This window comes from Candidatus Neomarinimicrobiota bacterium (assembly GCA_021157965.1).
In the GTDB taxonomy this organism is placed as follows: Bacteria; Fidelibacterota; Fidelibacteria; order Fidelibacterales; family Fidelibacteraceae; genus Fidelibacter.
On the sequence record JAGGVO010000012.1, the window covers coordinates 1 to 57,671 of the forward strand.

The window sequence follows — 57,671 nt, forward strand, 5'->3', positions numbered from 1 at the left end:
CGTGTCCATCGTTTACAGCCAGGACTACCGGGGTATCTAATCCCGTTCGCTCCCCTGGCTTTCGCTTCTCAACGTCAGGGATCAGCCAGGAAGCCGCCTTCGCCCCTGGTGTTCCTCCTGATATCTACGCATTTCACCGCTACACCAGGAATTCCGCTTTCCTCTCTCGCACTCAAGATAGCCAGTATCAAACCCACTTTAACAGTTAAGCTGTTAACTTTCAGATTCGACTTAACCATCCGCCTACGCGCCCTTTACGCCCAGTGATTCCGGATAACGCTTGCTCCCCCCGTATTACCGCGGCTGCTGGCACGGAGTTAGCCGGAGCTTTCTTGAAGGGTACAGTCACGGACAGAGCAGTTACTCACTGTCCCGTTCTTCCCCAACGACAGGTCTTTACACTCCTAAAAGCTTCATCGACCACGCGGCGTTGCTGCGTCAGGGTTTCCCCCATTGCGCAAAATTCCCCACTGCTGCCTCCCGTAGGAGTCTGGGCCGTATCTCAGTCCCAATGTGGCTGATCATCCTCTCAGACCAGCTACTGATCGTCGCCTTGGTGAGCCGTTACCCCACCAACTAACTAATCAGACGCAGACCTATCCAAAGGTGGGAGCCGAAACCCCCTTTCACAATCAGCCTTATGACTGATTGCCATATCCGGTATTAGTCCCGATTTCTCGAAGTTATCCCAGTCCTTTGGGCAAGTTATCTACGCGTTACTCACCCGTTCGCCAGTTTACTTATCTACCGAAGCAGACTTTCTCCTTGACTTGCATGTGTTAGGCACGCCGCCAGCGTTTATCCTGAGCCAGGATCAAACTCTCCATTATATTATTATTAGTATTATTATTCCTGTCTCAACAAATCATCTGTCGAGCTAAAACTCATATTCTCTTCTTCTGCATACACCCTGTTTTTCAAAGATCGTTTCTTACTGCCTTTTTTGGGACAGCCTTAAATATTACCCGGATCTGCAATTAAAGTCAAGCGAATTTTATCTTTTTTTCGCTTCCACCGGCACAATTTTTTACCCATCCGCACCGGCCCGCACTCTCTCACAAATCCCTTATCAAAAAGCCTGAAATAATACCCTATTCACAAGACAATGTCAAAACATTTTTGCGGATTTTTAAGAAAAATTTGAGGGGGAGATTGGATGATATTTCACCCCTCGTTCCTTCACTCTATCTCCCCTTCTCCTCGGACTGAAATCCTGGGCCACTGTCGCCCCCTCTCCCCCTGCATCACTGCACACTCTGCATCAGGCGACCAGAACTCGTTCTGCCCAACTCAAAACTCAAACCAGCAAATTTTCTTCACTCTACTTATTTATTGTATACTATATTAATGCGCATTTCCAGTCTCCACTTTTTTCCCTTAAATATCCTCCGCAAAATTTCTTATATTAAAAGTCTGAATAACGGAGGTACATACATGGCAAGACTTACTGTCAACGATGTCAATTTCAAGGACCAGAAGGTGCTGGTCCGTGTTGACTTTAATGTCCCGGTGAATGATGCCGGTGAAATTACCAATGATTACCGAATCGTATCATCCCTGCCTACCATTCAAAAAATTCTGAATGACGGGGGATCTGTAATTTGCATGAGCCATCTTGGCAGACCCAAAGGAGAATTCGATCCGGCTTTTTCCCTGAAACCGGTGCAAAAACGCTTATCCGAATTGCTGGGCCGGGAAGTCAAATTCGCTGAGGATTGTGTCGGCGAAAATGCGTCAAAGCTGGCCGCCTTTCAGAAACCGGGTGATGTTCTCCTCCTGGAAAATCTTCGTTTCCATAAAGAAGAAAAGAAAAATGATTCTGATTTTGCAAAAAAACTGGCTTCCTATGCCGATATGTATGTCAATGATGCCTTCGGAACCTCCCACAGAGCCCACGCCTCTACGGTGGGTGTGACCGAGTATTTCCCGAAGGTCATCTGCGGACTTCTCCTGGAAAAGGAACTGGTCTATCTGAAAGATAAAGTGGAAAATCCAACACGCCCCTATACAGCTATTCTGGGCGGGGCCAAAATCAGCGGAAAAATCGATACCATACAGCATTTGCTGAAAAAGGTAGATAACCTTTTGGTCGGTGGGGGAATGATCTTCACCTTTTATAAAGCCATGGGCTACGAAATCGGAAATTCCCTGGTCGAAGAAGATAAAATTGATCTGGCAAAGGAGATTCTTGAAGCGGTCAAATCCTCAGGGGTCAATTTCCGCCTTCCTGTAGATGTTGTGGCAGCCGATGCGTTTGAAAATGATGCACCTGCCGTCACCGTCCCCGCAGATAAAATTCCGGCCGGAAAACTCGGATTGGATATCGGCCCCGAAACAGTTAAAGTTTTTTCAGATATCATTCAAAAGAGCAAAACCGTCCTTTGGAACGGTCCTATGGGTGTTTTTGAAATGCCGAACTTTGCCAAAGGGACAGAAGCTATAGCCAAAGCCCTGGCAGAGGCCACAGAAAAAGGAACCATCTCTCTGGTCGGTGGCGGCGATTCAGTGGCTGCCGTGAATAAACTGGGTTACAGTGACAAAATCAGCCATGTTTCAACCGGTGGCGGAGCCTCTCTGGAACTGATTTCCGGACTTGAATTGCCTGCCGTAGCGAAAATCTCCGAAAAAGAATAAAGGATTCTTATGCGACGTTTTTTGATTGCCGGAAACTGGAAAATGAATCATGGTCCTTCCGAATCCATGAAATTCGGTCGGGATTTGAAAGCAAAAGGACTTCAGGATCTATCCCCCGAAATCCTCCTGTGTCCGCCTTATACATCCATCCGGGCATTGGGGGAATCTTTGGAAGGAACACCGGTTCAAATCGGAGGACAAAACCTTCACCAGGAGCCAAAAGGTGCCTATACAGGTGAAATCTCCGGAGAAATGCTGAAAGAATCGGGATGTGAATACGTTTTAATCGGGCACTCCGAACGCCGGCAGTATTTTCATGAGTCAGATGAACTGGTTCATTCGAAAATCATCAGGGCACACGATGCAGGACTTATCCCGGTCGTATGTATCGGAGAGACCCTGGAAGAACGGGAAAAGGAAATCACAAAGGATGTGATCACCCATCAGTTGAAAAGAGCTTTAGAAGGATTAATCCCGGAAATCATGAACACCCTTGTTTTGGCATACGAACCGGTATGGGCCATCGGGACGGGCAAAACGGCCACTGCCGGACAGGCACAGGAAGTCCATATCCTGATCCGAAAAATCCTGAAGGAGTCCTTTGGTGCCGAAATCAGTGAAAAAACCCGCATACTATACGGGGGCAGTGCCAAACCCAATAATGCGGAAGAACTCCTGTCCGAGGCTGATATAGACGGACTCCTCATTGGTGGCGCCAGCCTGGAAACTGAAGATTTTTATACCATTATCAGTATTGCCCATCAACTTATGAATAAAGGATAAACAATATGCTGACTTTTGTAATTATCATTCTTGTGATTGTCAGTCTGCTTCTGGTTTCGTCCATTCTCATGCAATCTTCCAAAGGCGGAGGCCTTGGCGGATCTGCTTTTGGCGGCGGTATGGGAGGACTTAACAGTGTATTAGGCGGACGCAACGCAGCAAGTTTTCTGGCCAAAGCCACGAAATATCTGGCCATTGTCTTTTTCATCCTCATTATTCTCATTAATTTCATGGTCCGGGGATCCAAGACCCAGAAAAGTGTGGTTCTGGAACAGGCAAAAAAAGGGGTTGTCACCCCTTCCTCCTCTCTGCCCAGACCGGCCGGAATAGATATCGAAGAGCCGAAGGTACCCGCAGAGTAATAAAAAGCGGCAATTCCGACGAAAAATTTTGTAGAATTGCTGATGTAAAGAGTTTAGATTCCCACAGTTTTTTTACATGGGAACCCTGCCCAGGTGGTGAAACAGGCAGACACACTATCTTGAGGGGGTAGCGCCCTACCGGGCATGCGGGTTCAAATCCCGCCCTGGGCACAAAACATTTGGAAACTGTAACAAAAACAGGAATAATGATGGCTATGAAACACAAAATACTGATCGTATCAGTTTTATTGCTGATATTTGGATTGTCCGCACCAGGACAAGATTTGGCTGCCCTCCAAAACCAGATTGATCAGGCAAAAGCTTTGCTGGAAAATAACGACCTGATGAGTGCGGAAATGTTCTTACAACAGGTATTGGTACAAGACTCAAGTTTCGCACCGGCCTACTTCCTTTTACATGAAATTGAATTGCGACGGGGAAATCTGACCGAAGCCCAACAGGCCGTCCGAAAAGCAATCGATTTTAATCCAACCGATGAAACCTACCGGGAACGTTTCGATCAAATCCGGGATCTGGTAAATATGATCCGTGACGGCCAGCGAGAATATGATAGCGGAAAACCGGAAAACGCAAAGCGTGTATACCTCCAAATAACCGAGAAATATCCCGATTTTGCAGATACTTATTATCGTCTTGGCGTGATTGCCCTATTACAGGATGATCATGAAGCCGCTTTAAAATATTATGATAAAGCCATAGAACTGAGTGGTGGCGATGAAAAATATACTCGAGCCAAACGGGTGATGGTGCAGAAATATTACCAGGACGGACTGAATGCCTATAAGATCAATGACCTTAAAACAGCAGAAGAAAAGCTGAGGGTCGCTATCTCCATTGATTCCACCTTCTCGACAGCCTACCAGCTCCTTGGTGCTATCAAACGTAAGGCCGGCGATATAGAAAAAGCCATCGATTATTTGCGGCAGGGGATCGATGCCAATGCGAATGATGAGGCTCTCCGTTATAATCTGGCGATTTATTTACAGAATATCGGAGATCATCTCAAGGCTCTGGAGCAATTGAAAGAAAGTGTCAGAATCAATCCTAATTATGTTAAAGCCTATACGGTTATGGGACGGATTTACCTCAGCAGAAAAAACCTGAAAGAAGCCGAAGCAAGCTATGCAAAAGCGGTATCCCTCGATAAAACTTCCGCCACGGCCTGGGAAGGTTATGGCGCCGTGTTGATGGAACAAAATCGTTACGAAGAGGCTGTTGAAGCCCTGAAAAATGCCGCTAAATATTCACCGCGGAATGCTCAGGTATACTATCGCCTGGCGGAAACATACAATTATCTGAAAAAATATGAACTGGCTATTGAAGCAGCTAAAAATGCAACCAAAATTAATTCCAACTTTGGCGCGGCCTGGTATGAAATGGGTATGTCTTATGCCCTTATGGGCAATAATGATGATGCAATCAACGCCTTCAACCGGGCCCGGCTCGATGCCAAATGGCGTAAAGTAGCCGAATATGAGATTGAACAGATCCGGAAAGGCAAACCCGTCAGCCGGCAACAGTAAAATCCGGTAAAAATTTTCAAGGGGAGTAAATCTCCCCTTTTTTTATTACATTAATTTTTATATTTTCATACATGAAAGTCAAGGCAGTGATTCTGGATCTGGATAACACCCTGATGGATTTCGGCCATCTGAAAGCCAATTCCATCCGGGGAGCCATTACAGGAATGATTGAGGCCGGCATGGCCATTAATGAGGAAAAAGCTTTTGAAGAAATCATGGCCATCTATAAGGCGAAAGGCTGGGAATACCAGAAGGTTCTGGACGAATTCATCATCAATCATGAAGGATTCCTGAATTATCAATACCTGGCTGCCGGCATTACCCACTACCGAAAAGCCCGTGAAGCCCAACTAAAACCCTATCCCACAGTTTTTTCAACACTGATCACCCTGATTAAAAGGGGAATTAAACTAGCAATCGTGTCAGACGCACCGGCCCGGGAAGCATGGCTTCGGCTTTATCAGTTGAATCTCCATCGCCTTTTTGATGTGGTTGTGACTTTTGATGATACCGGAATGGCAAAACCGTCTCCTGATCCCTTTAAACTGGCTCTGAAAAAACTCGGACTCACTCCCCGGGATGTGATGATGGTGGGAGACTGGCCTGAAAGAGATATGGAAGGTGCCCGTCAGATGGGTATTCGTTCCATTTTTGCACGGTATGGTGATCTTTTTGATACCATCCATTCCGGTGCTGATTATGAAATATGCCGGTTCGATGAAATCCTTAAAATTATCGGAAAAATCGAATCAACCCATGATTGAAACAGGCATCGACATCGTTGAAGTATCACGTGTCCAGCAGGTCATTAGCCGGCATGGAGATCATTTTCTGAAAAAAATATTCCACCCCGAAGAAATCTCCTATTGTGAGTCGAGAGTCCGAAAATACGAGCACTATGCCGTGCGTTTCGCCGCCAAAGAAGCCTGCCGGAAAGCCCTCTTATCCCATTTATCTTATCATCCGGCCTGGACGGATATGTTTGTGGTTAACGATCAGGATGGGAAACCCTTTCTTTACTTACAAGAAAAAATTATGAATGCCCTGACAATCCGTCAAATATCCGTCAGCCTGAGCCATACCCGGGATCTGGCAACAGCTGTTGTCTTTCTTGAGATTGGAGAAGAATAATGAAACTTCGTGTTGTATCTTCTGAAGAAGCCGGACTGATAGACCGGTATACCATGGGAACAGAGGGTGTGGACGGAAAAGTCCTGATGAAAAAAGCCGGAATGTCTGTCGCTGATGCGGTTTTTGAAATATGCCAGACACAACGCATTTCCCGCTGTCAGATTTTTTGTGGAAAGGGAAATAACGGCGGAGATGGTGCCGTGGCTGCCCGGGAACTTCACCTGAAAGGAATGACCGTGGATGTGTTCATGACTGCCGAGCCAGACACATACATGGGAGACGCTGCCTGGCACATAAAAAATATGCTCCAATCCGGAATCAAGCCCCTTGTTGTAAAAGATGCAGATATCCTGAAAAACCGCTTGTTTTCTGATTCTGTCTGGGTGGATGCCCTGTTGGGTACCGGACTTCGGAACACCGTACGGGGATTGAATCTTTCCATTCTTAAGATTTTAACTGACAAACACCGCAATCAGCCTGTTGTGGCTGTGGATTTGCCCTCTGGTTTAGACGGTACAAACGGCCATCCCCTCGGACCGGTGCTACGGGCTGATAAAACCGTAACCATGGGATTTTATAAGGCCGGATTATTTCTCAATGAGGGAAAATTCCTTAGCGGGGATATATTACTCACGGACCTTGGATATTCTGAGAAAGCCCTACAACAGGCAGCACCCACTTTTTTATGTACTGATGCGGTGATTCGCTCTCTCATGCTGCCTGTCCGGGGAACAGACCACAAATATTCCCGTGGACAAGCTGTCTGCATCGGCGGTCATGGTGAAATGCCTGGTGCAATCACACTGGCCGTCCTGAGTGCCATCCGCGCCGGTGCAGGCATGGTCAGAGCACTCATCCCCAAAGGTGTATCACAGGTCATCTACAGTCATGCACCTGAAATTCTTTGCCATACCGGCCATAACGATCATTTGTCCCCTGAAGATATCCACCTGTGGCATACATTGAAAAAACGGACAAAGGCTGTGCTCATCGGTCCCGGTTTGGGACGGCACGAAGAGACAAAGCACTTTGTAAAACAGATACTGAGAGAGCTCGATATCCCGGCCGTCCTGGATGCCGATGCCATAAGCAGTGTCAATTCCGGAGAAATAAACCACACAGCGGTCCCCCTTATTCTGACCCCCCATGCCGGGGAATTTCTTGGGTTGACATCCATTCCGGAAAAACAACTTCAATCAGATCCTGTGAGTACCCTTCGGGAAACTGTTAAAAAAACGGGGAAAATCATCCACCTGAAAGGGTCCACAAGCATGACCGGTTTCCCTGATGGGCAAATTTACATCCATCCATTCAATTCACCCGGTATGGCCACTGCAGGGTCCGGAGATGTCCTGGGAGGTATCATAACATCCCTGCTGGCTCAAGGCTTATCACCGGAAGCCGCAACCCTTTGCGGAGCCCATTTTCACGGACTTGCCGGAATAAAAGCGGCAGAAACCATGGGTTGCCGGGGTATGATTGCCGGTGATCTGATCCAATCTTTACCTAAGGTAATGAAAGAATATGAATTTATTAAATAATAAATATACAATTATTTCTATAGTTTATCTTAGTCTGATCTTTATTCAGTCTTCCATTCCTTCAGAGCGAATCCCGCACATGACAATTTTAACTTTTGACAAACTTATTCATGCAATTATCTATTTTATAGCAGCGATTCTAATCTACCTTGCCATCAGGGAACACCGTCCTTTCGATACAGGGAAAATCGCCTTGCTGACCTTTACCATAACGGTCTTCTACGGGCTCTCCGATGAAATACACCAATACTTTGTCCCGGGCCGTCATGCCAGTTTCCGGGATTTTCTGGCTGATACAGCCGGAGTAACGGCGGGACTCCTGATAGTACATGTCATCCGGAAAAGATATTTCAACAGCAATAGTGATCATCTCAAAAACATGAACCATTCACAGGAGCTTTGATCATCCATGCTTAAACAACTTCACGTGGAAAATTTTGCTATCGTTCGTGAAACGGATATCTCCCCCGGTCCGGGGTTGACTATTATGACCGGTGAAACGGGAACGGGGAAATCCATAATCATCGATGCCCTGGGTCTGGTACTTGGGGACCGGGCAAACCTGTCCATGATTCGGAAAGGAAGCGACATGGCCGTTGTGGAAGCTGTCTTTGCACCACCGGTACTTCACAATGATTTAAAAAATTTTTTGACATCGAATGATTTGCCAGTCAATGACACGGAATGGATGTTCCGACGTGAAATTCACCGAAACGGAAAATCCAGAGCCTTTTTTAATGACCACTATGTCTCACTTCAAATCCTGAGAGAACTGGCAGATTCTCTGGTGGAAATGCATGGACAGCATGAGCATCAGAAAATTTTGAACAGCAACAGTCATATAGATTATCTGGATGCATACGCCAACAATCCTGAACTGATCCGGAATTATACCCGTGCCCTTATGGATTTAAAGGAGACAGTCCGGCATGAAGAGAAGCTTAAGAAGAATCAGGATCAGTTCCTGAAAGAACAGGAATTAAAATCATTCCATTATCAGGAATTAAAAAAAGTGAATCCCCGTCCCGGAGAGCTGGACGAACTTGAAGGCGAGTTAAAAATATTGGAGAATTCACAGGAGCTCGTGGATACAGCTCACAGGATTGCTGATAAGCTATATGAAAATGACGATTCCGTGATTTCCCTGCTCAGTTCATTAAAACACGATCTGGAACATCTGCTGCGTATTGATTCCACACCTTCGGAATACCTGAAGGAACTGGAATCGGCCATCATTTCCCTGGAAGAAACGGGCAGGAGTATGGCGGAATACCGGGATCACATCCCCCATGATCCGGCGCGGCTGGAAGAAATCAGAGATCGGGTGAATGTCCTGAATTTTCTTACGCAGAAATACCGTAAAAAGTATAACGAATTGTGTGCTTATTATCAGGAATTGGAAACAGAGTTATCCGGCGAACAGGATTTTTCGGCAGAACTCAGGAAAGCGCGGGAACGGACGGAAAAGGCCCGTATAGCACTTGTCGAGGCCGGTGAACGCCTGCATAAAAAAAGGCAGGAAACTGCCCGCGTTTTTTCGGAGGCTGTGGAATCCAGACTGCACCGTCTGGGCATGGAACACGCCCGGTTCAGAGTCCGCTTTTTCTGTCAGAAAGGGACATCCCCCCTCTCTGTTACATGGCACGGCAAAACAGTGATTCCCCAACCCCATGGTTTTGACCTGCTTGAATTTGAAATCATCACAAACCCCGGTGAAGATTTTCGCTCTCTGACTCAAACAGTTTCGGGAGGTGAAGCCTCACGGATTATGCTGGGCATTAAATCGGTCCTCGCGGATGCCGATTCCATTCCCACCCTGATCTTTGATGAAGCCGATGCCGGTGTGTCCGGACGGATTGCCAGGATTGTAGGCGAACAGATAGAGGAACTCTCCCGTTATCACCAGGTGATTTGCATTACACACCTCCCGCAGATTGCCTCACTTGGAGAGCATCATGTGGTCGTGGAAAAAGAGATTTTGCAGGGACGGACAGAAACCCGGATTCGCGAACTTCAGGATGAGGACCGGATTCAGGAAATCGCCAAACTTCTTGGAGCAGGTAAAATGACCGGCGCTGCCCTGGAAAATGCCCGGGATCTTCTCAAAAAATCACATCAATTACCGAAAGAATCATGAACATCTACTTTTGCGGAGCTATCAGTGCCGGCAGGAAATTGCTACCGGCATACCGAATCATCGTCAACATATTAAAGGAGTACGGTACTGTTTTGACAGAACATGTTGCCGACCCGAACCTGACAGCCGGCGGTGAAAAAAAACTATCCAACCGGGAAATTTTTTACCGGGATCTTGATTGGCTGAAAAAGGCGGATTGCCTTATCGCTGAAGTCACAACACCTTCTCTGGGCGTAGGATATGAAATTGCTGTCGGAGTCCGACGAAACATTTCGGTCCATGCCCTTTTTCAACAAAAGGATGATCGCAGACTGAGTGCCCTTGTGAGCGGAAATCCCGGTGTAACCGTCCACAGTTACACCAAACCGGAAGAACTTGTTCCCCTTATCCGGTCTATTATGGAACGGAACATCCTCCAAAACAAACCGTAAATCTCTTTATGAAGCAATGCATCCGTTTTTCAGCTATTCTGATTTTATGTATGATCACAGTACAGGGCACAGCAGGTGAACCCCTTGTGATCGGCCGGTTGAAATACGGCGGTGGCGGGGACTGGTATGCCAATCCGGGATCTCTGGAGAACCTGGCCTCTTTTATTAATGATCATACAGACCTGGTCGTGCAGGAGACACCTGTAACTGTGGATATTGATTCACCTGATCTGTTTAATGTGCATTTTCTGCACGTAACGGGACACGGGAATATCTTTTTGACGGATGAGCAAGCGGGCAGACTCCGGTTTTATCTGGAAAATGGAGGATTTCTGCACGCAGATGATAATTACGGACTGGATAAATCCTTCCGCCGGGAAATGAAGAAAGTCTTCCCGGACAAAGAGCTGGTGGAACTTCCCTTTTCACACCCGATCTACCATCAGGTATATGCGTTCCCCCACGGTCTTCCCAAAGTCCATGAACATGACGGAAAACCCCCGCAGGGATTTGGTTTGTTTCATGAAGGACGCCTTGTGGTCTTTTATACTTATGAGTGCGATCTGGGCAACGGCTGGGAAGATGCCGAAGTATACGGGGATCCGGAAGAGATTCGCACTGCCGCCCTCCAAATGGGGACCAACATTTATTATTATCATATCAATCCGATCCATCCCTGATGCACTATCCCTTTGAAAAAATATTGCAGATCCTCCGGCGAAGACTGGCCACAGACCGGCTTAAAAACCGTCTTTTCCGGCTGATGGGTATAAACAGCCGTTATCTGCTTATCCTGATCTTATGTGAAAGTATCTGGTATCTTCCATCCACTCTCCGGTGGATTCTTCTCGTCCCCCTTTTGGCCAATGGCATCATTCTGGTATGGATCCGGGATTATTGGGTGGACAGAAATATCCATAAAAAGCCGGAAGAAAACACACGGTTGATGGAATCTTTGGGTCAACAGTTTCCGGAAGTACGAGACCGCCTGATCAATGCCTGGCAATTGAGCAGACAGTCAGATCCCCTGCCTCAGTTGGCTGTCCGGCGCCTGTCCGAAACCCTGCCGGCTGAACACATCCTCAAACACCTGAAGCAAAACAAATCCAAATCCTCTCATTCATCCTTACAAACAAAAACAATCATTTCTTTACTCTTGTTTCTGAGTGTTTCTCTCTTTTTAAGGGATGCATTGATCCGCGTTGCTACCCCTGGCCGGACTTATCCGGTTCCTTTTCCCTGGACATGGAGCATAGAACCGGGGAATAAAACACTGAAAGAGGGTGATTCCCTGGAAATCCGTATTGCACACACACTCCCTCGCCACTTTCCGAAAAGCGTGATGATTCAAAGTCCGAAAAAAACAGAGGTCGTCCTTCCCGAAACTATCAACGACACGCTCTCAACCCTGTTCATCCCCAATCTGCAATCTGCATTCATGTACACATTCATTGTTCGCAGACCACATCCATTTATGCCCTGGAAACAAAAATCTTCACAAACGTACTCTGTAAATGTCCTGAAACGACCTGTGCTGGAATGGCTGGAATTTGAGGTTATACCTCCGGCCTATACAGGACTGGATCGGGAAATCTATACAGGAGGCACCGACAGAATTCATATCTTGCAGGGATCTGCATTGGAAATTACAGGCCGCCTGACATGCCCCCCGGATGAAGTGACAGCAAGTCTTGGTGACCGCTATATCCAGCTTGATACCCGGAATCATAACTTCCAAGGGTCTTTGAAACCTGTACATACCGGAACACTCATCATAACGGCTAAAGATACAAACGGTACCGCGATGGAAAACGATGTGAGTTATGAAATATCATTGTACAAAGATGAGAAACCGGTTCTCACCGTCCTGGAACCTGAAGATGAACTCCTTTTGGATGAAAGCATGACAATCCCCTGGGGTGTATTTATCAGTGATGACTTCGGCATTGTATCTCTATCATTGGAAACCCGGGCGGTAAAATCTTTCCGGTTGAAACCGGATTCAATCTGGACAGACCATCCGCTTTCTTTTGACCGGGGCCAAAAGGTGCAAACAGCAAGCGGGGTATGGTATATCAATGAACGGCTTAGTCCGGGAGATGCTTTGGAATTCCGCTTCAAAGTTGTGGACAATAACACCCTTACAGGGCCGGGCATCACCCGTTCAAAGATTTTCAGGGCTCGTTTCCCCTCCCTGACTGAACTTTTTATCCGCTCAGGCCGGCAACACGCTGATACACACGGAGACCTTCAGTCACTGCAGGAACTTTCAGAAAGCATCCGGGAAAAAGCAGAATCGCTGCGGGAAAACATCCTCAAAAAGGGCAAGGCAGACTGGTCCGAGCAGGAAACCATGAAAAACCTGATTGAGCAGCAGGAAATGGTAAAGGAATCGTTGAGAGCCATCAAGGAATCCCTGGAAAAACAACTTGCGGAAATATCTGAGCAGTCCCTTTTTTCCGATAAGGTTCTGGACAATATGGCCTATCTGCAGGAGCTGGTGAAAGATTTGGAAAAGAGTGAATTGTTCAGGGAATTGCAAAAAATGCAGGAAAGGCTCAAAGGCAATCCGGATGCCGAAACGATAGAACACATGAGCCATGATTTGCAGGAAGAAGCGGAGAAATTTTCAAAGGCACTGGAAAGGACAATTCGTTTACTTGAAACATTACGGGACATGGAAACCCTTGAAGAAGGGGAACGGATACTGGATGAAGCGCTCCGGAAACAGACAGATCTGATAGAAAACGAAAAAAGCCGTACTTCCACAGAGCTGGCTAAAACTGAACATGATTTGTCGGAAACGTTACAAAATTTACAACAGAGCCTCAGTCAGAAGTCCGGAGAGGTTTCGGAAAGCCTTCAGGAAAAACTGGAGAAATTTTCAGCTCTTATGGATTCTTCGGCATTGAGCGGGATGCTTGATGAAACAGCTCAGGCCTTTGCTGAAAACAGGCGTCCTGAAGGTCTTAACAAGGCAGGTGAATCCCTGCAAAAAATGGAAGAACTCCTGAAGCAGTATCAAAACATGGCATCCGGCATGAAGCAGGCTAAGAAAGAGGAGGTTTTGCAGGATTTTCAGCAATTAATCCGCCGGGCGTTATTGATTTCAGAAATGCAGGAAAGTAATCTTCCGGGAACAAAGGATTTGAAAAACGACTCCCAGCCGTTACAAGAACGGTTTTCGGAACAGAACGCCATTCTGGAATCATTAAATCAATTGGGAGCCGGACTGGAAAATATTGCAGGAAAAACTTTTTTCATGGGTCCACAGCCCTTTCAGGAATTGCAAAAGGCCCGGTCATTATCTGCCGAAATATTAACCCATCTTTTAGAAGGACGTTTTCATCAGGCTGAACAAACCATGATACAAAATCTGGGGCAGGTCAACGAATTAACAGGGACAATACTTGGTCTTATGGGACAAGCTCAGAGCAGTGAAAGCGGTTCCGGGATGGAGCAATTTATGGAACAATTACAGGCCATGGCTGAAATGCAGGGGGCTCTTAATCAGGATTCCCGGGGAATGTCTATACCCGGCCAGGGAAATACGTCCATGGATTTGATGAGTCAACTTGCAGCCCGTCAGCAGGCCTTGCGCCGGGAATTGGGCAGATTGCAGCAGGCTATGGAACAAGCCGGTCAGGGAAACGGGCGCAAACTGGAACGTATCACGCAGGAAATGGAAGATGTGATCCGTGATTTACGAGAAGGACGCTATTCACGACGGACGCTGCAGCGGCAGCGCGGCATTGAACAACGGCTGCTGGACGCCAGCCGGTCCATTCGGAAGCGGGAACTGAGTCGTGAACGGGAAAGCCGTACCGGTGAGCAGATTTCCCGAAGCGGACCAAAAGATCTGCCCCATGGCCTGGGAAACATAGAATCCCTCATCCAATCCATCCGAAAAAAAATGAAGAATACCGATCTGAGTCCTGAAGAACGGGAAGAAATGGAACGATATCTGGAAAAATTGCGGGATATTCCGGAATGAAAAGATTGCTTTCTCTCATCCTTATCATTATAACGAGCACCGCTCTCTATGGGAATATCTCTTCTCAAGATGCGAACGCCTTATTTAACCTGGCCCGGTCAGCGGAGTCGGCAGGAGATCTTTCAGAAGCCCAAACATTGTATGATTCTCTCTGTACTGCTTATCCACCAAACCCCCGCTATCTAAGCCGCTACAAATCTGTTCTGATCCGTGCCGGGAGCCTGGAAAAAGCGGCGGAAATCACTGAAACCCTATATCGGATGAATCCCGGTAACATCAATTATCTTGCCGAATGGGGTGTTCTTTTAATGGCAAACGGCCGGCATGAAGAAGCCTTTCGCTTATGGGAACCTCATCTTCGCCCCAAGGGCCGGCAAACCCGCTTGCCCAGACTGGCCATGATGTATCTGACAGCTTATAACAACGGCAGCGGACTTCCGGACATGATCGCCTTTTTCAGGAAGAAAACAGGTAAAGCACTCCTGCAATCCCAACCCTATTTTACCGATCTAATCCGAAGGCAGATGTGGCAACCTGCTCTGGAGGAATTTCTTTTGCACCGCAAGCTCTCTCCTTCAACACTCTCTGCACTCACCGGGGAACTTAAATCATTACCTGCTGAAGTGCCCCTGTACGGCATGATTATTGATACTTTACAAGATCTGGCAACCGGTGCGGAAGATTACCGGCTCATAACTGATTTGGCTTTTGCTTCGGAAAGATACGGCCTGGCGGTACGGATTCTCATGGAAAACACCCCGCTCTTTGAGACAGACGAGCTTCTGCAAACTGCCCGGCAATTATACAATGTATCACAGCATCAATTAAGCCTGACATTATTAAGGAATATGGAGAACTTTGTCAACAACAGGACAAAGAGGGAAATTTGGCTTTTTCTGAGAGCACTTAATTATGATGCCCTTTCTTACAGGCAAATTCAGTATGGTCCGGAAATTTCGCCCCCTTATCAATCTGTTTTTCTTGCCCTTCCGGTCCGTCCGGTTTATACAATCAACAAAGTATACACCGACAGTGCTTATATACTTTTCGAAACATTGTCTGAAGCCAAAAATTCCGAGATCCGGCACGAAACACGGATCAGACTGGCCCGGATACACCTTAACATCACGGGAGATCTTGATAAGGCGGCAGCATTGCTGGAGGAGATCCCACCAAACATCCCTGCCAATATCCGGGATAGATTGCTTTCAGAATATATTACCTGCAAAATTTTACAAAAGGATGAAGAAGGTGCCCGGCGGAAAGTTTGGGAAGCTCCGGCCACATATCATCTGGATGCATCTGAAGAAGATCGTCTCAGACTGAATCTCCTCTTTGTGGATCTGGCCTTTAACCGGCCGGATTCCCTGGAAAAGCACATAAACGAAGCCCTTGCCCTGATCAGCAGCCGTGATGAATACAGCAATGATATTCTTGCTTTGGCATCTTATCTGCAAATCGGGGCTCAAGAGGCGGGTATGATTGAGCTCGAATCCCACATCCGAAAAAGGGAATGGATCAAGGGGTTGGAAAAAGCCGGAGCGTTAATGCAGCAAACCCCACCGGTCCGGACTCTTGCAGCCTTACGGCTTGAACAGATTCTTTTTCAAACGGGACGGAGGGATGAACTGAAGCATTTCTGGGAACAGTTTGGCAATATTTTAAAAGAGGACCCTGTCATGGGTGACTATTTTTGTCTGCGGCAGGCAGCTTATTTTCGTTTCGCCGGTAATCCGGACCGGGAAAAAGAGTTGCTTCTGCACTTCTTAAGCAACTGGCCTGAAAGCCCCTATATCGAAAGCGTACGGACCTATATCCGCCGTTGATCACGATTTGCAGGTCACCTGATTGCTTAACGGTTTACCTCCCGACAGTTCCCGGATATTGTTCAGGGTAGTCCGGGCAATACTATCCAAAGCTTCACGGGTGAAAAAACCCTGATGGGATGTAATTACCACATTGTTGAAAGTCAGAAGCCGGGCGAGGATATCATCCGTCAGAATCATATCCGATTGATCCTCAAAAAAGAAATCCCGTTCCTCTTCATAAACATCCAGTCCCGCAAATCCCACTTTCCCCATTTTCAATCCTTTGATAAGAGCCCGGGTATCTACGAGTTTACCCCTGCCGGTGTTAATAATCATCACACCGTCTTGCATGAGGGCCAGTGATTTATCATTGATCAGGTATTCGGTTTCTTTAGTTAACGGGCAATGGAGGGAAATAATCTGTGATTTCCTGTACAGAGTTTTCAGGTCCGTATACTCCAAACCATATTCTTCTGCAGCCTGGGGATTGGGATAGGGATCGTAGGCCAGAACACGCATTCCGAAACCTTTCAGAATTCCGCCGGCCAACATACCAATTTTGCCCGTTCCGATAATACCGGCTGTTTTACCGTACATATCAAAGCCCATAAGGCCATTGAGGGAAAAATTATTTTCACGGGTGCGCTGGTAGGCCCGATAAATCTTTCGGTTCAGTGCCAGAATTAAGGCAACAGTATGCTCGGCAATGGCGTGAGGTGAGTAGGCAGGCACCCGGACCACCGGGATTTTACACCGGGTGGCTTCAATATCTACATTGTTGAAACCGGCACATCGTAAAGCAATCATTTGAATGTCATATTCAATTAATTCGCGAATAACTTTCTTGTTTACGGTGTCGTTCACAAACACACAGACCACATCATAACCCCGGGCCAATGCCACACTATCGGGCGTAAGTTTTGTTTCAAAGTATTTAATTTTATAGCCATACTCGCGGTTTATGGAATCAAACACTTCCCGGTCGTAAGGTTTTGCATCAAAAAAAGCGATTTTCATTGATTTTTCTCCTGATTGCGATAACGACATAAACCGGGGAAAACCATTCCCCTAATCCTCAGGTGATCCGTTCCCGGGTTCATTCGGTGAATGATATGAAAAATCACAGAAGGATTCACAGGTTTACCTAATTTATGGTAAAATAAGGGATTCTGAAGAGGGTGGCAAACTTTCTCTTTTTCCGTTTAATAGATATTTGTAGGTTTTGCGCTGACAAACAGAACAAAGAGATGCTGAAACAAAAGAAAAAACATATTGATCTGACGACAGATTTTCTAACCATCCCCGAGCATTATGAAAGTCCGTTAGATCTGAAAAAAACACAGGAAGCCATAGATCTTATCAAGGAAACATTCCGGAGAGGTCTGGCAAAGGCATTGAATCTCAGCAGGGTATCAGCTCCCATCATGGTCTATGCCAATTCGGGAATCAATGATGATCTGAATGGTATCGAGCGCCCGGTATCCTTTCCTCTGGGTGCCACCGGTGAAACAGGTGAAATTGTCCAATCGCTTGCAAAATGGAAACGAATGGCTCTGGCTGATTACGATTTCGAACCGGGGGAAGGTCTTTACGCGAACATGAATGCCGTACGTCCTGATGAACTACCGGATAAATTTCACTCCCTTTACGTTGATCAGTGGGATTGGGAACGCATCATGGGGGAGGATGAAAGAAACAGTAAATTTTTAGAATATATCGTTCAGGAAATCTATACCGTTATTCGGGATACGGAAAAAATTGTCTGTGAACACTATCCCGGATTGCCTGAGCCTTATTTACCGGAAAAAATCCATTTTATCACGGCAGAAGCCTTGTTACAGCGTTATCCGGACAAATGTCCGAAAGAAAGGGAAACCGCCCTGGCCAAAGAATTCGGAGCCATTTTCATCCGGGGAATTGGTGCTCCTTTGAGCAATGGTAAACCCCATGACGGGCGGGCAGCAGATTATGACGACTGGTCCACACCGGCTGAGGACGGGCATCCCGGACTAAACGGGGATATCATCATTTATAACCGGATTCTGGATACCGCTATGGAACTCTCATCTATGGGCATCCGGGTAAACCGGGAAGCTCTGTTACGCCAGTTGAAGCAAAAAAAGGAAATGCATAAGACAAAACTCTATTTCCATAAACGCTTGCTGAATGGAGAACTTCCACAAACCATTGGCGGAGGCATTGGTCAATCCCGCCTTTGCATGTTTTTCCTCAGAAAAGTCCATATCGGAGAAGTCCATTCATCTATATGGCCGGATGAAATCCGTAAAATCTGTAGAGATCATAACATCCATTTATTGTGAGACATTATGACTAAAACAACCATGTTGCTGGCCTGTCCGGAGTGTGGCGCTGAAAGTCCATACGACGTCTGGCAAAGCATTAATACGGCCGAAAATCCCCAAGCACGCGAAGATGTTTTAAACGGGAAAATAAACGTCTTTGAATGCCCCAAATGCGGGACCCGCTCCATGGTCCCCTCATCCCTTTTATATCACGATCCTGACCGGAAAATTATTGCCCAGTATTACCCGCCGGAGAGCATGAAAGAGACTCATTTTTTCGATCAATTCGATGCTGAAGGACGTATTACGCTTCCCATTCCAGAAAAACAACGGGAAAATATGCCCGCATATTTGAATAATATTCATGTAACTTTCACCATGCCGGAACTGATCCTTTACATTCGTTTCCGTGAACAATTATTCATTGAACAGCGTCAAAAAAAAGTGGACGCGTCAAAGCGGTAAACACTTCCAGGCGCCACATGAAATGATGAATCAGATCTTTTAAACAATCTTAATGGATTTGATATATTATTTCATTCGAATATTTTTGAGTATTGCCCCCCACCCCGGGGGGTAAGATACACTGTTCGGAGAAAAACGTCAAGATTATATTATTATTTATATAATTTAATGTGAATAAATAGCTGCTGAACAGACAAATTATTTATCGTTATATTATTTATTTAAGTCTAATGTTGCATGCATGTTATCCTGCTTATCCAGATCTTTCTTCTTAAAACTCAGGATGAGTTTCTGGAATCCATAGCGAAAGGATGTGTTCCCATATCCTGACGGGATTTCCAAAGCATATTGATTGTCAGGGTCGATTTCTTTCGGACTGATCCATTCCAGTGTTTTCTGAAACATATCGGTGACAGGGGTTATGGCTTTGGACAGTTTTTCCCCTGCTTTCCGCCTGAGTGCTCCGAATATTTTATCCCGGATATCTTTGGTAATATTTTTTGCAGAGTTAAAGACAAAGTGCGGATCCGGAGACAACTCCTTATCAGAAGCTATCACCGTTTTCTTACAATAGTTTTCTGTTATATAAGAAATCCGTGTCAACATCACGGCATTGACATATCCGTCAATCAGGGAGGCAGAGACTTTATTGAAAAAGGGAATTGCTTTCATTCCATCCGTAGCAAATCGGGAAAAAATTTCCTGTGTGGCATATTCCGCCGCTTCGGAACCTCCGACAGCCATTGCCAGGTAAATCTTTTTCAGAATAATCAGAAGGTCTTTATTAGATACCCGGCCATTATACAGAATAAAGATTTCCTTAATATGATGGATAGATGAAGAAATAATCAACAGGGAATCCAGGAAACCGTTCTGGGCAATTGTCGTTGAATAAAACAGTTGTGGGATATGTTTTCTCCGAAGCTGATCCACTCCCTTTTCCATTTCCCGTATGATCCGGTTATAACTTTCCTTATCATTTTTCAAGGCGGATAAATCAATGCCGTTGTGTATCAGATATTTGTTCTTGCGAAAACGCTCCATCCGTTTGGCAATCAGTCGTGTTTCCTGACGCGGATCATATACCGGACCGTAAGCAGCAGGTATACTGAGTATCCGGAAGAGGGGAATTAGCATAAAGTAGATAAAAAATGCAGCGATAACGAACATAAATACCCAAGCCGCGGCGGGATGTACTGAATACAGCATGGTATAAAGATGAAGAAATTCCTTAAAAATAATATAAAGGACAAAGAGAGAGAAAAATATCACTATTCGTTTAATGAGTTTCATTATGATCTCCGTTTACAGGATATACCGGCATGCGCTGATAAACAATTCAAGGTTGAGTGAAAATTAATTGTTATAATTTAAAGTGTTCATTCTTTTTAGAAAATAAAAAAATGTATTCAAACATTCAGATGTGTCCCAACCTGAAGATTTGGGTAAAGATTCAATTCTCCTCGATTAATCGTTTATAAACTGTTAATTTCCGGCTGTATGACAAAAATATTGTATATCTCACCGGAAAACATAGTCGGTTTGCTCAGCACCTGGAAAAAGGCCCATGAAACGGTGGGGAACAGCTGCCGTTATGTGACCATGTTTCACACGATTTTGGATTTTCCGGAGGATATCTGTCTTGACCTTCCTTTAATTACCAATCAGAACTGGTATCTGAAAATTCGCAGGAAGCTCCAAACCCGCTGGTATCAACGGGATCCGGATGTGGAAAGGCCGGGGAATCCACCCTGGTGGACACCGGCCAACAAAGTTGAAGCCTTGTATTTCAAGATGCGTGACCGTCTGTGGCAGAGACGAATTGAAAAAGCCATCCGGCTTCACGGGCTGGAAGATTTTGACATCTACCATTTTGAATGGGGATTGGATCTTTACCGGGATTGCCGTTTCGCCGAGCGTCTGAAAAGGGCCGGAAAACACATTGTGACCCACTATCATGGCATAGATTTAAGAAACCGGGGGGTCCTGCCCAAAATGGATGAATTAAGCGACCTTGTTTTGACCAATGAACTGGATCTCCTTCCCCGTTATCCCGGGATGAAATATCTTTTCTTACCCTACGACACGGAACAATTTCATCAGAAAGAAAGTGTAAATACGCCTCTCCGAATCCTTCACATGACCATGAACCGGTATTTCAAGGGAACGGAGCGCATTATTGAAGTCTGCAGACAACTTGAAAAAGATTTCAATGTGGAATTCATTCTACTGGAAAGAGTTCCCCACGATCAGGCCATGGCAATTAAGGCGACATGCGATATCAATATAGACCAGATTTCCAATACCGGGGGATGGGGATACGGCATGAACTCCGTAGAGTCCCTCAGTATGGGAATCTGCACCTGTACCAATATGCTGCCGGAGTATGAAGCTTTTATTCCCGATCATCCTTTTGTGAATATCAACAGCGAAAACCTTTATGAACAATTGGCAGATCTTATTCGAAATCCGGAAAAAATCCTGAAAAAGGGTGCGGAGGGAAAAGCCTGGGTCCGTAAAACACACGGTGTAAACAGCGTCAGGGAAAAACTGTATCAATATTACCGGGAAGCCGGTTTTATCGGAGATTGATCATGCGCATTGCTTTCAACATGGTAAGTCTGCACACGGGTGGCGGGAACAGAATTGCCAAAAATCTGCTTCTGAGTCTTGAAAACCACCCCGAACATGATTACCTGATTATCATTCCGGCAGACAAAGGTTTTGATTATATCCTGGAAAGAAGTCATATCCCTTTTACCGTCATCCGGAAACCACATCGGAAAACATCTTTCCTCAGTCGCCTTTGGTTTGACAATATCCTGCTTCCCCGGTACATCCGATCATTCAAAGCAGATGTACTGATCAGCCTGACCAATATCAGCACTTTTTTCCCGCCAGTACCCCATCTCCTCCTTTTCCACCATCCTCACTTTGTTTATCCTGAATCGGCTTACTACCGCATGATCGGAAAGGCGGAAAAATTCCGGAAAATCCTGGAAAAAATCTGTTTCCGGATGACCCTGAGAGGATCAGCAATGACCGTGGTACAAACACCGGTTTCAAAAGACAGACTGATTAAATACCATGCACGATACATCAAACCCGAAGCAGTTCACGTGATTCCCCACTCAGCCATACCCATCACACCGGAACCGGCACGCTCATTTCCCTATCCCTATGAAAAAGATACACTCTACCTGTTCAGTCCTACCCGATATTACCCTCATAAAAATCTTGAATTGCTGGAAAAGATTGCCCACAATTTGTTTAAAATAAACGTTTCAAAGGTCAAATTTTTAATAACACTCGACCCGTCCCATGATGTACGCGGGGCACGTTTTTTGAAAAAAATCTCCCAGGCTCCCGTTTCAGAATACTTTGATAATCTTGGCTTTGTTCCCACGGAATGCCTGGAGGATATTTATCACCACAGCCAGGCAGTGATCGTCCAATCCATTCTGGAAAGTCAGAGTTTTTCCTATCTGGAAGCTTTGCATTTTCACAAACCCATTCTGACGACGGACATGGATTTTGCCCATGTGGTATGTGGCTCTGCTGCCCGTTATTTTTCACCGGATAAACCGGAAGATTGGGCGAATTTTATAGCCGAACTGAAAAAAAATCCTCAAAAACTGGAAGAGATGAAACAAGCTTCTGCAGCACGTGCAGTAAAATATTTGGTTACATCTGAGCAGGTTTGCCAGGCTTATCTTAAACTCGCGGAAAAAATATCTCTCCCATCAATAAAGACCAAAACATAATTTAAAATTTACAAGTTAAGATTGAAGGACAGTGATTATTACAGAATTTAAAAACATAATACTTTAAAATTTTTCTCATTGGTCCTTGTTATGAAAAGAATATAAAAAGAGGCAGCATAAAAAAAAGAGGGCGACAATTGTCGCCCTCCAAACAAATCAGTACTCAGTACTCAATACTCAGCACTTATAACTCTATTAATACATTCCTCCGCCCATGCCGCCTGGCATCTGGGGAGGTGTATCTTCTTTTTCTTCTTTCTTATCCACGACAACTGCTTCGGTAGTCAGCAGGAGCCCGGCGATGGATGCAGCATTCTGAACAGCAGTCCGTGCTACTTTAGCCGGATCCACGATACCGAACTTATACATAGAGCCATAGCGTTCCTCGCGGGCGTCAAAGCCGTAATCATCTTTATGTTCAAGAACGTCTTTAATCACAATCGCCGGCTCAAGTCCCGCATTTTTCACAATCTGGCGGATAGGATATTCCAATGCCCGGCGGACAATATCCACACCAACTTTTTCATCCGACCGTTCTGTTTTAACTTCGTCCAATGCTTTGGATGCGCGCAACAGAGCTACACCACCACCGGGAACGATTCCTTCTTCAGCGGCAGCACGGGTAGCATGGAGAGCATCTTCCACCAGCGCTTTCTTTTCCTTCATTTCCACTTCAGTAGCCGCACCGATATTCAACACCGCTACACCTCCGGAAAGTTTCGCCAGGCGTTCCTGGAGCTTTTCCCGGTCGTAATCAGATGTGGTTTTTTCAATCTGGGTCCGGATTTCATTGATGCGGGCCTGGATGTTTTCATGTTTTCCGGCACCCTCCACGATAGTTGTATTGTCTTTGTCAATGGTGATTCGTTTTGCACGTCCCAAATACTCCAGCGTGGCGTTTTCCAGTTTGTAACCCTGTTCTTCAGATATCACGGTTCCATTTGTCAGGATAGCAATGTCTTCCAGCATAGCTTTACGGCGGTCCCCAAAACCGGGAGCTTTGACTGCAGCCACTTTGAGGGTCCCGCGGAGTTTGTTCACGACCAGGGTTGCCAGGGCTTCCCCTTCCACATCTTCAGCAATAATCAGCAAAGGACTTCCAGTCTGGGATGTTTTCTCCAGAATGGGGAGAAAATCTTTCATGGCTGAAATCTTTTTATCATGAATCAGGATGAATGCATCTTCCAGAACCACTTCCATACTTTCAGAATCGGTAACAAAGTAAGGAGAGATGTATCCCCGGTCAAACTGCATTCCTTCCACCAGATCCACGGAAGTGAGGGCGCTCTTTGCCTCTTCAACGGTGATCACACCATCCGTTCCCACTTTACTCATGGCTTCGGCGATAATATCACCAATGGGCTTTTCAATAATCTCTTCCTTGTCTGCTGTTTTTTTCAATATGCGAACCCGGTTGTTATTGGCCGAAATGGTTCCTACCTGAGCAATTTTTTCGAAGGAGTCATCCACCTTCTGACTCATTTTTTCCAGCTCTTCAACAACCTTTGCTGCTGCCAGATCAATACCACGTTTCAATTCCATGGGATTGGCTCCGGCAGTGACATTCTTCAGGCCTTCGTCGATGATTGCCTGGGCCAGGACTGTTGCTGTTGTGGTTCCGTCACCCGCCACATCGGAGGTTTTGGAAGCCACCTCCTTCACCATCTGGGCACCCATATTCTCAATATTGTCTTCCAGCTCAATTTCCTTGGCGACGGATACACCATCTTTGGTGACAGTTGGCGCACCAAAACTTTTCTGCAGTACAACGTTCCGGCCTTTTGGACCCAGCGTGACTTTTACCGCATTCGCTAAAATATCAACACCGGCTTTTAACTTTGCCCGTGCCTCGACATCGTACTCAATGATTTTTGACATCTACTCGTTCCTCCTCATTTTAATTCGTAGGTTTTCCCGAATGATTAGTGCTTAAGCCCTTTTTTTGTTACATTTGGTTTTGACAGACCGAATTTCTTCTTCTTTTTTTTCATTTTTTAGCACTCTTATCATTCGAGTGCTAATTTTACGAAAATAAAAAAAAAAGTTTCAAGCATTTTCCTAAATTTTTCCTAAAAGACATAAAAAATATCCTTAAGTTCATTTTTGAACACTTGTCAGTATATCAAAAAAGGTGTAACAACCATCAGAGGAGTTTTTCCAATGATCAGACAGTTAAACAAACCGGCACTTATTTATAAAGAAGAAACCATTTTATATTCCGAGCTCATGGGACGGATCGGAGCTGTTTCGCAACGACTTGCTGAGATAAATCCTGAAAAGGTTGTGATTTTTATGGAAAACAGGCCGGAATGGATTTATGCTTTTTACGCCGCCTGGATGCACGGGAGCATTGCCGTACCCGTGGATTATTTATCCACCGCCGATGAAGTCCGGTATATCCTTGAAGATTGTGAGCCGGAAGTTCTTTTTTATAGTGATGAAACCCGTAAAACGGTGAATAAAGCGGTAAAAGGTTTAAAGAAACAACCGCAATTAATCCACGCAAAGGAAACCGTGGCAGAAACTCTTCCGGAAATACGGACATTTCCGGATCAGGATGGCGATAAAGTGGCCCTGCTGATTTATACTTCGGGCACTACAGGGTCTCCAAAAGGTGTGATGCTGACTTTTGATAATGTCTTAGCCAATATCGAAAGCGTTGCAGTAGGTATCCCCATTTACAAAGAAGAGGAATCCATTCTTGTCCTCTTACCCCTCCACCACACATTTCCCCTGATGGGAACTCTGATTGCCCCTCTCTATTCCGGAATGACCTGCGTTTTCAGTCCTTCGTTGAACAGTGAGGATATTTTGGAAACCCTTCAGAAAAACCGGGTAACCATGATTTTAGGGGTCCCCCGTTTTTATACCCTGCTGCATAAAGGTATCATGAACAAAATCAACAGCAGCGGTGTGGCAAAAAAAATCTTCGCCCTGGCAAAGAAGATTAAGTCTCCCAGTCTTTCCAGAAAACTCTTCAAGAAGGTTCACGAGCGTTTTGGAGGAAATATCAAATATCTTATCAGCGGTGGAGCAGCCCTTGATAAAAGCATTGATGAAGATTTCCGGGCATTGGGATTTGAAATCCTGAGCGGATACGGCATGACGGAATGCGGTCCCCTTATCAGTTTTCCTCATCCCGGAAAATCCAAACCGGGAACCACGGGTTTTGTGACCAGCACCCTGACATTGAAGATCACAGAAGATAATGAGATCATAGTTCGGGGCCGGAATGTCATGAAAGGGTACTATAAAAATCCGGAAGCAACTGCAAAGGTCATCCGGGATGGATGGCTTCACACCGGAGATATGGGGCATGTGGACAAAAAAGGATACTTATACATTACAGGCAGACTGAAAGAAATTATTGTCTTACCCAATGGAAAAAACATTAATCCGGAGGTTATTGAAAAGAAAATTCTGGAAGCCTCTGACCTGATTAAAGATGTGGGTGTTTTTATGGCGGATGACAAGCTGCAGGCCGTGATATATCCGGATTTTGAGCGCCTGAAGAATGTTAATGCCGTAAATATTGAAGAGCAGATTCGATGGGAAGCCATTGATCTGTATAACAGGAATGCATCTCCGGCTAAACGCATCAGTGGTTTCACCATCATTCAGGAAGAAATTCCCCGCACCCGTCTGGGTAAAATTAAGCGTTTCGTTCTTGAATCCCTGGCCAAAGCCCGGAAAACTCTTGAGAGGAAGCCGGAGGGTGAGGAACCGGATTTTCACGAGTACCAGCTTGTCAAAGAGTTTTTAATGCAACAGAAAGAACGCCGGGACATCTATCCCGGAGACCATCTGGAGCTGGATCTGGGAATGGATTCATTGGATAAGGTCAGCCTCCAAGCCTGGATAAAAAACACTTTTGGAGTGGATATTCAGGAAGACCGCCTTGTTCGTCTTCCTACTGTTAAACAACTTTCGGATTACATACGAGAAAAGCGAACCCGTATAAACACCCGGACAACGGACTGGGGACATATTCTCCGGGAAAAAGTGGATTTAACCCTCCCGAAAACAGGTTCCACCCACGGAATTATCCGGAACTCGGCAAACTTGCTTTTTAAATTTTATTTTCACCTTCATGCATCCGGAATAGAAAATCTGCCCGACCCTCCCTTTATTATTGCTCCCAATCACCAGAGTTTTCTGGACGGGATGTTTGTCAGTGTCTTTCTTTCCGATTACATTTCCCGGAAAACTTATTTTTATGCCACGGAAAAGCATGTCCGCAAGAATTGGGTTAAGAAACTGGCCGATACAAACAATATCATTGTGGTGGATATCAACAAAGATCTGAAAGGATCCATCCAAAAAATGGCGGAAGTTATTCGTCAGGGTAATAATATCATTATCTTTCCTGAAGGAGCCCGTACCCGGGACGGGAAACTGATGGAATTCAAGAAAACCTTTGCCATCCTCGCCTGTGAAATGGGGGTCCCGGTCGTTCCCGTGGCAATCAGCGGAGCCTACGAAGCTTTTCCAACCGGTACAAAAATTCCAAAATTGTTTAAGGAAATCCATGTGGATTTTCTCCCGCCGATATATCCCGAAAATTATAAATATGACGAATTGGCCCAAACGGTGAAAAATAAAATTGCCGATGCATTAAAATCCTGATGTCGTTTAAATATACCTGCGTTTCCGGATAATCTCATTCGGTCATATCCCGGGTCAGTGTTTTAAACATAAAAATCCGGACAGACAGGAGAGTCGCTGTCAGGAGCAGAATAAATCGCAATAATTCATGTTATACAACATAAAAGACTGAATAAGTAACAGTTGCCCGGATAAGAGAGAGGAAAATCACTTTGGCTCGTAAACTGATAGCCTGGTGCTACATGTAATTCCGGAGGTATGCACTATCTATCAACTACAAAAAATACAAATGTCGCGTACTCCTGAGGGAACAGGCTGCGGCCAGATCCCATGTGATAAGCAATATTTTACGGATATCTTATGATGCCATAATGAACTGCTTTTTTACAGAGAATGAAATTGCAATGCTGTTCCTTTAAAGAGCAATGCCTGATATATAAAATGACGAAGCCATTTCACGTGACATCTTAATCAATAATTTTTAATATATTAAACTATTGATTTTGTCAGTCTGGGAAATTATATTTAGACTCAGTTAATAACGCAGTATAATACATTTCACGCCCATGACAAGACGAAAATATGATGAAGGCCCGATTCAAGTACCCATTTATTATTATGCTATCTTTTATAAAAAGGAGTATCGATGGATGAATTAATCATTGGAACTCGGGGTGACCGTCTGTCCATCTGGCAGGCAAATCACATCAAGCAGCTCTTAAAGGATCATTATCCTGAATTGAATATCCGGATGAAGATCATCAAGACGCGTGGAGACCAGTTAAGTGAATATCCTTTATCCAATCTTGACCGCAGGGGTTTATTTACAGCCGAACTTGAGCAGCAGTTATTGAATGATCAGATTCAGATGGCGGTACACAATGCACTGAACATCGACATTTCCCTGGCGCCGGGACTCATCCTGGCCGGATATCCCAAACGTCAGTCTGCCGAGGAAGCTTTCGTCAGCTACAAATGGTCCGACCTGGAAGAGCTTCCCGCTTCGCCTGTCATTGCTACAAGCAATATCCTCCGCCGAATCCAATTCCATGAAAAATATCCCAAAACCCGTTTTGTTGGTTTACAGGGACATTTCAACTCCCGGATTTTTAAATTAAAAAACCAGAAATGGGACGGATTGATTACAGAGTATGTGAATATTGAGCGAACAACTGTTCAAAAGATTCACGTGGTTACCTTTGATGTGGAATCCTTTGTTCCTTCGATCGGACAGGGAGCCATTGGCATTGAAATCTCCAGCTATAACGACAAAATCCGTGAACTGCTGGAACCTATCCTTGATACGGAGACCAATACCTGTGTAAGCCTGGAACGGAAAATCTACCGGGATTTATACCGGTTAAACGACCGGCTGATCATCGGAGCCAATGTCCGGATGGAAGATAAAGACATGAAAATGGTGGTTTTTGTTGCTTCTCCGGAAGGGGAACATTCATTGAAAAAAACTGAAAAGGGGAACCCGGAAGAAGCAGAAAAAATGATCACAGATCTGGTGGACTCATTTAAAAGCGAAAAGGTTACAGACTGGTAAATCACTGAAACAAAACACAAGCATACAAAAAAGGGCTTCAATTGAAGCCCTTTTTCGTCATGACTCTTATTAACCGCTAGAAAGGAAAAACCTCTGGCAGCTTATATTCCACTCCAAGGCGGACATCCAGCCATTCCATGGTGCCGTCGGCATCTTTGGAAGGACCGGTCAAAATTTCATGACCGCCCAGTTTTACAACAACTCCCAGATTTTCAACCACATCATTCAGATCATATCCTGCCACTACGGCACCATTGATACCGGCACCGGCATAGCTGTCTGTCCGGGTTAAAAAGTAACCGCCTACACCCAGTTCAACAGCCAATTTCATATTGGCAGGCATAAATTTGGACATATCCAGGCCGCCGTAGGGGGCTACAACAATACCACTCAGGTCATCGCCCACATCTGCAGCAGCCATAAAATAACCCAGATTCAAGCCGGCATACACACAAAGGTCCTGAATATTCACCAGTTTAGGAATCTGTGCATTCAAGGATACAGGAATACCCATACCAAACACGTCTTTAATATTCTGCCCAAAAGGAATCATGGCTCCGCCATTCAAGCCCAAAACCAGGTCATGGCCCATATTGCCCCCAACCTCTTCTTCAACAGCTTCTACAACCTCTTCAACTTCTTCAGCAACTACATCCTGTGCTGATAGCAGTGTAAAGGATGCAAAAAGCACACCAAGTAAAACTACGAGCATTCGTTTCATTTTATATACACCTCCAACTTTGATTTGCTACTTTTCATGATTTTTTACCATGATTCATAGAAACATATTGAATATTAAGAGTTCAGTCAACAGAAAATTTATATTTATGCTTCTTTTTTCCATCTTTTCTGTGATTTAAATCAAATCAGAGGGTCATTTCACACATGAATGACCGGGCAGACATCATCTCACAGGAAAAAATGGCCTGGGTTATTTTATTAATTTTTGTTTCGCCGGCTACAGGCTTTGCTAACGCGGCAAATTTGTTTTTCAGATCCTGTACCGTCATGGGTTCCCGGGGATCCCCTTTGGGATACTCCAGGTATTGCTCAAAGACACGTCCGTCCTTCAGGGTAATCCGGACTTTAGACGGTTGTTTCGCAGGGAACATCTTCTCAAATTCAACCGAGGCTTCACCTTTGATTTTGTCAATCACTTCCCACAATCTTGGATCTTTCAATTTTTCGTCAGAAAAACTCTCTGTTGTGATTTTTTTATCGATTAAAGCCCTGGCTATGCAGTACGGCAGGCTGTGATCTGCCGTTTCCCTGCTTTCCGGTCTGTATTTATGGGGGTCAAACAAAATATCGCAGGCTCTGGCAATCGTTGTGATAACCACATCACTGATTCGGTCATAAGAAATATCATTTTCAGTGACAATTTTAATCGCGGCAGATAAGTGGGTATGGGTCAGCGCTTCGGTTGGAAAGGCTTTCATGCTGCATTCCATAATCCGGTAAGATTCCCCCAGCCCTTCCGTCAGAACTGCATCATCCCAGGAAGGTCCGTACACATCCCGAAAACCTTCTTTCCCTTCGAAGATAGCTTCAGTACCCGTATACCCTTTTTGAGCCATCAGGGCGGCAAACACGCCCGATTGCACAGCCATGGGATCAACCGTATTCTTCATCATCGTCAGTTTTCCTGCAGTCGGACATCCGATGGTATGGTTGTGACATGCATTAATCCCAATGGCATGTACCATCTGATCCTCGGTGAGTCCCAGAATTTTTCCTGCTACAACAGGTGATACGAGCTGAGTCAGTGTGGCATGGTGCCATTTCCGTTCACGGACTCCCGGTTTTGCCCACTCACACAGGCGTTGCTCAAACTCATAGGCCAGGATAATGGCAACAATAACATCCTGCATTGAAGCATCTACTTTTTCCGCCAATCCCAAGGCTGCCGGGATCAGATCTGAGGGGTGGGACGGATCTTCTTTCCAGTATATGTCATTGAAATCCAGGGCCCGGATCATGAGTGAGTTGAGCAATGTACTATTGACAGCCGGCAGCTTATCCCCAAACCCCAATACCGTCGATTCGGGTTCTCCTTCCATCTCAAGAAAAAGATCCCGTATGATATTTACATCACGTGTTTTCATGCTGCCAAGGGCACATCCCACAGAATCATAAATAAACCGTTTGGCCTGCCCGACCACTTCTTCCGGAAGGTCTTCATACTTAAGGTTTACTGCAAAGCGTGCAATCCTGCGACTGATCACGTCGGTCATAGAAAATACCCCTTCTTTTTAGTCTTTAATTAACGTTTCTGTAAAAAATCCAGAGTCCCATACCGTTCTATCACACCAGGCGGTAAAAGAAATGCTTCAATTTCCTGATCCCGTTTTAAAACATCCACGGCAGGCCGGGTTGTATACAAGGGGGAAGCCGGCAGATTTCCAGTCAGGATTTTCTGAAGTAAATCCGTATCACCACCAACCACAACAACAACCATCCTATGGAGATCTATGGCATTCTTTATCATTTCCCGTCCCGTACGATAATCCGTGGAATCCAGCCATTGAATGGCTGAAGCCGGAAAATCATCAAGTCCATAATATGCATAATCCTGGGAAAAACTCAGGTAATCCGCCTGGTTTCGGGCATATAAATTGATATATGATTTGAGAAATTCCTTCGTTTGACAGTAAGCAAGGCTGTCCAAACCTTTCTCCTGGAAGGTTTTCAGATCATTGAGGACCAATCGGAGTGCAAAGGGGACATTCTGATTTTTCAGGGGACGAATCCAAATACTGAAATACTGATACATGCGGGGATGTCCCGGCTGGGGAAATACTGAGTAATGATTCTGAACGAAGTGCTCGCCATAGGCATAATCCCCGTAATTAAATCCCCGTTTGACACGCAGTTCTTTCATCAAATGCCCGTAAAAGGTCCTGTGTTCTCCCAAATGGGAGCTAAAAATCCAGAAAGGATAAAATTCCCTGTCGGAACGGTTAAAAGGCAGAAGCCATCCAAGAGAAACAGCCGAAACATCCGATCCGTTATCGATAAGAATATAGTGGATTGTATCAGGGAGGACAGGCCGGGGGAGTTCAGGTACGGGCGGATGAGTCCGGGGATGAAATCCCGAAAGGATTTCAATCAATCTATCCTGCTGATCAGGGTTGATTGGTCCGGAAACGGCGATTTGCATATTGTTCACGGAAAATGACCGTTCCCACCACGTTTTCAAATCCTCTCCGGAAAGTTTCTTCAGGGTGTAAGGATAACCGCCAGGCAAGCCGGCATAAGGATGCCCGCTGAAAAGCTTTTCCACCAACACATCTTTCGAAAAATCCTCACTCCGGTACAGTATTTTATTTTCCAGTCGCTCTTTTTCCTGACGGATGAGAAGACCCACCTCATGTTCCGCAAACGCCGGAAAACGAAACCGTTGTTCAAGCAGTGAAAGCCATGCATCCACATGATCCTTGTGCAAACGGAAAAGAAAGGTTGATACATCAGTATCTACAATGATCTGTTCCGAAATGGCCCGTTCGTTTATTTCTTTCAGAATCTCGCTTCTGGGAGTCTGTTTTGTAGAATGTTCCAGTACCGACATCATGGTCAGGCGTGAAATGCCCTTTTTATCCTCAGGCTCTATGGCTGAACCGGTGTCAAAACGGAGACTGATGGATACCACCGGACTGTTTTCATGGGGGATATATGTATACCACGCCGGTATTTCCCGGGCACAGCCGGCAATCAGGATAAGGAATAACCCGGAGAGCAGGATTTTTTTTACCGAGCGAACATCCATAATTCGGATTGGTTCCTCCGTGTCAGATAGTTTTCTTTGAACTGGCGGACATCCAGAATTTCAAGTCGTTCAAGAGCCAGAAAATAGTGGTTAATTTCCTGTGGATCCCCTTTGATATGTGCATAACCGGTTAGCACCCCCAGAATAGAAGCAGGCGAACTTAATTGCATGTGGGTCCTGTAGAACTGCCTTTTTTTCAGGCTTTCGAGTTCTCCGGCTTTCAAAGTATACCGGCTGTCCTGAAAAATGCCGAGAATATAGTCACCCACGGCAGCACCCACACCTTCTTCGGTCAGCACGAGATCCAGGGAAATCCAATAGGGATCAACAGTGAAGGGCACACTGTAACTCCCCGAGGAAATCCACTTTTTCTCATCCCTGAGTTTAATCATCAGGGGGGAATTGTCGGAAAAATAGTGTTCAGCCAAAATCCGGGCTGCAATGTGGGCCAGACGATCCTGTGAATAGCCGGGAATTTTCCAGGCGATTTTTACTCTCGGAGCAGGGATGGATGCATCATACAGGGTGTCCTGACAACTGACGGGTGTCAGGGAAGCCCTGACTGATGGAAGGGGTGCAGATTCATAAGCCCATCCGGAAAAAAGATCTCCGGCTTTAGACAGAACATCACCCGGTCTGTCAATTTTTCCGGCAATGAACATGATGGTTTTATCCGGCCTGTATTCCTTCTTATAGAAATCCCGGATATATTCAAACTCATCCGGCATATTCATCACATCTTCCCGATATCCGATCACCGAATGTTCATAGGCATGTCCCTGAAACATGCAGGCCTGCAGAGCATTATCCATACGATTATTCGGATATTTTTCGGATATATTGAATTCACCGATGACGGCACCGGTTTCAGCTTTAAAATCCTCCTTTTTCAGGGAGAGCCGCATCAAGCGATCTGCTTCAAGAGCCAGGACATCTTCCCAGCCGGCCGGATCGCAACTGACAGTATAACATGTATAATCCATGGATGTATAAGCGTTACTGTCCCCACCGTACCGATACAAAATATTCACCCGGTCTTCAGTAGAATAATTTTCCGATCCCCGGAACATCATGTGTTCCAGCAGGTGGGCATATCCGGTATATCCTTTATCTGTTTCATTCCTTGATCCGGTTCGAATCAGGGTGGCAAAACTCACCGTGTGTGCATCCCGGATGGGAATCACAACAATCCGCATTTGATTCGGCAACTGTTTTTCATACATAAGATAGGGGAAAAAAGTGGCATTCAACGGCAAGACCGTGAAACAGAGTCCAAAAAGAATTGCTATGCTTAGTTTGCAGTTTTTTTTCATCAATTGAAAAATACAAGCTGTTAAAATAAAAAGAAAGATTTTCCGGTATTAAAAGGGACGGTTAGATCCCTTTTTTGGAAAACTTTGGATTGAGTTGCCGGGCAATAATCTGCCGTTTGAGATTGGCAATATTCGCCGTGGGGTCCACATTTTTAGGACACACCGTCTGACAGTTAAAAAGAGTATGGCAGCGAAAAACACCGTGTTCATCGCAAACCAGTGCCAGCCGTTGTTCATCGGCCTTATCCCGTGAATCCATTAAAAAACGGTTTGCCTTGGCCAGAGCTGCCGGCCCGAGATATTCATCATCATACCCATTGACGGCACAGGAGGCATAACAGGCACCGCAGAGAATGCAATCTACTATATAATCAAGATAAGCGCGTTCATCCTGTGTCTGAATCCGTTCCGCCCCCTCATCGGGATCTCCGGGGATCAAATAGGGTTTTATGGCCTTGAGCTTTTCAAAAAAAGGTGTCATATCCACAACCAGATCCCGAATGATGTCCATGTGCGCCATGGGACGAATCGTTATGGAAGAACCTAAATGGCTCACCTGTGTTTCACAGGCCAGGCGGTATTTCCCGTTGATATGCATGGCACAGGATCCACAGATACCTTCCCGGCAGGATGAACGGTAAGCCAGGGAACCGTCCAGATTCTCCTGAATATAGTTCAAAGCCTGCAGAACCGTCATACCCGGGCGGCAGGGGACTTTAAATGTATCAAAACGGTGTTTTTTGTCCGTTTGCGGGTTAAAACGAAATATTTTAAATATCTTTGAATCAGCCATGCTTATCTCCGGTAAGATCTACTAATAATGACGTTTTTTTGCTTTATACAGGGATAAGTCCACAGAGGAATAACCAAGGTGCACCGTCCCGTCTTTCCAGCTTGCAATGGTATGTTTCATCCAATTTTTATCATCCCGCATGGGATAGTCGGTCCGGAACTGTGCACCGCGGCTTTCCTGACGGTTGATAGCGCCACGGAGAATCACTTCTGCCAGATCCAGGCTTCCTTTAAGCTGTAGTGCCCATAACAAATCAAAGTTGGCAATCCGTCCGCTGCTGTTCAAACCGATATGCCGATATCTTTCCTTGAGTTCTTTTACTTTTTCCAATGAAGCGTTCATCGTCCGGGCTTCCCGGAAAATGCCGGCGCCGGAATCCATTGCTTCGCCCAGTTCATGCTTGATGGCGGAATGTTTTTCTTTTCCTTTGGATTTAAGAAGCTGTTCTATTTTATCTTCTTCTTCCCTGAGAATTTGATTCAGGAAACTTACCGGGACATCCTCTCCGCCCCCGTCTTTGAAATAAGCGGAAGCATACTCGCCGGCAATTTTCCCGAAAACGACTGTTTCCAGGAGTGAATTTCCTCCCAGGCGGTTTGATCCATGCACACTGACACATGCGCATTCACCTGCAGCAAAAAATCCCTTGATTTTCGATTCGGTGTTGAGATTTACATCCAGCCCGCCCATGGTATAATGCTGTCCCGGTGCGACGGGAATGGGTTCGTCAATAGGATCCACGCCGGCAAAATGGATGGCATGCATACGAATACCCGGAAGCCTTTCGAGAATTTTCTTTTTCCCCAGGTGCCGGAGATCCAGGTGAATATATTTCCCTTCAACACCCCGGCCTGCCAGAATTTCACGCTGCATATTCCGGGCAACAATATCCCTGGGTGCCATTTCCATGGCCTTTGCCGAATCCTCGTAGTTCGCCAGAAAACGTTCTTTCTTGTTGTTCAGGAGAAAGCCTCCCTCTCCCCTGGCGCCTTCGGTTATAAGTACATTATTGGTGTAGAGTTCAGTGGGATGAAATTGAATAAATTCCATATCTTTAAGGGGAACACCCTCATAAAAGGGGACACACATTCCCCAGCCTGTATTGATGTAAGCATTGCTGGTCCGACCGAAGACGCGTCCAGATCCACCTGTAGCCCAGATCACGGCCTGACCGGCAAATATTTCAAATTCACCGGTATTAATATTCAGGGCAATCACACCCTTTGCCGTGCCGTTATGCACAATCAAACGGGTAACAAACCACTCATCAAAAATCTGCATATCCGCCCGTTCACTGGCGGCTTCAAACTTCAATGCCTGTTCATAAAGGGTATGAAGAAGCACGTGCCCGGTTTTATCCGTTGCATAACAGGTCCGGGGAAAACCAGCTCCTCCAAAAGGTCTTTGAGCGATACGCCCGTCTTCCGTACGGCTGAAAGGTGCCCCCCAGTGTTCCAGCTCGTATATCCGTTCAATACCCTCAGTGGTCATTTTCAATACGGCTTTCTGATCGGCCAGATAATCACTGCCTTTGATTGTGTCGAAAGCATGGAGCTCGGGGCTGTCAAACTTTCCGCGGGGATGATTGCTCAAAGCGGCGTTGATTCCTCCCTGGGCTGCCACACTATGGGAGCGAACCGGGTGGACTTTCGTCACCACGGCAACTTTCACGTTATGACGATTCAATTCTAAAGCCGCCCGTAATCCTGCCAATCCGGCTCCAACCACAATAACATCAGATGTAATCATAACTCAGCTTCCTCCAAACAGGACTTTCAATTCGGGAATAAAACGAAAAAGGGAAGCCAGTGCAATCGCACCGCTAAATATAAACACCCAGAGAATTAACACTTTTTGTTTATGGGAAAAACGAAGAAAATCTGTAACTGTAATACGGATCCCGTTGAACATGTGCCATAAAACGGCCAGAAGCAGAAAGTATTCCAGTACATGCCCGACTGGTGTATTATATCCTTCCATCATTTGGTTAAAGGAATCACCGCCTTCCAGGGAATGCCCCACACTGTAGATGTGTAAAATAATATAAAGGACCAAGGCCAGACCCGTAATCCGATGGAAGACAAAGGCAAGCATGCCCCAATTGAAATTCAGTATCCACTCTTTCAGAAAACCCGGTTTCCGGTTGGGCATCATACACCTCCCTGCCGTGTAAAGGGTAAGATGGCCAGTATACCGTAAAAGACAATGACGGCACCTGCAATGGTTAATGTCCAGGCGATGATTTTTTTCAATACCGGCCGGGGATTATAATCGCTGATTACATTGTACAATCCGTTGAAAGCGTGATAAATGACGGCTGTTAACAACACAATATCAAAAAAAACCCAACCGGGCGATAAGAGTCTGTCCTGAACTTTTTCAAAAGTGACCGGTCTTTCTATGGCAAAATGCAATACCCAGAAATGAATAAAGAGTCCTGCCACCAGAATCATGGCGGAGATTCTTTGCATGTACCAGTGAAAAGCCGGACTGATGTTTCGAATGAGTTTCCCCACGATTTTTCCCCTTTTTGATAGCCGGTTCCAACTTTGTTTAGCTGTTTATAAAGTACAAAGTTTCTCAGAAAGAATCATGGAAAAGCTCTTTAATACTGAAAAAACATAAAGCAAGAATCTATATCAGAATATTTGGAAACATGCTTAATTCTGGTTTATCAGCGTTTTAAGGCGATTCAGGAAGTCGTCGGGTTTTTCATAACCCAGGAGCCGGAAATCCCGGAGCTCACGTCCGTCGGGATCCAGAAACACGACAGTGGGAAATCCTTTGATATCATACGCTTCAATGAGATTTTCACCCCCGCGCGTGAGATCGACCTTGACAACGGTAAAACCATTTAACACCTCAACGACCCCTGGATGCCGGAATGTAATGGCATCCAGCTCTTTACAGGGAATACAACTATCCGAATAAAAATCGATCATCACATAGCGATCCTCTTCGTCGGCCTGTGCCAGGACAGTATCCGTGTAAGGCTGCCAGTCCGGAATTGTTTGTGCACCTGCATCCGGTTTAATCATCCATGTACCCGTCATAACAGCTATCAGGCTAAGAATCAACTTGATTTTCCGGAACCCGGTAGATGTTTCGCCTGCCTGGTTAAATACTGCATAATAAATCCCTGCCAGAATCAGGTACAACGGCAGCAGAATCCGGGAAAAGGGCGGGTTCAGCAGGGGATGAATAAACCAGATCGCCATACCGATCAGAACCAGACCAAAAAAGATGCGAACACCATTCAGCCATTCTCCGGACCGGGGAAGGGCGTCCAGTTTTGCCGAAAACATGGCCAGGAAGATATAGGGAATCCCCAGGCCAAGAGACATGGTAAAAAAGAGGAGGAATCCGGTAAGGGCACTGCCTGAAGCTGCCACATAGGTGAGCAGGCTAATCACAAAAGGACCGATACATGGAGCAGCAACAATACCCATGGTGAGTCCCATCATCAGAGAACCTGCATAACCGGATCGGCTTCCGCCTCCCAGCCGGGTCAAAGCATAGGGCAGCCGGAATTCATAAAAACCAAACATGCTCAACGAGAGAACCAGCATCAGCAGTGCCAGCAGGATAAGGACAACAGGACTGGTCATCAGGGAACCGAACAGGCTTCCGGAAAGGGCCGCAGCAGTCCCCAGAACCGAGTAGGTAACAGCCATACCCAATACATAGAGAAGTGCCAGGATAAGAACATTTCCTTTTGCCTTCTGAGATCCGAAATAACTGATTGTCACCGGTATCAGCGGATATACACAGGGCGTCAGGTTCAAAGCCAGTCCACCTAAAAACACCAGGACCAATACCCAGAAAAAATTCCGCGAAGCAAGGGGATTAACTTTTCCGATTGCTTTAAAATCACTATCTGTCATAACAGATTCAGTTTCGGCAGTCCGTTTCCCGGTGTTTTGCACAGGTTCCGAATCCTTTGCAGCATCCTCTTTATTTGCCTGGGGTTGAACAGTTATTTCAGATTCAACAGGAATCGCCCTGCTCAGAACTTCGGGGTCCAGTGACACAGTAAATGTAGATTCCATGGGGATAAGGCACATTTCATTATCACAACCCTGGTAGGAAAGGGTTCCTGTCAGTGTGGTTTTGTTCGACAAAGGCTGCTTTTCTTTCAGGTGCAATCCAATGACAAGCGTCCCGTCATAAACAGAGCTTTTTCCACCCAGGGATTCAAGATTAACCAGGTGGGCTTCAGGGTACTGCACGCTCACTAATGAAAAATAAGGATTATCTTGCAAAGTCATACGGGCCGGGATGGAATAATTATCCAGAGGATCGTGGCTGTTAATATGCCAGCCTTGTTCAATCAAAAAATGAAGCGCCACAAAAGCCGTCCCATCCTCCTGCCCCGGATGCACCTCATGTTTCTGCAGGCGGACTAATTTATCCGGAACAGCTGAAAACAGCACTGTCGTGATGAATAAGAGAGGAAAAAATATGCGCAATACCCTTTTCATGAAAACCTCGTTTTTGGATTTTTTGTCAGTTTCCGGCAAAAAACGTTACAGAAAATATGGAGTCTCTTTTTGAGATTCATGTAAAAAGCATGTAGATTTCAAAAATATTGATCCACTAAAGAAAGGATACAAAATCATGACAGCAAAAAAAATGAAAGATCTGAACCTTATACAGTTTATGAACGAATCTCCCACGGCTTCCCATGCTGTGAATGAACTGAAAAAAATCGCAAAACAAAAAGGGTATCGGGAAATCCGGGAAGATGAGCGCTGGTCTCTGGAGCCCGGAGAAGGCTTTTATCTGATCCGTGAGGATACAGGATTTATTGCAGGTATGATAGGTAAAAAAGCGATTGAAAAACAACGATGGAATATTGCCGCGGCCCATACCGATTCCCCCGGTTTTCGTCTGAAGCCCAATGCGGTACATGTAAAACAGGGAACTGTTCTTCTGGGCGCCGAAGTCTATGGCGGCCCTTTGCTGTCCAGCTGGACGGACCGGGATTTATCCCTGGCAGGCAGAATTCTTTTGAGGGAGACATCAGGCAAAATAATCACCCGTTTATGGCGGTGTCAAAAACCGGTACTCCGTATACCCTCGGCAGCCATTCATTTGAATCGCCAGGTAAATGATGAGGGATTGAAACTAAATAAGCAGACTCAGCTTGTACCCCTTTTCAAAATGGATGATCCGAATCAGGTATTTGACGGACCGGCATTTATCCGCTGGCTTGGGCGGGAAATCGGGGAAGATCCCCGGTCCATCGTGGATTTCCAACTTGAGTTGTATGATACCCAACCTGCCCTGCTTGGCGGTCCTGATGAAGAATTTCTGCTCTCCGGGAGGATTGACAATCTGACCATGTGCTATGCAACCGCCCAGGCTCTGCCTGATACGGGGACAGTCCCTGAATACAATGCACTTGTCGTGTGTTTCGACAACGAAGAAACCGGATCTAAAACACTTAAAGGCGGAGATTCTTTTTTTCTGGGATCCATACTGGAACGTCTGGGGCTGAGTTGCGGCATGGATCGTGAATCCTTTTTGCGAAGTCTGTCGGAATCCATTCTTTTTTCAGCCGACGGCGTGCATGCCATTCACCCCAATTATGCCGAACTGTATGAACCGGCCCATCCGGTATACATGAACCGGGGACCGGCATTAAAAGTGAATGCCCAAAACCGTTATGCCACCTCATTGTATACATCCGCCCTCTTCAGGGAAATTGCCCGGGACGCCGGTGTGCCGGTCCAAACCTATGTCCACCGGTCCGACCTCCCTTGCGGTTCAACAATCGGCCCCCTGGTCTCTGCCCGGCTTGGCTTAAAAACCCTGGATGCCGGCATCGGTATGCTTTCCATGCATTCTGTCCGTGAAATGGCCGGCATTGATGATATCCACGGCATAACGGCAATTCTGTCAAAGTTTTTGATCTATAGCGGATGAACCAGATTGTCCCGCTTTTTCATTGTTCTTTTAATCAGAATAATTTAAATTATTTAAGTGGAATAACATCTATATAAAAAAGGGCTTATTATGAAAGGCAGAACTGTTATCATCATGAGTGCCATCCTATCTGCACTCTTTGTTTTCGGCTGTTCAGGCCCGAAAAACCTGACGGATGAGGCAGCACATGAAAAGATTGATGCTCTAACCAAGGATCTCGAACTGGTCAAGAGCAAAGTAGAAGGAATTGAGACCGGTCCCGGTACGCCCGTATCCCGGAGTGATCTGGAAACAGTAATCAAAGAAGTCAAAAAACTGAATTCTCAAATTGAAGCCTTGAATATCCGCCAGAATAGTCTGGCAGCAGAGCTGAAGCAGCTTAAATCGAGTGAAATGAACTTTCAGCAGAGTGCTGCTTTCATCGACAGTGTCAATTACAGCATTCTGGAAGACATCCAATACCTGAAAAACAAAATCAATGAATTAAAAGAAACGCTGAAGTCGGCGCCTGCTCCAGCCCTTGCCGCGGCAGCGGCTCATCCGGGGCGAAGGACATCCGAAGTCTTTAAAGAAGACTATGTGAGAAGCCTCAGTAATTTTCAGAATAAACAGTACGACAAAGCCATCGAAATGTTTTCAGATCTGTTGCGGACCAATCCGGATCATGAACTGGCAGACAATGCCCAGTACTGGCTTGCGGAAACGTATTATATGAAAGGCGACTACCAACGGGCACTTGTGGAATTTGAAAAAGTATTCACCTTCACACAAAAAGGAAAATATGACGACGCCCAGTTGAAATTGGGTTACTGTTATCTGAAACTGGGACAGAAAGAAAAAGCCAAAGAGGAATTTGAACGGCTTATTTCTCATTATCCCTACAGTGAATACTACCAAAAAGCACAGGAAATGTTAACACAATTACAATAAGAGTGATTATGACATTACGCATTTATGCCTCGACACGAAAAATAACGCCTTTCACCGAGTCTTCCCTGACCGGTGATTTCCTTCAGGCCGTATCAACCATCTACAATGAAAGCAAGATTGATATCCGCCTTTACATGCCAAAATACGGGTTTATTTCAGACAGAAAATATATCCTGCGGGAAGTGATCCGTCTCAAAGAAATTCCTGTCCCCTATAAAGACGGAGAAATTGTCCCCTCAGTGAAATCGGCGTTTATCCCCGAAACACGGGTTCAGGTTTACTTTTTGGTATACCCTGAATTATTTAAAAAAATCACTCGTCCCATCGCCGAATCACATGATTTGAGCCCGTATGAACAATGGGAAGGGTGCATTGCAATTTTTGACCATACGGCCATCCAAACACTGGAATACCTGTACTGGCAACCGGACATCATGCTCTGTTGCAATACAGAATCAGCCCTTATTCCCTATCTGCTAAAGAAGTCCTATCATGATAACGAATGGTACAAACCCACAAAACCCGTCCTTCTTTTAAGCCAGGATATGGTTTTTAAAGGCATCAGCAAAGAGATTCTTGACGAATACCACATCGATACAACGGATGAAGATTTGAGTGATCCGGTGGGATTATTGAAATCTGCCATTAAACATTCCCATGCCGTTATCCTGCTGGACCATCCTGAGATGTCGCACCTGGATGACATCCTTTCCGATGCTTCTGTTGACAAGCTGCTGAAACAAAAAGGGGAACAATATCTGAAGCTCTCCATAGAAAATCCTGATGAAAACACTTGGAATGAAATGGCGAAACAGGTATACAACTTTCTCGAAAGTATCTGATAATATTTTCAAAAACTCATGGTATATTCCCGGGTGGTTCTGAACACCCCCGGGATTTTTTTCAGGAAGGCTTATGCACAAACTTTGGTTCTTTCTTTCATTACTGATCCTGATGTCATCTTGTGAAAAGGATCAGGTACAGCTTCCGTTCGGACCGGGAACGGCAACGGTGGATTCTGTTCTGTTGTCACGTGATGACTTCGATTCATTAACGGTAAAATACAACTCCTCTTCTTCGTCATCCTCCATTTACAATTATGTTGGTGGCTACCGGGATGCAGATTGTAAAACCGTTTTGATTTTTACGAATTTCACTCCGCTGCATGATACGGATGCAGACGCAGATTCCCTTGTTGTCAATAATGCCAGGATTATTCTCAGTGAATATCAAACATGGGGAAGTCCGGAATCTTTCACCTTTCAAACGTTCCTTATTCCCCAGACAGAAGAATACACCTGGTCCGATACCAGTGATTTCGATACATACTGGCAATCCGTCAGTCCTCAACTGGCACCTTTGAATGCATTCCCCTATACCCCCGATTCTCTCATCATTCCAATAGGTACAGATATTGCCGACAGCTGGTGGGATCCTGAAGAAGATGTAACAAATAACGGTATTGTCCTTAATTATGACGCGGGCGGACAAGAAGGAATGGCCGGTTATTATTCTTCCGACTACAACTCGGTTTCGAACTGGCCCCGCCTGGAACTTAACTGTACGGTTTTTGATTCATCCGGGACAAAAGACAGCACTTTTACTGTTTACGCAAATCGGGATTTTACGTATTCCGAACTAAGAAATACAGAAAGTGCACCTCCTTTCTTTGTCTCTCAGGGAGCTATTCGCCGGGCTTTTATCACCTCATCCCGCTTTCTGCCTGCTGTTCAGGGAAAATCCATCAACTACGCCGAACTCTCTCTCACCGTCAATCAATCGGAATCCCATTTCGACGAAGATTCCCTTACCGTTTATATCGGTCTTTTTACTTCTGAAGACTGGGAAACAAAAAACTTCCTTTTCAGCAGTTATCAAAATCCGGCAAAAATCTATAAAGACCACCTGAATGTATCCATACCCATCACCGAAGTGATAATGGATTTACAGGATAACAGTGGAGCGGCCGTGAGCGGACTCTTTATCCGGCTCGGCAGTGAATTGTATGGTTTTAACCAAATTGCCTTTGATCCCGATTCGGTTAAGATGAAAATTGTAAGCACCGAGTTTTAACAGGAGATTCATGATACGTAATTATAAAATCATTCTTACGATTCTGTTTGCGCTCACATCAGGACTGAGTGGTGGCATATTTGAACTCTACGGCACGGGAACATACGGAACAGATTATTCCGCGTCAGCTTTCGGCCGGGGAGGGGTATCCACTGCTTATACAGACACGATGACCGGCAGTATCAACCCTGCCCAACTGGCCCATATTCGATTTACCGAACTGGAGGTAGGGATGAATTCCCGCATTTCCCATATTTCCGATTTCGGATATAATGAATCTTCCGTTCGCTTCGATTATGCCAACTTGATCATTCCGGTAGGTAAAAAAGGCGGCCTGCAGCTGGGAATTTATCCCATTTCATCCGCACAGGCTGAATATCAGATTAAAACATCCTATATTACGGAAGTTCTCAAAACCACAGGGGATATCTATTCTCTTTCACTGGGATTTGGATATAAGATTGCTCCCCGGTTTTATGGCGGTGTTGCCTTTGAATTAATTACCGGCGGTTATACCCTCAGCAATGAAATCCGCTTTTCAAACGACGCGTATTACAGCTCTGAAAAGTATTATTCCAAAGGGATTGACGGAAGACGAATCACGCTGGGGACTATCGTAAGCATGGACAATCTGACTCTCGGTTTACGGTATGTCCATCCTTTCAGCATGAAATATAAGACACTGGAATACAACAGCTACAGCGAATATATATACAACGAACCGGTTGACACCACCTTAACACATCACATTGTCATCCCCCGTGAACTTTCGGCAGGTATTGCCTGGAGAATCGGGCGCCGTCATTACCTTATGTCAGATTACACCTACCGGAATATTCAGCATGCCTCACTGCTGAAAGTATTCAACCCGGTCAATGTTGATTATACCTCTTCGACATCACATCATCTGGCTGCCGGATACGAAAGACGAGGTGCCGTAGGATTATTTGTCCCCTTTTTTCAAAGCCTGACTTACCGCACAGGCGTTTTTTATGACAAACACAGGCTTGGCACGGACTATCAGAGTTACGGAATCAGTGCCGGATTTGGCATTCCCTTTAATAATTTTAAAAGTCGTATTGACGTTGGCTTTAATTACGGTTTAAATTCAGGGGATATTTTTGAAGATATTGAAATGAACGAAACATTTTTTCAAATTAAAATATCGATAAATTCCATTGAGCGATGGTTTAACACCCGGGGAAAATATCGATGATAACAAAAATCAGGAGATATGATACGATGAAAAAACTTCAGAACCAAATCCTCATTCTTGGGATATCTTTGTTGTTGGGAGGACTCTTTTTAACAAACTGTGTCCCCCATGAACAAAGATCTCCGGAAGAAATTGCAGCCATACAGCGTGCCAAGCGGGATTCCATCCGGAAAGCAAATTACAACCGTTGTCTTTTTAAAATGAGTAATGCTGATCAGTATAAAATTCAGGAAAACTGGACCGCTGCCATCCGGAATTATAAGGATGTTATTGAACTGGGATGCGTGGAAGATTTTGCAGACCCCTTATTTAAAGATCTGGCTCATTGTTACTACCGGAACGACCAGCCGGATTCGGCAGCCTGGGCGATTGAAGAGGGACTGATTTACAAACCGACCGATCTTCACATGCTGAAGCTCATGGCATATTACAACCGTGGTAATCTGGACAAGACCCTTGAAGCCTGGACACGTATTAACAACCTGTACCCGGGCAATACAGAATATATGTTTGAGCTGGCAGATCTCTATTTTAAAGCAGGTCACTATGACGAACAGATTACCCTGCTTGAAGAGATTCTTGAAATCGAACCGGATAACAAAAAAGCCGAATTATCCATTATTGCAGCTTATGAAGCCAAAGGGGTAGATCCTATTGAACTCTATGCCAAGAATTTTGAGACAGATAAATCCCATCCCCAGTATGCCTATCAGTATGCCCAGCGTTTGATTGACAGTAATAATTACGTGAAAGCTGTTACGGTCCTTGAGGAAGCTTTGAAGTACAATGCCTCAAATAAAAATTTAACCGAAATGCTGGCAGAATCATATGTGAATACAGGGCAACGGGACAAAGCAGTTCTTGTTTACGAGGAATTGGCTCAAAAAAATCCGACAGACAATGAACTGTTTATTAAAATTTCCAGTCTGTACCGGGAAATGGGACAATATCAAAAAGCCCTTCAGTTTGCAGACAAAGCTGTGGAAATCCCGCCGCATAACGGCCGGGCCATGGCGGAACGCGGGGAAGTCTACCTGGCAATTGCCCAGGCAAATACCATGAACCTGAACCTGAACGATAAACTGGTTTACCACATGGCCTATGAAGATTTCAAAGAAGCCCTGAAGCAGGGAAACGGCAATGTCCGCAGCAAAATTAATTTTCTGGAAAATAATAAATTAATAATAACCGGACAGAGTGACTATTTTCTGGCAACTGAGGCCAATAAAGTAGGGCCCAATGAATTCAAGCCTGTAGGAGAAGGTTACGCTTGGATTACACGAACCGTCAAAGTACAGTAGTCTATATCGGCTCCGACCATGCCGGTTTTTCTATGAAAGAGAAAACGGCGGAATACATAAGATCTTTGGGATATACCGTCCGGGATATGGGGACTGATTCTGAAAAATCGGTGGATTATCCCGACTATGGTGTAAAAGTTGCGCGTATGGTACGGAAAAACAATGGTTCCTGCGGGGTCATATTTTGCGGAACGGGCATCGGTATCAGCATTGCCGCGAATAAGGTCCCTGAGATCCGTGCTGCCCTTTGTACCAGTGAATTTCATGCGGAAATGGCACGAAGGCATAATGATGCCAATATACTGGCCATGGGTGCCCGGGTTTCATCATTCGATGAAGTAAAAAAAATGGTAAACAAATGGTTTTCGACCCCTTTTGACGGAGGCCGTCATGAAAAGCGGGTCAAAAAAATTCATTCACTAACGGGGTGTTGATATGTTTGAAATACTGAAAAAACAAGATCCGGAATTGTTTCAAACGATAACCCGTGAAATCCGGCGACAGAACGAGACCCTCGAAATGATTGCCTCGGAAAATTTTGTCAGTCCGGCAGTCCTGGAAACAGCCGGTAACGTTATGACGAACAAATATGCCGAAGGATATCCGGGACACCGTTATTATGGCGGATGCGAGTATGTTGATGAGGCAGAAAACCTTGCCCGGGACAGGGCGAAAAAGCTCTTTGGTGCCGATTATGCCAATGTACAGCCCCACTCCGGCAGCCAAGCCAATATGGCTGTCTATTTTACCTATTGCCAACCCGGGGACACGGTCCTTGGAATGGATTTATCCCATGGCGGTCATCTGACCCATGGAAGCCCGGTCAATTTTTCCGGTAAACTCTACAATATTGTCAGTTATGGAGTAAAGGCAGATACCGGCCGTATAGATTACGATGATGTGGTTCGTAAAGCACGGGAACATAAACCAAAGCTCATTATCGTAGGCGCCAGTGCCTATCCCCGGTTTTACAATTTTGCCCGTTTCCGGGAAATCGCCGATGAGGTCGGTGCCTATCTCATGGCGGATGTAGCTCATCCTGCCGGACTCATTGCCGCCGGCGTGCACCCGGATCCCATTCCCTGGTGTGATGTGGTAACTACCACAACCCATAAAACACTTCGGGGGCCCCGGGGTGGAATGATCCTTATGGGGAAAGACAAGGAAAATCCCTTCGGATTGAAAGCCGCCAAAAGCGGACGGACAAAAATGATGTCCGAAATTATGAATTCTACCGTAATGCCTGGTATTCAGGGCGGTCCCCTTATGCATATCATTGCTGCCAAGGCTGTAGCCTTTGGTGAAGCATTAAAACCTGAATTTAAATCGTATAGCAAACAGATTATCCAAAACACGAAAGTCCTGGCCGATTCCCTGTTAAGTCTGGATTTTAACCTTGTCTCCGGGGGATCTGATAATCACCTTGTTCTAATCGACCTGAGGAATAAGGGCATCAGCGGTAAAAAAGCAGAAAACGCTCTGGAACAGGCGGGCATTACCGTGAATAAAAATATGGTTCCTTTTGATACCCGGAGCCCCTTTGTCACCAGCGGTATCCGTGTGGGTACACCAGCCCTGACAACCCGGGGATTTAAAGAAACTGAAATGAAGGAGATTGCCGGATTTATCAACCGGGTGATTTCCGATCCTGATAACGAGAAAAACCTCAGGACCGTCCGAGAGGAAATTAAAGTCCTCTCAGAAAAATACCCGCTGTATCCGGAACTTCTGAGTCGATATGTATCATGAAATGTCCCCAATGTGGCCTGCCCGATACACGGGTTATTGACAGCCGTCCTCTGACAAAAGAGATCGGCATCCGTCGCCGCAGAGAATGTCCTGCCTGCGGGTATCGTTTTACTACCTATGAATATGTCGCACTGAGCCCGGTCCTTGTCATTAAATCCAATGGTACGCGGGAAGAATTTAACCGGGAAAAACTGATGCATAGCATTCAACTTTCCTGTACGAAACGACCTGTCTCTTTAAAGACCATTCAGAATGTTGCCCGGGAAATTGAACAAAAAATCGAACAATTGAGCCTGTCCGAAGTTAAGTCCTCCTTTATCGGTGAAGAAGTCATCCACAGACTTCGCCAAATCGATAAAGTTGCCTATATCCGTTTTGCGTCCGTCTATCATGAATTTCAGGATGTGACCGAATTCAAAGAAGAAATCAAGGTTTTGGAAGAGAATTCATGACAGGCATCACGGAACCGTCAACCCCTTCTGTCGTATATAAGTAAAGATAGAGAAATGTTGACATTCTGAATCCAAGGGTATTAACTTTCAACGCAAAAATTCGAGAGGTGAGCATCAGAAACGTTCGTTAAAGGATTATTTGAAAAAAGTGACCCCGACAAATATGTCCTTTGAACGAACAATCAGGCCGAGCGTGTCATTGTCGTTCGGTTTTTTTTTGAAGGAGACCCAAAATTATGCTGAGACGATTCATATTACTTCTCATGATTATTTTCATTGCATCCACCGGTTCGTTGATGGCTCAGGGGGATGCCGGTGCAATCTTTTTACTGATAGCTCCCGGTGCCCGGGCAGAAGCCATGGGAGAAGCCCAGGTGGCTGATGCCAGCGATGCCTATTCTTCTTACTGGAATCCGGCCGGACTGGCCTATATGGATAAAAATGAAGTGGGACTTATGTATGTAAAATGGCTCCCTAACCTGGTCGATGATATGTATTACAACTTCCTCACAACCGGCTACCGGATTCCCGGCTTTGGCACCGTGGGTGGACATATCATCTACCTGAATTTAGGCGAACAACAACGAAGGGATGAAAACAACAATGACCTGGGAACCTTCGTATCGTATATGGCCGCCGTGACCATCTCTTTCGGGACTAAGATTTCTGAAAACCAGGCCTTCGGCGTCAATGCGAAAATTGTATATCAGATGCTGAGTCCTTATGGAACCATTCAGGAAAAAGGAAAAGGGTCCTCCACAAGTTTTGCCTTTGATTTTGGTTATTTGTACAAAGGTCTTCTTTGGAACAAGATCGATTTTGGTATGAATCTTTCAAACCTGGGCCCCAAGGTGGCTTTCATCGATGTTGCCCAGGCAGATCCCATGCCGACCAACATGAAACTGGGAATCAATCTGAAGGTTCTGGAAAAACAACATAATAAATTCTCGATTGTTTTCGACGTGAATAAAATGCTTGTTGCCAGTTACCAGCCGATGGACCGGAACGGAAACCTTATTATCGATAAAAATACAAAAGAAGAAGCGTATGCCGATCCCTGGTACAAAGCCATTTTTACATCCTGGATCAACGATTGGAAGTATGAAGGCGATATCGACTATTCGGGAGATGGTGTGATTGGCGGATACGATGCCGAAGGAAAACCACAGGGTGGTTATGACGCATACGGAAATGAAGTAGTCGGTGGCGACTATGATGAAAACGGCAACCTGGCTGTCAGCTATCACCCGGATACGGGAGAAGAGATGGTGGGCTGGGGCGTTTTTGGCGGACATCCCACCAATAAGGTGATGAATAAGATTGAAGTGGGATCCGTTAATGACGGCAGTGTTCAAAACGAAATTGATCAAATGATTTTCAACATCGGTGCCGAATATGTGTATAACGGTCTGATTGCCCTGAGAGCGGGATATATTTACGATAAAGCCGGAAAAATCAACAATCCGACACTGGGTTTCGGACTCATGTACCACAATCTCGGATTCGATTTCGGATATACTGCCGGAGCCGAAAACCATCCTCTGACCAATACGATGCGTATCAGTCTCAGGTACCGCTTCGGAAAAGATTAATTAAACTATGAACAGGCTGCGATTATCAACGATTGTGGCGGCGATCTTTGTCGCCACTTTTTATACAACGATCTATGCCCTTCCCACCAGAACCCCGTCACAATTTAGCCGGCCGGTGCTGGTTCCTCAGCACTGGAATGTGATTTTAGTGGAATTTGAGGAGGATAATACACCGGTTACAACCGGAAACGGTTCCTTTCTTCAATCCTGGGATGAGAGTGATTATAGATATGCATTGGACCCGCCCCCCCATAACAAGGCTTATTTTCAATCCCACCTGAAGGCGATCAGCAATTACTGGCGCCATGTGACCAATCAAGCCCTCCGGATTGATACAAGCGCATCTGTGATTTTACCCACCGGCGCAGAATCTATACGTCTCCCCCGGAATATCCGCTATTACCATCCGGCAGATAAACCGGACAGCGTGGATTACCGCCTGGCAGAACTGGTTTATGAAACATTCAGAATCCTTAAAGAAAATCACGGAGAAAGTTCCCTCTTCGAAACCGTTATCCTCTTTCACGCCGGAGTGGGACAAGATTTCGACTTTTCCAACATGTATGACCCCACCCCTTTTGATATCCCTTCCTTCTATTTTGATGAAACATTTCTCTCTGAATACCTCAGTCCCGAAGCAGTTGCACTGATACAATCCCTGGGTGTCAAACAGGGAATCGTTCTGCCGGAAATGCAAAATCAACTGAAACTCAATGTGGCTCTGAACGGGACAGCTCTCCTTATGTCAGGTTTTCTCCTTGGTCTCCCTCCTCTTTATAATACAGAGACAGGCAAATCGGGAACGGGTATCTTTGGGTTTATGGATCAGGGATCCAATAATGCAAACGGACTCCTCCCCATTGGCCTTTCTGCTTTCGAGCGAATCATCATGGGTATCCAATCGCCACAAACGGCAGAACATGCAAACCGCTACTCCCTGCTTCCGGGAGAAATCCTGAAAATCCCTGTCAGCAGCCGGGAATACTTCCTTGTTGAATATCGTAAAAATGCCGGAATCCGCCTGGATTCCCTTTATCAAAATCATTTGGATGATATCCTGCCGGATTCGGAACGCTACGAAACCTATCTGGATGCCCTGGAAAAAGTCAGAGACATGGGACTTGCAGATTACTCGCTGAATCCTTCTACGGGCGTGCTGGAATCCGTTGAAAACTACGATATCACTCTACCTGCTTCCGGTTTGCTTATCTGGCATGTCTATGACCCTGATAAAGCTCTCTTTGAGTACCCGGAAAATCCCAACGGCCAGGCAATTCCCATGGTTCGCCTGGAAGAGGCAGACGGCGCCTACGATATCGGGAAAAATTACGGTCCCCTGAGCGGCTCGGTAAACCAAGGCTGGAAATGGGATATGTGGTTTTCGAAAAACATGGGATTTCTGGATAACAATTCCCATATCTACAATATTAAGAATATTGAATTTTCCGACAGGACCCATCCCGATACCCGGAGTTTTTCCGGCATTGAAACCGGAATACGGTTGAAACAATTCACTTTTACGGCAGATTCAGCCTCCTTCACACTGGACTTCCTCAAAGAACGCCCGGAACAATTCGTTGGATTTGAAGCCCTGGGAACATGGGATTTTCACAACACAGAAACACACATCCCTTACGGATTGCGGGAAAACCATCTGGTCTGCCTGGAGGATACGGGTTTTGTCTCCCTTGCGGATTTAAGCCCACTCTCTGCCCGGGCCGAAAACACGGCGATTCTCCCCTATGAAAACAAACTCATCGTTATCCACACACAAAATGCCCAAAGTGTCGTCAGACAGTATGATATCCTGGACAATCCATTACGAGCTGTTCTCACCACTTCCCGTTCTCTTTCGTATGCACTCAGAATTGGTTCTCTTTTGCTGTATGATAATACACTTTTTCTTCCTCACGGCGACTCAGACAATTCTGCATTCAGTTTTTATCATCTGGACCGGGATTTTCTATCCGGACCCTTTTCAACCGTTACCGATATAGGCGGAACCGTTGTATATAACCATTCTCTCCTGGTGAGTTCCGGTAAATTCCTGCATTATCCCGATAAAGGCCAAGTGGAACAATTGTCTTTTACCATAGGAAGCATGGTCTCATACTCAGACACACTGATTGTAACAGATTCGGATCATGGAGGATTTTATTTTTATGACGTTTCTGAAGGAAGGCTGATCAATTCCCGGGGATATCAGCAGGATCTAATCATTGACGAGATCATCCCCCTGGATCTGCCCGAAACCCGGGGACCGGATTTTCTACTTCTGGGAACAAGCGGAACGGAGAAATATTTGATCCTGACAGACAGTGACGGTCACCCCTGGAATGGTTTTCCTGTCAGGAATAACTACGATGCTATACGTGTCTATTTTGATAGGAACGAGCTCCGGATCATCGCTTTAAAACCTGACGGACGGATAGATATTTTTGATAAAACAGGTACACGACTTACATCTTATACAATCACCCCAAAACCTTTCTCCTTTTTCCTGACCCATCATAGACAGGGTTTAGCCCTTTTTTCTGAGGGCGACCGCCTGCTGTTGGAGGGAGATTCTCTGCACTGGGCATATCCCAACGGAGACCTGTGGAGTACCCGTCATATCCGGATAAATACAACAACACCGGATTATCCCAGGGGGATGTTAATAGCCAAAGACCTGATTTATAACTATCCAAATCCTGTTTCGGATGAAAAAACCTGCTTCCGGTATTTTGCCGTCGAAGCAGAATTTGTGGATATTAAGATCTACGATTTACAGGGTAAATTTGTGGAACATCTGCAACAAACCCCCATTCAACAGCAGTGGAATGAAATCCCGTGGGATATTCGTTCACTCGATTCGGGTGTGTACATTGCAAAAATTACAATCAACGGATCCGGAAGTGAAAAAACCTTTATCATTAAACCGGCGATACTTAAATAAATTCATGAAATATCTGAAACGATGCTTCTCTTTCCCGATTATTTTCCTTTTCTTAGCAGTATCCCTTTGGGGAAGCCCCAATCACCCCGAACTGAACTGGCATACTTTTGAATCGGAACACTTTATTTATCACTATCATGACGGTACGGAACAGACAGCCCGGATGGTGATGAAAGTGGCGGAGGAAATGTATCCCCATGTTACCGGTCTGTACCAATACGAGCCTGCTACCAAAACACAGATTGTCATACAGGATACCGATGATTATGCCAACGGGGGCGCCTACTATTTTGAAAACAAAATCCTGCTTTGGGCATCACCCCTTCAATTTGACCTGAGGGGGAACCACAGCTGGATCCGGAATGTTTTTACTCATGAGTTTTCCCATATCGTTTCCCTGGGGAAGGCCATGAAATTTCCCATCACATTTCCTGCCGGCTATATTCAGGTCCTGGATCGTGAAAAACCCTATAAAGACAACATCATCATGGAGTACCCCAAAGGAATCGGTGCCATGCCGGTGGCTAATGTGGTTGTGCCCATGTGGTGGGCTGAAGGAGTTGCCCAGTTTCAGTTTGCCGAAAGCATGGGGGATTTGTGGGATTCACACAGAGATATGCTTCTGAGAGACAGAGCCCTGCACGGCAATTTATTCAGCTGGAATGAAGCAGCCTATTTTGACAAAAAGGGAACGGGAAATGAGTCGGTATACAACACCGGTTTTGCCTTTGTGCGTTACCTGAATCATACTTATGGTCCCTCAATAAACCGCCAAATTGCCGAAACCGCCGCTTCGGCCCGTCACTGGTCCTTTAACAAAGTTTTCAGGGCCATCCTTGGAAAAACAGGCCGTGAAATATACAATGAATGGCGGGATACGCTAACCGCCGCTTATCTCCGGGACACGGAAACTATCCGTCGGCACGAAAAAAAGGGGGAAATCCTCCTGCAAAAAGGACCTGCTTATTTTAACGTTTCTGTATCTCCGGATGGTGAGAAAACCGTATTATCTGCTGCGGAAAACCGGGATTATCTGGGACAGACATATCTATTCAGACTCACTGAAAACGGAGATTTGGAACAATTGGATAAACAATCCCGCATTCGGGGAAATATCGCCTGGAGTCCCGACAGCCGATATATCTACTACGTGAAACAGCGCCTCCCCAATATTTACGGCTCTATCTATTTTGATTTGGCTAAATACGACTTTAAAAGCGACAAAACAGAATTTATAACGAAAAATGACCGGGTGTATTCCGTTGCCGTTTCAGGAGATGGCGAGATTTATGTGATTACCGTTCATGACGGGAGTCATAACCTGGCCCGCGTTGCTCAGGATGGTACAATTGAACCGTTGACCCACTTTAATCACGGTGAACAGGTTTATGATCTGGATGTATCTCCCGACGGAACATCCATTATCTTCGACATGGCCTTGTTGCACGGGAGAAATATTTACAGTCTGGACACTCAAAACGGTGAGATACAAAGTGTTTTAGCCACAGAGAACTGTGACAACCGCCACCCCGTCTTTACGCGAGACGGGAAATCCGTCATTTTCGCCTCAGACCGGACAGGGATTTTCAATCTTTATTCCCTGAACCTGGAAACCGGTCATGTATCCCTTCTGACCAACGTGACGGGAGCTGCCTTTTATCCTGAAACCACACCAGATGGAAATATTTTGTATACCCTGTTTGAAAACGGCATTTTTAAACTGGCAGAACTCACACAAACGGGAACTGTCAATCCTGATTATGCAACGTACCGGCCTTACACTCTGCCAAATAACGATTACGATCCCACCCAATTGCCCCATATCAAATCCGAGCCATACACATCCCAATTTTCCCGTTTTTTTGTCATGCCCTATCTGATGATTGATTACAACAAACCTAAACTGGGTTTTGCCGCCTTTCAGAATGAAGTCTTAAATAAATATAATTTGTATACATCCATGGGGATAGCAACCAATAAGGACATGGATATCTATGCCCGGCTGGATTTCAACTTTCTCCTGCCGACCTTATATCTGGAAGGATATTACGTAACCTACCATCTGGATTCCCAGTCAGAACGCCTGTATGAATTAACGGATCTCGAACGGGATATCTCATTCAGACTCTGGGAAGCTATCGGCGGCATGGAATACCGGTGGATGAATCACCTCTTTCACGTGTCCGTTAATCATCACCAGTACTCTGCTTCCATCACTGATTATGACAAAACACGGAGAATATTGTATGACCCCTTTGGTTATACATATTTCAAAGGGACTTCCATTCAATCGGACTGGACTCTGGATTTTATTGTTCCTGACTGGCACAGTGATATCAATCCCCGTCGTGGTTTTTCCACAAAATTCAGTATTGCTTACGATTTCAACCGGTATCTTCAGGATTTTGGCATCAGTGAAGAATACAGCACCCTTCAGGAAATCTACAGTCGTGAAAATACCTTCCGGCTGGAATTGAACTCTGAACTTTTTCTCCCTGTATCCTTTCCGGACCGGAGCGCACTGAGTGTGGCCATCAACAGCGGTTGGCAGGAAAACACGAAAATCGACAGTTTTTTCCATTACTACGGTGGCGGCCGTCCGGGGCTGAAAGGATATCCTTTTTATTCCATTGAAGGGACCCAGAAAATGGTTTTAACAGGCATATACCGCTTCCCTGTCATTCCTGACATGCACATTGGATTGGAACCCTTCTTTTTTAACCGTTTGTATGCCGGTATCTATTACCAGGCCGGGGATGCCTGGCGGGGCGGATTGGGAGATCTTGACATAAAACAAAATGTGGGCATCGAACTGCGCCTGGGCGGACACTCCTTTTATGCCTATCCCCTGGCCATCTCACTGGATGCCGTTTACGGCCTGGATTCTTTCAGCCGGCTGGATGAAGCCAATGGAAAGATGGTCACTTTCGGAAAAGAGTGGCGGTTTTATTGGTCCGTTCTCTTTAACTTTCCCAACAGAACCGATCCGTTATAAGGAAAACCATGAAACGCATTATCCTGCTTTTTCTGATCCTGAGTGCCTCGCTGTCAGGACAAAAAATTGAAAAAATTCAGATGGGAGAGCCGGAAAAAAATCCCCGAAAAGCCATGCTGATGTCCGCCGTTCTTCCGGGGACCGGACAGTTTTATTCACAATCTGTTTCATGGGGAATTGTATATTCGGTTCTTGAACTGGCCGGAATCAGTGGTACTGTATATTACAACCAGGCCGGAAATGCCAAAACCGATGACTATACATCCTTTGCGGATAATCACTGGAATGTCATCCGCTGGTTGGATGACTACTACGGAGAGTATGAAAAGCCATGGGCTAACCCCGCTGCAGAGAAAACACACAATGTCTATCTCTATGTCGGGACACACAGGTATACTTTCACTGAATTTATTCAGACCTTTGAAACATGGAAAGACTGGCAGGCTTACCGGGACCAGATCGAGCTGGAAAAAGAGTACCACTTTTACGAAAACATCAGCAAGTACAAACAGTTTAAACAGGGTTGGGATGACTGGCAGGAATACAAGGATGATCCCGACTATCAGGTTATCCGGCGTTCTTCTCCCAATCAGGAACACTATGCCGACATGCGAAAAGACGCCAATGACCTGTTGAAAAGGTCCACCTATTTTACATCCGCCCTTATGTTCAATCATCTGATCTCTGCCTTTGATGCATTTTTTCGCACATCCCGATGGAACAAACACTTTGCTCACCGTGTACACATGAACATGGTGCCCAATCTGTCTTTCCGAAATCAGGGCTTAACTTTTCACATGCAAATTGATTTGGAAGGCTTATGAAATCTTACAAGTATAGCTTTATCCTTACCACCATTACACTTTTCGTCCTATGGGGTTGCTCCGGCTCCAAAACCGTTGAAACCGGTTCCTTTATGCAACGTTATGAAAAAGGAAACCAGCTTTATGACGATGAAAAATATTATAAAGCCATCGATCACTTTACTTTTGTCGTATACAACGCCCCGGGGAGTGATATTGCTGATGACGCCCAGTTCAAGCTGGCTAAATCCCATTACCAATTAAAAGAATATCTTGTAGCCATTGACGAGTTTCAACGGCTATTACTCCGCTGGCCTGCCAGCGACCTGGCTGAAGAGGCAGATTTTATGATTGGCGAGTGCTATTTTGAACTATCCCCCATTTATCAAAGGGATCAGACCTATACATATCATGCTATTCAGCAGTATCAGGATTTCATCGACACCTATCCCCACAGCAAATTCCGGAAACCGGCTGAAGATCGTATCCAAACATGTCGCATGAAACTGGCCAAGAAAATCTTCGATGCCGGTGAACTTTACATGATTTTACGGGAGTGGAAAGCAGCTATTATTACCTTTGAAGAAATCATCAATAAATATTACGATACCCCCCTTTATCAACCAACCCTGCTGAACATGGCTGAGTGCTATAAGAAAATTGGGGATATGGAGAAACTGTCTGAAATATTCGGTGAAATCGACAAATCCAAGCTAAAATCCCCCCAGGACAAAATCCGTTACAATTCCCTGACAGGCGACCCTGACC

45 protein-coding genes, 1 tRNA gene and 1 rRNA gene (1 of these 47 running past the window's edge) are annotated in these 57,671 nt (G+C 45.5%); 34 read left to right on the forward strand and 13 right to left on the reverse strand.

Annotated elements, in window-relative coordinates:
- A 16S ribosomal RNA gene (locus tag J7K63_01155) occupies positions 1-830 on the reverse strand; the annotation flags it as partial.
- A gap of 604 nt (positions 831-1,434) precedes the next feature.
- Between J7K63_01155 and J7K63_01160 the strand changes: the two genes are divergently transcribed.
- The 14 genes from J7K63_01160 (at position 1,435) to J7K63_01225 (ending at position 16,383) form a co-directional block, all read left to right on the forward strand.
- Positions 1,435-2,634, forward strand: a complete 1,200-nt coding sequence (locus J7K63_01160; protein MCD6233633.1) for a phosphoglycerate kinase — start codon at positions 1,435-1,437, stop codon at positions 2,632-2,634.
- Positions 2,635-2,643: 9 nt separating this feature from the next.
- Positions 2,644-3,417 carry a triose-phosphate isomerase gene (locus tag J7K63_01165; GenBank protein MCD6233634.1) on the forward strand — a complete coding sequence of 258 codons (774 nt, stop codon included), beginning with the start codon at positions 2,644-2,646 and terminating at the stop codon, positions 3,415-3,417.
- Between the two features lie 5 nt (positions 3,418-3,422).
- A complete protein-coding gene (gene secG / locus J7K63_01170) occupies positions 3,423-3,779 on the forward strand; it encodes a preprotein translocase subunit SecG (protein ID MCD6233635.1) in 357 nt (118 codons plus the stop codon).
- An 87-nt stretch (positions 3,780-3,866) separates the two neighbouring features.
- A tRNA-Leu gene (locus J7K63_01175) sits at positions 3,867-3,950 on the forward strand.
- Between the two features lie 38 nt (positions 3,951-3,988).
- The gene (locus J7K63_01180; protein ID MCD6233636.1) at positions 3,989-5,323 is read left to right on the forward strand and encodes a tetratricopeptide repeat protein; all 1,335 of its coding nucleotides are present in this window, start codon (positions 3,989-3,991) and stop codon (positions 5,321-5,323) included.
- Positions 5,324-5,394: 71 nt separating this feature from the next.
- Positions 5,395-6,087, forward strand: coding sequence for an HAD-IA family hydrolase (locus tag J7K63_01185; protein MCD6233637.1), 693 nt, complete (start codon positions 5,395-5,397; stop codon positions 6,085-6,087).
- Positions 6,080-6,454 (forward strand): holo-ACP synthase, encoded by a 375-nt coding sequence (gene acpS, locus J7K63_01190; protein ID MCD6233638.1) that lies wholly within the window; start codon positions 6,080-6,082, stop codon positions 6,452-6,454. The genes J7K63_01185 and acpS overlap by 8 nt, the downstream gene beginning before the upstream one ends.
- Positions 6,454-7,995 (forward strand): NAD(P)H-hydrate dehydratase, encoded by a 1,542-nt coding sequence (locus J7K63_01195; GenBank protein ID MCD6233639.1) that lies wholly within the window; start codon positions 6,454-6,456, stop codon positions 7,993-7,995. The genes acpS and J7K63_01195 overlap by 1 nt, the downstream gene beginning before the upstream one ends.
- A gap of 79 nt (positions 7,996-8,074) precedes the next feature.
- On the forward strand, positions 8,075-8,398 hold the full coding sequence (locus J7K63_01200) for a VanZ family protein (GenBank protein MCD6233640.1): 324 nt from the start codon (positions 8,075-8,077) through the stop codon (positions 8,396-8,398).
- Between the two features lie 6 nt (positions 8,399-8,404).
- Entirely contained in the window at positions 8,405-10,132 is a 1,728-nt protein-coding gene (gene recN / locus J7K63_01205) for a DNA repair protein RecN (protein MCD6233641.1), read from the forward strand.
- Complete coding sequence (locus tag J7K63_01210) at positions 10,129-10,563, forward strand: nucleoside 2-deoxyribosyltransferase (GenBank protein MCD6233642.1); 435 nt, start codon at positions 10,129-10,131, stop codon at positions 10,561-10,563. Before recN ends, J7K63_01210 begins: the two co-directional genes overlap by 4 nt.
- Positions 10,564-10,571: 8 nt before the next feature.
- The gene (locus tag J7K63_01215) at positions 10,572-11,243 is read left to right on the forward strand and encodes a DUF4159 domain-containing protein (protein MCD6233643.1); all 672 of its coding nucleotides are present in this window, start codon (positions 10,572-10,574) and stop codon (positions 11,241-11,243) included.
- Entirely contained in the window at positions 11,243-14,557 is a 3,315-nt protein-coding gene (locus J7K63_01220; GenBank protein MCD6233644.1) for a hypothetical protein, read from the forward strand. Before J7K63_01215 ends, J7K63_01220 begins: the two co-directional genes overlap by 1 nt.
- A complete protein-coding gene (locus tag J7K63_01225; GenBank protein MCD6233645.1) occupies positions 14,554-16,383 on the forward strand; it encodes a tetratricopeptide repeat protein in 1,830 nt (609 codons plus the stop codon). Before J7K63_01220 ends, J7K63_01225 begins: the two co-directional genes overlap by 4 nt.
- Here J7K63_01225 and J7K63_01230 read toward each other — a convergent pair whose 3' ends face one another.
- A complete protein-coding gene (locus J7K63_01230; protein MCD6233646.1) occupies positions 16,384-17,382 on the reverse strand; it encodes a 2-hydroxyacid dehydrogenase in 999 nt (332 codons plus the stop codon).
- Between the two features lie 230 nt (positions 17,383-17,612).
- On the opposite strand from J7K63_01230, the gene J7K63_01235 reads away from it, so the two are divergent.
- Both J7K63_01235 and J7K63_01240 read left to right on the forward strand, forming a co-directional pair.
- Complete coding sequence (locus J7K63_01235; GenBank protein ID MCD6233647.1) at positions 17,613-18,686, forward strand: aspartate--ammonia ligase; 1,074 nt, start codon at positions 17,613-17,615, stop codon at positions 18,684-18,686.
- Positions 18,687-18,692: 6 nt separating this feature from the next.
- On the forward strand, positions 18,693-19,133 hold the full coding sequence (locus J7K63_01240; GenBank protein MCD6233648.1) for a CpXC domain-containing protein: 441 nt from the start codon (positions 18,693-18,695) through the stop codon (positions 19,131-19,133).
- A 213-nt stretch (positions 19,134-19,346) separates the two neighbouring features.
- On the opposite strand, the gene J7K63_01245 is transcribed toward J7K63_01240, so the two are convergent.
- Positions 19,347-20,426 (reverse strand): hypothetical protein, encoded by a 1,080-nt coding sequence (locus J7K63_01245; protein MCD6233649.1) that lies wholly within the window; start codon positions 20,424-20,426, stop codon positions 19,347-19,349.
- A 207-nt stretch (positions 20,427-20,633) separates the two neighbouring features.
- On the opposite strand from J7K63_01245, the gene J7K63_01250 reads away from it, so the two are divergent.
- Together J7K63_01250 and J7K63_01255 are read left to right on the forward strand one after the other, a co-directional pair.
- Positions 20,634-21,725: a hypothetical protein gene (locus J7K63_01250; protein MCD6233650.1), complete on the forward strand. Its 1,092-nt coding sequence runs from the start codon at positions 20,634-20,636 to the stop codon at positions 21,723-21,725.
- A 2-nt stretch (positions 21,726-21,727) separates the two neighbouring features.
- Positions 21,728-22,897 carry a glycosyltransferase gene (locus tag J7K63_01255; protein ID MCD6233651.1) on the forward strand — a complete coding sequence of 390 codons (1,170 nt, stop codon included), beginning with the start codon at positions 21,728-21,730 and terminating at the stop codon, positions 22,895-22,897.
- A gap of 195 nt (positions 22,898-23,092) precedes the next feature.
- On the opposite strand, the gene groL is transcribed toward J7K63_01255, so the two are convergent.
- On the reverse strand, positions 23,093-24,775 hold the full coding sequence (gene groL, locus J7K63_01260; GenBank protein MCD6233652.1) for a chaperonin GroEL: 1,683 nt from the start codon (positions 24,773-24,775) through the stop codon (positions 23,093-23,095).
- 282 nt (positions 24,776-25,057) lie between these two features.
- Here groL and J7K63_01265 point away from each other — a divergent pair, with 282 nt between their 5' ends.
- On the forward strand, positions 25,058-27,523 hold the full coding sequence (locus J7K63_01265; protein MCD6233653.1) for an AMP-binding protein: 2,466 nt from the start codon (positions 25,058-25,060) through the stop codon (positions 27,521-27,523).
- Positions 27,524-28,148: 625 nt separating this feature from the next.
- Entirely contained in the window at positions 28,149-29,054 is a 906-nt protein-coding gene (gene hemC, locus J7K63_01270; protein MCD6233654.1) for a hydroxymethylbilane synthase, read from the forward strand.
- Between the two features lie 76 nt (positions 29,055-29,130).
- On the opposite strand, the gene J7K63_01275 is transcribed toward hemC, so the two are convergent.
- The 9 genes from J7K63_01275 to J7K63_01315 form a co-directional block, all read right to left on the reverse strand.
- Positions 29,131-29,775 (reverse strand): hypothetical protein, encoded by a 645-nt coding sequence (locus J7K63_01275; protein ID MCD6233655.1) that lies wholly within the window; start codon positions 29,773-29,775, stop codon positions 29,131-29,133.
- Positions 29,776-29,920: 145 nt separating this feature from the next.
- Complete coding sequence (locus tag J7K63_01280) at positions 29,921-31,288, reverse strand: MmgE/PrpD family protein (protein ID MCD6233656.1); 1,368 nt, start codon at positions 31,286-31,288, stop codon at positions 29,921-29,923.
- Between the two features lie 29 nt (positions 31,289-31,317).
- Positions 31,318-32,820, reverse strand: a complete 1,503-nt coding sequence (locus J7K63_01285) for an insulinase family protein (protein ID MCD6233657.1) — start codon at positions 32,818-32,820, stop codon at positions 31,318-31,320.
- Positions 32,802-34,133 (reverse strand): insulinase family protein, encoded by a 1,332-nt coding sequence (locus J7K63_01290; GenBank protein MCD6233658.1) that lies wholly within the window; start codon positions 34,131-34,133, stop codon positions 32,802-32,804. The genes J7K63_01285 and J7K63_01290 overlap by 19 nt, the downstream gene beginning before the upstream one ends.
- Positions 34,134-34,194: 61 nt before the next feature.
- Positions 34,195-34,926, reverse strand: coding sequence for a succinate dehydrogenase iron-sulfur subunit (locus J7K63_01295; GenBank protein MCD6233659.1), 732 nt, complete (start codon positions 34,924-34,926; stop codon positions 34,195-34,197).
- Positions 34,927-34,947: 21 nt separating this feature from the next.
- Positions 34,948-36,675, reverse strand: coding sequence for an FAD-dependent oxidoreductase (locus tag J7K63_01300; GenBank protein ID MCD6233660.1), 1,728 nt, complete (start codon positions 36,673-36,675; stop codon positions 34,948-34,950).
- Between the two features lie 3 nt (positions 36,676-36,678).
- The gene (sdhC, locus tag J7K63_01305; protein ID MCD6233661.1) at positions 36,679-37,077 is read right to left on the reverse strand and encodes a succinate dehydrogenase, cytochrome b556 subunit; all 399 of its coding nucleotides are present in this window, start codon (positions 37,075-37,077) and stop codon (positions 36,679-36,681) included.
- Positions 37,077-37,442 (reverse strand): succinate dehydrogenase, hydrophobic membrane anchor protein, encoded by a 366-nt coding sequence (gene sdhD, locus J7K63_01310; GenBank protein MCD6233662.1) that lies wholly within the window; start codon positions 37,440-37,442, stop codon positions 37,077-37,079. Before sdhD ends, sdhC begins: the two co-directional genes overlap by 1 nt.
- Before the next feature lie 144 nt (positions 37,443-37,586).
- Positions 37,587-39,407: a thioredoxin family protein gene (locus J7K63_01315; GenBank protein ID MCD6233663.1), complete on the reverse strand. Its 1,821-nt coding sequence runs from the start codon at positions 39,405-39,407 to the stop codon at positions 37,587-37,589.
- Between the two features lie 136 nt (positions 39,408-39,543).
- Here J7K63_01315 and J7K63_01320 point away from each other — a divergent pair, with 136 nt between their 5' ends.
- The 14 genes from J7K63_01320 to bamD form a co-directional block, all read left to right on the forward strand.
- Positions 39,544-40,854, forward strand: a complete 1,311-nt coding sequence (locus tag J7K63_01320) for a M18 family aminopeptidase (protein MCD6233664.1) — start codon at positions 39,544-39,546, stop codon at positions 40,852-40,854.
- A 90-nt stretch (positions 40,855-40,944) separates the two neighbouring features.
- The gene (gene ybgF / locus J7K63_01325; protein MCD6233665.1) at positions 40,945-41,784 is read left to right on the forward strand and encodes a tol-pal system protein YbgF; all 840 of its coding nucleotides are present in this window, start codon (positions 40,945-40,947) and stop codon (positions 41,782-41,784) included.
- Between the two features lie 8 nt (positions 41,785-41,792).
- The gene (locus J7K63_01330) at positions 41,793-42,626 is read left to right on the forward strand and encodes a glycogen/starch synthase (GenBank protein ID MCD6233666.1); all 834 of its coding nucleotides are present in this window, start codon (positions 41,793-41,795) and stop codon (positions 42,624-42,626) included.
- A 73-nt stretch (positions 42,627-42,699) separates the two neighbouring features.
- On the forward strand, positions 42,700-43,857 hold the full coding sequence (locus J7K63_01335; GenBank protein MCD6233667.1) for a hypothetical protein: 1,158 nt from the start codon (positions 42,700-42,702) through the stop codon (positions 43,855-43,857).
- A 10-nt stretch (positions 43,858-43,867) separates the two neighbouring features.
- Positions 43,868-45,073: a hypothetical protein gene (locus J7K63_01340; GenBank protein ID MCD6233668.1), complete on the forward strand. Its 1,206-nt coding sequence runs from the start codon at positions 43,868-43,870 to the stop codon at positions 45,071-45,073.
- Between the two features lie 26 nt (positions 45,074-45,099).
- Positions 45,100-46,374: a tetratricopeptide repeat protein gene (locus J7K63_01345; GenBank protein ID MCD6233669.1), complete on the forward strand. Its 1,275-nt coding sequence runs from the start codon at positions 45,100-45,102 to the stop codon at positions 46,372-46,374.
- Positions 46,375-46,406: 32 nt separating this feature from the next.
- Entirely contained in the window at positions 46,407-46,808 is a 402-nt protein-coding gene (gene rpiB / locus J7K63_01350; GenBank protein MCD6233670.1) for a ribose 5-phosphate isomerase B, read from the forward strand.
- A 1-nt stretch (position 46,809) separates the two neighbouring features.
- Positions 46,810-48,123 (forward strand): serine hydroxymethyltransferase, encoded by a 1,314-nt coding sequence (locus J7K63_01355; GenBank protein ID MCD6233671.1) that lies wholly within the window; start codon positions 46,810-46,812, stop codon positions 48,121-48,123.
- A complete protein-coding gene (gene nrdR, locus J7K63_01360) occupies positions 48,120-48,575 on the forward strand; it encodes a transcriptional repressor NrdR (protein MCD6233672.1) in 456 nt (151 codons plus the stop codon). The genes J7K63_01355 and nrdR overlap by 4 nt, the downstream gene beginning before the upstream one ends.
- A gap of 296 nt (positions 48,576-48,871) precedes the next feature.
- A complete protein-coding gene (locus tag J7K63_01365; GenBank protein MCD6233673.1) occupies positions 48,872-50,167 on the forward strand; it encodes a PorV/PorQ family protein in 1,296 nt (431 codons plus the stop codon).
- Positions 50,168-50,174: 7 nt separating this feature from the next.
- On the forward strand, positions 50,175-53,105 hold the full coding sequence (locus tag J7K63_01370) for a T9SS type A sorting domain-containing protein (GenBank protein MCD6233674.1): 2,931 nt from the start codon (positions 50,175-50,177) through the stop codon (positions 53,103-53,105).
- Entirely contained in the window at positions 53,065-56,100 is a 3,036-nt protein-coding gene (locus J7K63_01375; GenBank protein MCD6233675.1) for a PD40 domain-containing protein, read from the forward strand. Before J7K63_01370 ends, J7K63_01375 begins: the two co-directional genes overlap by 41 nt.
- 8 nt (positions 56,101-56,108) lie before the next feature.
- Positions 56,109-56,924: a hypothetical protein gene (locus tag J7K63_01380; protein ID MCD6233676.1), complete on the forward strand. Its 816-nt coding sequence runs from the start codon at positions 56,109-56,111 to the stop codon at positions 56,922-56,924.
- On the forward strand, positions 56,921-57,671 hold the 5' portion of the coding sequence (gene bamD, locus J7K63_01385; GenBank protein MCD6233677.1) for an outer membrane protein assembly factor BamD. Its footprint extends 8 nt past the window's final position; the window shows 751 of its 759 coding nt (coding positions 1-751); its start codon is at positions 56,921-56,923; the stop codon falls past the right edge of the window. The genes J7K63_01380 and bamD overlap by 4 nt, the downstream gene beginning before the upstream one ends.

What these genes read in the sequence shown, in the direction of transcription:
- J7K63_01160 (MCD6233633.1), top strand. Translation starts at nt 1,435, where the DNA reads ATGGCAAGACTTACTGTCAACGATGTCAATTTCAAGGACCAGAAGGTG.
- J7K63_01165 (MCD6233634.1), top strand. Translation starts at nt 2,644, where the DNA reads ATGCGACGTTTTTTGATTGCCGGAAACTGGAAAATGAATCATGGTCCT.
- secG (MCD6233635.1), top strand. Translation starts at nt 3,423, where the DNA reads ATGCTGACTTTTGTAATTATCATTCTTGTGATTGTCAGTCTGCTTCTG.
- J7K63_01180 (MCD6233636.1), top strand. Translation starts at nt 3,989, where the DNA reads ATGGCTATGAAACACAAAATACTGATCGTATCAGTTTTATTGCTGATA.
- J7K63_01185 (MCD6233637.1), top strand. Translation starts at nt 5,395, where the DNA reads ATGAAAGTCAAGGCAGTGATTCTGGATCTGGATAACACCCTGATGGAT.
- acpS (MCD6233638.1), top strand. Translation starts at nt 6,080, where the DNA reads ATGATTGAAACAGGCATCGACATCGTTGAAGTATCACGTGTCCAGCAG.
- J7K63_01195 (MCD6233639.1), top strand. Translation starts at nt 6,454, where the DNA reads ATGAAACTTCGTGTTGTATCTTCTGAAGAAGCCGGACTGATAGACCGG.
- J7K63_01200 (MCD6233640.1), top strand. Translation starts at nt 8,075, where the DNA reads ATGACAATTTTAACTTTTGACAAACTTATTCATGCAATTATCTATTTT.
- recN (MCD6233641.1), top strand. Translation starts at nt 8,405, where the DNA reads ATGCTTAAACAACTTCACGTGGAAAATTTTGCTATCGTTCGTGAAACG.
- J7K63_01210 (MCD6233642.1), top strand. Translation starts at nt 10,129, where the DNA reads ATGAACATCTACTTTTGCGGAGCTATCAGTGCCGGCAGGAAATTGCTA.
- J7K63_01215 (MCD6233643.1), top strand. Translation starts at nt 10,572, where the DNA reads ATGAAGCAATGCATCCGTTTTTCAGCTATTCTGATTTTATGTATGATC.
- J7K63_01220 (MCD6233644.1), top strand. Translation starts at nt 11,243, where the DNA reads ATGCACTATCCCTTTGAAAAAATATTGCAGATCCTCCGGCGAAGACTG.
- J7K63_01225 (MCD6233645.1), top strand. Translation starts at nt 14,554, where the DNA reads ATGAAAAGATTGCTTTCTCTCATCCTTATCATTATAACGAGCACCGCT.
- J7K63_01230 (MCD6233646.1), bottom strand. Translation starts at nt 17,382, where the DNA reads ATGAAAATCGCTTTTTTTGATGCAAAACCTTACGACCGGGAAGTGTTT.
- J7K63_01235 (MCD6233647.1), top strand. Translation starts at nt 17,613, where the DNA reads ATGCTGAAACAAAAGAAAAAACATATTGATCTGACGACAGATTTTCTA.
- J7K63_01240 (MCD6233648.1), top strand. Translation starts at nt 18,693, where the DNA reads ATGACTAAAACAACCATGTTGCTGGCCTGTCCGGAGTGTGGCGCTGAA.
- J7K63_01245 (MCD6233649.1), bottom strand. Translation starts at nt 20,426, where the DNA reads ATGAAACTCATTAAACGAATAGTGATATTTTTCTCTCTCTTTGTCCTT.
- J7K63_01250 (MCD6233650.1), top strand. Translation starts at nt 20,634, where the DNA reads ATGACAAAAATATTGTATATCTCACCGGAAAACATAGTCGGTTTGCTC.
- J7K63_01255 (MCD6233651.1), top strand. Translation starts at nt 21,728, where the DNA reads ATGCGCATTGCTTTCAACATGGTAAGTCTGCACACGGGTGGCGGGAAC.
- groL (MCD6233652.1), bottom strand. Translation starts at nt 24,775, where the DNA reads ATGTCAAAAATCATTGAGTACGATGTCGAGGCACGGGCAAAGTTAAAA.
- J7K63_01265 (MCD6233653.1), top strand. Translation starts at nt 25,058, where the DNA reads ATGATCAGACAGTTAAACAAACCGGCACTTATTTATAAAGAAGAAACC.
- hemC (MCD6233654.1), top strand. Translation starts at nt 28,149, where the DNA reads ATGGATGAATTAATCATTGGAACTCGGGGTGACCGTCTGTCCATCTGG.
- J7K63_01275 (MCD6233655.1), bottom strand. Translation starts at nt 29,775, where the DNA reads ATGAAACGAATGCTCGTAGTTTTACTTGGTGTGCTTTTTGCATCCTTT.
- J7K63_01280 (MCD6233656.1), bottom strand. Translation starts at nt 31,288, where the DNA reads ATGACCGACGTGATCAGTCGCAGGATTGCACGCTTTGCAGTAAACCTT.
- J7K63_01285 (MCD6233657.1), bottom strand. Translation starts at nt 32,820, where the DNA reads ATGGATGTTCGCTCGGTAAAAAAAATCCTGCTCTCCGGGTTATTCCTT.
- J7K63_01290 (MCD6233658.1), bottom strand. Translation starts at nt 34,133, where the DNA reads ATGAAAAAAAACTGCAAACTAAGCATAGCAATTCTTTTTGGACTCTGT.
- J7K63_01295 (MCD6233659.1), bottom strand. Translation starts at nt 34,926, where the DNA reads ATGGCTGATTCAAAGATATTTAAAATATTTCGTTTTAACCCGCAAACG.
- J7K63_01300 (MCD6233660.1), bottom strand. Translation starts at nt 36,675, where the DNA reads ATGATTACATCTGATGTTATTGTGGTTGGAGCCGGATTGGCAGGATTA.
- sdhC (MCD6233661.1), bottom strand. Translation starts at nt 37,077, where the DNA reads ATGCCCAACCGGAAACCGGGTTTTCTGAAAGAGTGGATACTGAATTTC.
- J7K63_01315 (MCD6233663.1), bottom strand. Translation starts at nt 39,407, where the DNA reads ATGAAAAGGGTATTGCGCATATTTTTTCCTCTCTTATTCATCACGACA.
- J7K63_01320 (MCD6233664.1), top strand. Translation starts at nt 39,544, where the DNA reads ATGACAGCAAAAAAAATGAAAGATCTGAACCTTATACAGTTTATGAAC.
- ybgF (MCD6233665.1), top strand. Translation starts at nt 40,945, where the DNA reads ATGAAAGGCAGAACTGTTATCATCATGAGTGCCATCCTATCTGCACTC.
- J7K63_01330 (MCD6233666.1), top strand. Translation starts at nt 41,793, where the DNA reads ATGACATTACGCATTTATGCCTCGACACGAAAAATAACGCCTTTCACC.
- J7K63_01335 (MCD6233667.1), top strand. Translation starts at nt 42,700, where the DNA reads ATGCACAAACTTTGGTTCTTTCTTTCATTACTGATCCTGATGTCATCT.
- J7K63_01340 (MCD6233668.1), top strand. Translation starts at nt 43,868, where the DNA reads ATGATACGTAATTATAAAATCATTCTTACGATTCTGTTTGCGCTCACA.
- J7K63_01345 (MCD6233669.1), top strand. Translation starts at nt 45,100, where the DNA reads ATGAAAAAACTTCAGAACCAAATCCTCATTCTTGGGATATCTTTGTTG.
- rpiB (MCD6233670.1), top strand. Translation starts at nt 46,407, where the DNA reads ATGAAAGAGAAAACGGCGGAATACATAAGATCTTTGGGATATACCGTC.
- J7K63_01355 (MCD6233671.1), top strand. Translation starts at nt 46,810, where the DNA reads ATGTTTGAAATACTGAAAAAACAAGATCCGGAATTGTTTCAAACGATA.
- nrdR (MCD6233672.1), top strand. Translation starts at nt 48,120, where the DNA reads ATGAAATGTCCCCAATGTGGCCTGCCCGATACACGGGTTATTGACAGC.
- J7K63_01365 (MCD6233673.1), top strand. Translation starts at nt 48,872, where the DNA reads ATGGCTCAGGGGGATGCCGGTGCAATCTTTTTACTGATAGCTCCCGGT.
- J7K63_01370 (MCD6233674.1), top strand. Translation starts at nt 50,175, where the DNA reads ATGAACAGGCTGCGATTATCAACGATTGTGGCGGCGATCTTTGTCGCC.
- J7K63_01380 (MCD6233676.1), top strand. Translation starts at nt 56,109, where the DNA reads ATGAAACGCATTATCCTGCTTTTTCTGATCCTGAGTGCCTCGCTGTCA.